This window comes from Rhodococcus sp. p52, assembly GCF_000763325.2.
GTDB classification, from domain to species: Bacteria; Actinomycetota; Actinomycetes; order Mycobacteriales; family Mycobacteriaceae; genus Rhodococcus; species Rhodococcus pyridinivorans.
This window is the reverse complement of the sequence record NZ_CP016819.1, coordinates 2285021-2342691: the sequence shown is the minus strand read 5'-3', so window position 1 is coordinate 2342691 and position 57671 is coordinate 2285021. Positions and strand designations below refer to the sequence as shown.

General features: G+C 68.3%; 55 protein-coding genes, 1 tRNA gene and 3 pseudogenes (2 of these 59 running past the window's edge). 29 read left to right on the top strand and 30 right to left on the bottom strand.

From position 1 onward, the window contains the following. Positions 1-470: the 5' portion of a succinate--CoA ligase subunit alpha gene (sucD, locus tag IM25_RS10945; RefSeq protein WP_006553762.1), read on the bottom strand. It extends 433 nt beyond the left edge of the window; 470 of the gene's 903 nt are visible here — the first part of the coding sequence; the start codon lies at positions 468-470; its stop codon lies off the left edge, out of view. A 16-nt stretch (positions 471-486) separates the two neighbouring features. Then, entirely contained in the window at positions 487-1656 is a 1170-nt protein-coding gene (sucC, locus tag IM25_RS10940) for an ADP-forming succinate--CoA ligase subunit beta (protein ID WP_006553761.1), read from the bottom strand. A gap of 442 nt (positions 1657-2098) precedes the next feature. Between sucC and IM25_RS10935 the strand changes: the two genes are divergently transcribed. Next, positions 2099-3088: a M23 family metallopeptidase gene (locus IM25_RS10935; protein WP_033098229.1), complete on the top strand. Its 990-nt coding sequence runs from the start codon at positions 2099-2101 to the stop codon at positions 3086-3088. Between the two features lie 110 nt (positions 3089-3198). Here IM25_RS10935 and pcrA read toward each other — a convergent pair whose 3' ends face one another. Next, complete coding sequence (gene pcrA, locus IM25_RS10930; protein ID WP_024103168.1) at positions 3199-5577, bottom strand: DNA helicase PcrA; 2379 nt, start codon at positions 5575-5577, stop codon at positions 3199-3201. 234 nt (positions 5578-5811) lie between these two features. Between pcrA and IM25_RS10925 the strand changes: the two genes are divergently transcribed. Next, a complete protein-coding gene (locus IM25_RS10925; RefSeq protein WP_006553758.1) occupies positions 5812-6147 on the top strand; it encodes a chorismate mutase in 336 nt (111 codons plus the stop codon). An 80-nt stretch (positions 6148-6227) separates the two neighbouring features. Here the strand turns inward: IM25_RS10925 and IM25_RS10920 are convergent, their stop codons facing one another. Continuing rightward, entirely contained in the window at positions 6228-7679 is a 1452-nt protein-coding gene (locus IM25_RS10920; protein WP_065996034.1) for an NAD-dependent succinate-semialdehyde dehydrogenase, read from the bottom strand. A 119-nt stretch (positions 7680-7798) separates the two neighbouring features. On the opposite strand from IM25_RS10920, the gene pgi reads away from it, so the two are divergent. Next, positions 7799-9436 carry a glucose-6-phosphate isomerase gene (pgi, locus tag IM25_RS10915; protein ID WP_065996033.1) on the top strand — a complete coding sequence of 546 codons (1638 nt, stop codon included), beginning with the start codon at positions 7799-7801 and terminating at the stop codon, positions 9434-9436. A 19-nt stretch (positions 9437-9455) separates the two neighbouring features. Here pgi and IM25_RS10910 read toward each other — a convergent pair whose 3' ends face one another. From IM25_RS10910 to IM25_RS10900, 3 genes are all read right to left on the bottom strand, one after another. Further along, the gene (locus IM25_RS10910) at positions 9456-10247 is read right to left on the bottom strand and encodes an FAD:protein FMN transferase (RefSeq protein ID WP_033096735.1); all 792 of its coding nucleotides are present in this window, start codon (positions 10245-10247) and stop codon (positions 9456-9458) included. Between the two features lie 97 nt (positions 10248-10344). Next, positions 10345-11967: an acyl-CoA dehydrogenase family protein gene (locus tag IM25_RS10905; RefSeq protein ID WP_033096736.1), complete on the bottom strand. Its 1623-nt coding sequence runs from the start codon at positions 11965-11967 to the stop codon at positions 10345-10347. 4 nt (positions 11968-11971) lie between these two features. Next, positions 11972-12634, bottom strand: a complete 663-nt coding sequence (locus tag IM25_RS10900) for a TetR/AcrR family transcriptional regulator (RefSeq protein WP_024103164.1) — start codon at positions 12632-12634, stop codon at positions 11972-11974. A gap of 59 nt (positions 12635-12693) precedes the next feature. Between IM25_RS10900 and IM25_RS10895 the strand changes: the two genes are divergently transcribed. Both IM25_RS10895 and IM25_RS10890 read left to right on the top strand, forming a co-directional pair. Continuing rightward, on the top strand, positions 12694-13917 hold the full coding sequence (locus tag IM25_RS10895) for a hypothetical protein (RefSeq protein ID WP_033096737.1): 1224 nt from the start codon (positions 12694-12696) through the stop codon (positions 13915-13917). 55 nt (positions 13918-13972) lie between these two features. Next, entirely contained in the window at positions 13973-15499 is a 1527-nt protein-coding gene (locus tag IM25_RS10890) for a carboxylesterase/lipase family protein (protein ID WP_033096738.1), read from the top strand. A gap of 58 nt (positions 15500-15557) precedes the next feature. Here IM25_RS10890 and IM25_RS10885 read toward each other — a convergent pair whose 3' ends face one another. Genes IM25_RS10885 through IM25_RS10875 form a run of 3 tightly spaced genes read right to left on the bottom strand, consistent with a single transcriptional unit; the run spans position 15558 to position 17205 of the window. Continuing rightward, positions 15558-15884 (bottom strand): cupin domain-containing protein, encoded by a 327-nt coding sequence (locus tag IM25_RS10885; RefSeq protein WP_006551553.1) that lies wholly within the window; start codon positions 15882-15884, stop codon positions 15558-15560. Between the two features lie 35 nt (positions 15885-15919). Next, positions 15920-16405: a dihydrofolate reductase gene (locus IM25_RS10880; RefSeq protein ID WP_033096739.1), complete on the bottom strand. Its 486-nt coding sequence runs from the start codon at positions 16403-16405 to the stop codon at positions 15920-15922. Beyond that, positions 16405-17205, bottom strand: a complete 801-nt coding sequence (locus IM25_RS10875) for a thymidylate synthase (RefSeq protein ID WP_033096740.1) — start codon at positions 17203-17205, stop codon at positions 16405-16407. Before IM25_RS10875 ends, IM25_RS10880 begins: the two co-directional genes overlap by 1 nt. A 73-nt stretch (positions 17206-17278) precedes the next feature. Between IM25_RS10875 and IM25_RS10870 the strand changes: the two genes are divergently transcribed. The 10 genes and pseudogenes from IM25_RS10870 (at position 17279) to IM25_RS10830 (ending at position 25668) form a co-directional block, all read left to right on the top strand. Further along, entirely contained in the window at positions 17279-18145 is an 867-nt protein-coding gene (locus tag IM25_RS10870; protein WP_033096741.1) for an Fpg/Nei family DNA glycosylase, read from the top strand. A 10-nt stretch (positions 18146-18155) separates the two neighbouring features. Next, positions 18156-18506, top strand: coding sequence for a hypothetical protein (locus IM25_RS26815; RefSeq protein ID WP_052039988.1), 351 nt, complete (start codon positions 18156-18158; stop codon positions 18504-18506). A 3-nt stretch (positions 18507-18509) separates the two neighbouring features. Then, complete coding sequence (locus IM25_RS26810; protein ID WP_052039989.1) at positions 18510-18812, top strand: hypothetical protein; 303 nt, start codon at positions 18510-18512, stop codon at positions 18810-18812. An 83-nt stretch (positions 18813-18895) separates the two neighbouring features. Beyond that, complete coding sequence (locus IM25_RS10855; protein WP_084294994.1) at positions 18896-20236, top strand: ISL3 family transposase; 1341 nt, start codon at positions 18896-18898, stop codon at positions 20234-20236. 476 nt (positions 20237-20712) lie between these two features. Then, a complete protein-coding gene (locus IM25_RS10850; protein WP_006551558.1) occupies positions 20713-21804 on the top strand; it encodes a hypothetical protein in 1092 nt (363 codons plus the stop codon). Continuing rightward, positions 21764-22424 (top strand): annotated as a pseudogene (locus tag IM25_RS25445) (ISL3 family transposase). The gene IM25_RS10850 and the pseudogene IM25_RS25445 overlap by 41 nt, the downstream one beginning before the upstream one ends. A gap of 10 nt (positions 22425-22434) precedes the next feature. Next, positions 22435-22878 (top strand): annotated as a pseudogene (locus IM25_RS10845) (tellurite resistance/C4-dicarboxylate transporter family protein); the annotation flags it as partial. Next, positions 22875-23369 carry a hypothetical protein gene (locus tag IM25_RS10840; RefSeq protein WP_033096742.1) on the top strand — a complete coding sequence of 165 codons (495 nt, stop codon included), beginning with the start codon at positions 22875-22877 and terminating at the stop codon, positions 23367-23369. The pseudogene IM25_RS10845 and the gene IM25_RS10840, both read left to right, overlap by 4 nt. Beyond that, positions 23366-24013, top strand: coding sequence for an alpha/beta hydrolase family protein (locus tag IM25_RS10835; RefSeq protein WP_033096743.1), 648 nt, complete (start codon positions 23366-23368; stop codon positions 24011-24013). Before IM25_RS10840 ends, IM25_RS10835 begins: the two co-directional genes overlap by 4 nt. Further along, entirely contained in the window at positions 24010-25668 is a 1659-nt protein-coding gene (locus IM25_RS10830) for a sensor histidine kinase (protein WP_006551563.1), read from the top strand. The genes IM25_RS10835 and IM25_RS10830 overlap by 4 nt, the downstream gene beginning before the upstream one ends. A gap of 25 nt (positions 25669-25693) precedes the next feature. Here IM25_RS10830 and IM25_RS10825 read toward each other — a convergent pair whose 3' ends face one another. Beyond that, a complete protein-coding gene (locus tag IM25_RS10825; RefSeq protein WP_033096942.1) occupies positions 25694-26341 on the bottom strand; it encodes a response regulator transcription factor in 648 nt (215 codons plus the stop codon). Between the two features lie 184 nt (positions 26342-26525). On the opposite strand from IM25_RS10825, the gene IM25_RS10820 reads away from it, so the two are divergent. Together IM25_RS10820 and IM25_RS10815 are read left to right on the top strand one after the other, a co-directional pair. Then, entirely contained in the window at positions 26526-27449 is a 924-nt protein-coding gene (locus IM25_RS10820) for a nitroreductase family protein (RefSeq protein ID WP_065996032.1), read from the top strand. Between the two features lie 17 nt (positions 27450-27466). Next, positions 27467-27724, top strand: coding sequence for a hypothetical protein (locus tag IM25_RS10815; RefSeq protein ID WP_033096744.1), 258 nt, complete (start codon positions 27467-27469; stop codon positions 27722-27724). Positions 27725-27751: 27 nt separating this feature from the next. Here the strand turns inward: IM25_RS10815 and IM25_RS10810 are convergent, their stop codons facing one another. The 3 genes from IM25_RS10810 to IM25_RS10800 form a co-directional block, all read right to left on the bottom strand. Next, positions 27752-28663, bottom strand: a complete 912-nt coding sequence (locus IM25_RS10810; RefSeq protein ID WP_033096745.1) for a universal stress protein — start codon at positions 28661-28663, stop codon at positions 27752-27754. A 25-nt stretch (positions 28664-28688) separates the two neighbouring features. Continuing rightward, positions 28689-29729, bottom strand: coding sequence for an LLM class F420-dependent oxidoreductase (locus tag IM25_RS10805; RefSeq protein ID WP_006551568.1), 1041 nt, complete (start codon positions 29727-29729; stop codon positions 28689-28691). Positions 29730-29802: 73 nt separating this feature from the next. Next, complete coding sequence (locus tag IM25_RS10800) at positions 29803-30711, bottom strand: universal stress protein (protein ID WP_006551569.1); 909 nt, start codon at positions 30709-30711, stop codon at positions 29803-29805. Between the two features lie 146 nt (positions 30712-30857). Here IM25_RS10800 and IM25_RS10795 point away from each other — a divergent pair, with 146 nt between their 5' ends. The 3 genes from IM25_RS10795 to IM25_RS10785 all read left to right on the top strand — a co-directional run bounded on the left by IM25_RS10795 (position 30858) and on the right by IM25_RS10785 (position 34966). Then, positions 30858-31301 (top strand): RrF2 family transcriptional regulator, encoded by a 444-nt coding sequence (locus IM25_RS10795; RefSeq protein WP_065996031.1) that lies wholly within the window; start codon positions 30858-30860, stop codon positions 31299-31301. 54 nt (positions 31302-31355) lie between these two features. Then, positions 31356-32579: a globin domain-containing protein gene (locus IM25_RS10790; protein WP_065996030.1), complete on the top strand. Its 1224-nt coding sequence runs from the start codon at positions 31356-31358 to the stop codon at positions 32577-32579. 74 nt (positions 32580-32653) lie between these two features. Continuing rightward, positions 32654-34966: a M28 family peptidase gene (locus IM25_RS10785; protein ID WP_065996029.1), complete on the top strand. Its 2313-nt coding sequence runs from the start codon at positions 32654-32656 to the stop codon at positions 34964-34966. Between the two features lie 5 nt (positions 34967-34971). Here IM25_RS10785 and IM25_RS10780 read toward each other — a convergent pair whose 3' ends face one another. Together IM25_RS10780 and IM25_RS10775 are read right to left on the bottom strand one after the other, a co-directional pair. After that, positions 34972-36480, bottom strand: coding sequence for a glutamate-cysteine ligase family protein (locus IM25_RS10780; RefSeq protein ID WP_033096747.1), 1509 nt, complete (start codon positions 36478-36480; stop codon positions 34972-34974). Between the two features lie 109 nt (positions 36481-36589). After that, positions 36590-37411, bottom strand: a complete 822-nt coding sequence (locus IM25_RS10775; RefSeq protein ID WP_033096748.1) for a M23 family metallopeptidase — start codon at positions 37409-37411, stop codon at positions 36590-36592. A gap of 236 nt (positions 37412-37647) precedes the next feature. Here IM25_RS10775 and IM25_RS10770 point away from each other — a divergent pair. Then, positions 37648-37720 (top strand) — tRNA-Arg (locus IM25_RS10770). A 170-nt stretch (positions 37721-37890) separates the two neighbouring features. After that, on the top strand, positions 37891-38706 hold the full coding sequence (locus IM25_RS10765) for a DUF5602 domain-containing protein (protein ID WP_019289869.1): 816 nt from the start codon (positions 37891-37893) through the stop codon (positions 38704-38706). Between the two features lie 21 nt (positions 38707-38727). Here the strand turns inward: IM25_RS10765 and IM25_RS10760 are convergent, their stop codons facing one another. Beyond that, entirely contained in the window at positions 38728-39099 is a 372-nt protein-coding gene (locus tag IM25_RS10760) for a VOC family protein (RefSeq protein ID WP_231913151.1), read from the bottom strand. 99 nt (positions 39100-39198) lie between these two features. Here IM25_RS10760 and IM25_RS10755 point away from each other — a divergent pair, with 99 nt between their 5' ends. The 3 genes from IM25_RS10755 (at position 39199) to IM25_RS10745 (ending at position 41405) form a co-directional block, all read left to right on the top strand. Then, positions 39199-40182 carry a helix-turn-helix transcriptional regulator gene (locus tag IM25_RS10755; protein WP_033096750.1) on the top strand — a complete coding sequence of 328 codons (984 nt, stop codon included), beginning with the start codon at positions 39199-39201 and terminating at the stop codon, positions 40180-40182. A gap of 55 nt (positions 40183-40237) precedes the next feature. Further along, positions 40238-40858, top strand: a complete 621-nt coding sequence (locus IM25_RS10750) for an amidohydrolase family protein (RefSeq protein ID WP_033096751.1) — start codon at positions 40238-40240, stop codon at positions 40856-40858. 94 nt (positions 40859-40952) lie between these two features. After that, positions 40953-41405, top strand: coding sequence for a hypothetical protein (locus IM25_RS10745; protein ID WP_033096752.1), 453 nt, complete (start codon positions 40953-40955; stop codon positions 41403-41405). Positions 41406-41473: 68 nt separating this feature from the next. On the opposite strand, the gene IM25_RS10740 is transcribed toward IM25_RS10745, so the two are convergent. Together IM25_RS10740 and IM25_RS25440 are read right to left on the bottom strand one after the other, a co-directional pair. Further along, positions 41474-41803 carry a YnfA family protein gene (locus IM25_RS10740; RefSeq protein ID WP_006551592.1) on the bottom strand — a complete coding sequence of 110 codons (330 nt, stop codon included), beginning with the start codon at positions 41801-41803 and terminating at the stop codon, positions 41474-41476. 11 nt (positions 41804-41814) lie between these two features. Then, positions 41815-43728, bottom strand: coding sequence for an ATP-binding protein (locus IM25_RS25440; protein ID WP_157126946.1), 1914 nt, complete (start codon positions 43726-43728; stop codon positions 41815-41817). A 29-nt stretch (positions 43729-43757) separates the two neighbouring features. Between IM25_RS25440 and IM25_RS10730 the strand changes: the two genes are divergently transcribed. Next, entirely contained in the window at positions 43758-44180 is a 423-nt protein-coding gene (locus tag IM25_RS10730; RefSeq protein ID WP_033096753.1) for a hypothetical protein, read from the top strand. A 453-nt stretch (positions 44181-44633) separates the two neighbouring features. Here IM25_RS10730 and IM25_RS10725 read toward each other — a convergent pair whose 3' ends face one another. Both IM25_RS10725 and IM25_RS10720 read right to left on the bottom strand, forming a co-directional pair. Further along, a complete protein-coding gene (locus IM25_RS10725; protein ID WP_033096754.1) occupies positions 44634-45311 on the bottom strand; it encodes a response regulator transcription factor in 678 nt (225 codons plus the stop codon). A gap of 43 nt (positions 45312-45354) precedes the next feature. Beyond that, positions 45355-47733, bottom strand: a complete 2379-nt coding sequence (locus IM25_RS10720) for an ATP-dependent DNA ligase (protein WP_065996028.1) — start codon at positions 47731-47733, stop codon at positions 45355-45357. Between the two features lie 124 nt (positions 47734-47857). Between IM25_RS10720 and IM25_RS10715 the strand changes: the two genes are divergently transcribed. Continuing rightward, the gene (locus IM25_RS10715) at positions 47858-48187 is read left to right on the top strand and encodes a hypothetical protein (protein ID WP_033096756.1); all 330 of its coding nucleotides are present in this window, start codon (positions 47858-47860) and stop codon (positions 48185-48187) included. A gap of 622 nt (positions 48188-48809) precedes the next feature. On the opposite strand, the gene IM25_RS10710 is transcribed toward IM25_RS10715, so the two are convergent. Then, entirely contained in the window at positions 48810-49010 is a 201-nt protein-coding gene (locus IM25_RS10710) for a cold-shock protein (RefSeq protein WP_033096757.1), read from the bottom strand. A 156-nt stretch (positions 49011-49166) separates the two neighbouring features. Next, entirely contained in the window at positions 49167-50969 is a 1803-nt protein-coding gene (locus IM25_RS10705; RefSeq protein ID WP_065996027.1) for a glycoside hydrolase family 15 protein, read from the bottom strand. Positions 50970-51090: 121 nt separating this feature from the next. Here IM25_RS10705 and IM25_RS10700 point away from each other — a divergent pair, with 121 nt between their 5' ends. Next, complete coding sequence (locus IM25_RS10700) at positions 51091-52542, top strand: MFS transporter (RefSeq protein ID WP_232333441.1); 1452 nt, start codon at positions 51091-51093, stop codon at positions 52540-52542. A gap of 80 nt (positions 52543-52622) precedes the next feature. Here IM25_RS10700 and IM25_RS10695 read toward each other — a convergent pair whose 3' ends face one another. The 3 genes from IM25_RS10695 to IM25_RS10685 all read right to left on the bottom strand — a co-directional run bounded on the left by IM25_RS10695 (position 52623) and on the right by IM25_RS10685 (position 53688). After that, the gene (locus IM25_RS10695) at positions 52623-52829 is read right to left on the bottom strand and encodes a hypothetical protein (protein ID WP_033096759.1); all 207 of its coding nucleotides are present in this window, start codon (positions 52827-52829) and stop codon (positions 52623-52625) included. A 74-nt stretch (positions 52830-52903) separates the two neighbouring features. After that, complete coding sequence (locus tag IM25_RS10690; protein WP_033096945.1) at positions 52904-53206, bottom strand: SHOCT domain-containing protein; 303 nt, start codon at positions 53204-53206, stop codon at positions 52904-52906. A gap of 32 nt (positions 53207-53238) precedes the next feature. Then, a complete protein-coding gene (locus IM25_RS10685; RefSeq protein ID WP_033096760.1) occupies positions 53239-53688 on the bottom strand; it encodes a DUF6325 family protein in 450 nt (149 codons plus the stop codon). Here IM25_RS10685 and IM25_RS10680 point away from each other — a divergent pair. Next, positions 53689-54018 (top strand): annotated as a pseudogene (locus IM25_RS10680) (MFS transporter); the annotation flags it as partial. 31 nt (positions 54019-54049) lie between these two features. Here IM25_RS10680 and IM25_RS10675 read toward each other — a convergent pair. The 4 genes from IM25_RS10675 to IM25_RS10660 form a co-directional block, all read right to left on the bottom strand. Beyond that, complete coding sequence (locus IM25_RS10675; protein ID WP_065996026.1) at positions 54050-54487, bottom strand: type II toxin-antitoxin system Rv0910 family toxin; 438 nt, start codon at positions 54485-54487, stop codon at positions 54050-54052. 96 nt (positions 54488-54583) lie between these two features. After that, entirely contained in the window at positions 54584-56218 is a 1635-nt protein-coding gene (locus IM25_RS10670) for a solute symporter family protein (RefSeq protein WP_033096761.1), read from the bottom strand. Continuing rightward, positions 56215-56580: a DUF485 domain-containing protein gene (locus IM25_RS10665; RefSeq protein ID WP_019289889.1), complete on the bottom strand. Its 366-nt coding sequence runs from the start codon at positions 56578-56580 to the stop codon at positions 56215-56217. The genes IM25_RS10670 and IM25_RS10665 overlap by 4 nt, the downstream gene beginning before the upstream one ends. A gap of 124 nt (positions 56581-56704) precedes the next feature. Next, positions 56705-57671, bottom strand: the 3' portion of a protein-coding gene (locus tag IM25_RS10660; protein WP_019289890.1) for a sodium/solute symporter. It continues 830 nt past the right edge of the window; 967 of the gene's 1797 nt are visible here — the last part of the coding sequence; the start codon falls outside the window, past its right edge; it ends in the stop codon at positions 56705-56707.

Here is a 57671-nt window from a genome sequence, read left to right as displayed (position 1 = left end):
CCCTTGCCGGCGATGTTCGCCGGGGTGATGCCGACGAGCGCCTCACCCGGGGTGATGATGCCGGGGCAGTTGGGGCCGATGATGCGGGTCTTGTTGCCCTTCTGGACGTTGTACGCCCAAGCGTAGGCGGAGTCCTGCACCGGGATGCCCTCGGTGATGACCACGAGCAGCGGGATCTCCGCGTCGATGGCCTCGACGATGGCGTCCTTCGAGAAGGCCGGGGGAACGAACGCGATCGAGACGTCGGCGCCGGTCTCCTTCATGGCCTCGGCGACGGAGCCGAAGACGGGGAGCTCGACCGGGTTGCCGTCCTTGTCGGTGTGCGAGACCGTCGTGCCGGCCTTGCGGGCGTTCACGCCGCCGACGACCTGGGTGCCGGCCTTGAGCATGAGCGCGGTGTGCTTGGTGCCCTCGCCGCCGGTGATGCCCTGGACGATGACCTTGGAATCCTTGGTAAGGAAGATTGCCATTGTTCTGTGTGTCCCTTTACTTCGCTGCGAAGGCGAGTTCGGCCGCCTTGTCGGCAGCCTCGTCCATGGTGGCGACGACCGTGACCAGCGGGTGGTTGGCCTCGGCGAGGATGCGGCGACCTTCGTCGACGTTGTTGCCGTCGAGGCGGACGACCAGCGGCTTGTTGGCCTCGTCGCCGAGGATCTCGAGGGCCTTGACGATGCCGTTCGCGACCGCGTCGCACGCGGTGATGCCACCGAAGACGTTGACGAACACGCTCTTGACCTGAGCGTCGTTCAGGATGACGTCGAGACCGGCAGCCATGACGGCCGCAGAGGCACCGCCACCGATGTCGAGGAAGTTGGCGGGCTTGACGCCGCCGTGCTTCTCGCCTGCGTAGGCGACGACGTCGAGGGTCGACATGACCAGGCCGGCGCCGTTCCCGATGATTCCGACCTCGCCGTCGAGCTTGACGTAGTTGAGGTCGTTCTCCTTGGCCTTGAGCTCGAGGGGATCCGTGGCGTCCTTGTCCTCGAACTCGGCGTGGCCGGGCTGACGGAAGTCGGCGTTGGCATCCAGGGTGACCTTGCCGTCGAGGGCGAGGATCTGGTCGTCCGGGGTACGGACGAGGGGGTTGACCTCCACGAGAAGAGCGTCTTCCTTGACGAAGACCTCCCACAGCTTCTGGATGGTCACGGCTGCGGCGTCGAGGACCTCGGCGGGCAGGTGGCCCTTCTCGGCGATCTCGCGCGCGAACGCGAGGTCGACACCCTTGACGGCGTCGACGGGGACCTTGGCGAGGCGCTCCGGCTTGGTGGCGGCGACCTCTTCGATCTCCATGCCGCCCTCGACCGAGCACATCGCCAGGTAGGTGCGGTTGGTGCGGTCGAGCAGGAAGGAGATGTAGTACTCCTCCGCGATGTCGCTGGCCTCGGCGACCAGGAGCTTCTTGACGATGTGACCCTTGATGTCGAGCCCGAGGATGTTCTCGGCGTGGGTCTGCGCGTCGTCCGCGGTGGCGGCGTACTTCACGCCACCGGCCTTGCCGCGGCCGCCGACCTTGACCTGGGCCTTGACCATGACCGGCTTGCCGATTTCCTCCGCGATCTCGCGGGCACCGGCGACAGTGTCGGTAACACGGCCGGCCGACGTCGGCACGTCATGCTTGGCGAAGAGTTCCTTCGCCTGATATTCGAAGAGATCCATCTGCTCACCGTCTCGTCTGCGTTCACGCCCGCTCCGGGGTATCGAGCGGGTCGTTTCGGACTCTAGTTTCTCGGCCGGGCCGCGGATCACGCGCGGCAGTCCCATGTGGCACAGGTCACGCGCGCGTAGGTCCGGGAACGACTTCACAGTTCCCCTCCCGGGACGTGGCGGGCGCCACGTTCGAGCGGAGCACTCGGTTCAGAATGACAGGTACCCACTCGCTCCCCGACACCGGATCCCACGCTGCCGCGATGCAACAGACTCGTGACGTGTCGGAAAACAGTGTTTGGAACTCCGGCCGCTGGGGCATGTCCCAATTTGCCCCGGTTTGCACTGTGATGCCACTCACATAACGTCCGCCGGACGAACTACGGCTTGCCACCCCCGCGATCACTTCGTTACCGTCGCCTGGTCGAAGTAACGATGAGGTCACGAACGGAGGATGGCGATGCGCTCTGGTAACCCGAGTGCCGAGAGCCGAACCCGCCGTCCCGAATCGGCACCCGAAGACTGGAATGCCTGGGAAGCCGCCACGATGGACTTCCGTAACACCGGCCCCGGTTCCGAGCCCATCTACTACTCCGACTCCTTCGGCCACGCCGTCCGCGACGACCGCTTCGCGCAGGATCGTCGCGACGAGAGCACCGACGTCACCGCTCCCGCATCCCGCGGTGGAGCCCATCGACTTCCCACTCCCCCCACTGCCCTCAAGGGCCGCGCCGCAGTCTTCGCGGTCGCCGCAGGCGCCGTGGTCGCCGCGGGCCAGGCCGCAGCCAATGGTGGTCCGGGACAGAACACCGAGCACTCCGAGGTCGCTCTCGCCGCCGGCGAAGCCGATTCCTCGATCATCACGGCCACCGCAGTGCCGCAGGCCGCACAGTTCGCGCCGAGCGCCGACGCCGAGCCGTCGCAGGCCCCGCAGGTGCTCAACATCGCCGACCCGAACGACCTGTCGCAGTTCTCGAATCTCCTGGCCAAGGGCCAGCGATTCAGCGAGGAACGCGCTGCGCGCGAGGCCGCGGCCCGTCGCCCGCTGTTCGTCCTCCCCGCCGCGGGGTCGTTCACCTCGAACTTCGGCGCACGCTGGGGCACCCTCCACGCCGGCGTCGACATCGCAGGCCCCATCGGCACCCCGATCCTCGCGGTCGCCGACGGTGAGGTCATCGATTCCGGCCCGGCTTCCGGCTTCGGCATGTGGGTCCGCCTCCTCCACGCCGACGGCACCATCACCGTGTACGGGCACATCGACCAGTCCCTGGTGACCGTGGGTCAACACGTCATGGCCGGCGACCAGATCGCCACCATGGGCAACCGCGGCTTCTCCACCGGCCCGCACCTGCACTTCGAGGTGCACCTCAACGGCGTCGACAAGATCGATCCCGTCCCGTGGCTCGCCACCCGGGGGATCGCCCTCGGCATCCAGCGCGACTGACCGACCTCGCCGCCGTACGTTCGGCGTGCGTCACGTTCCGCTCTCTTTCCCGCTTCGGTGCGGACCCGCTCTTTCGTGCGAATCCGCGCCTGACACAGGCTTTCAGGGCATCACAGTTTGATCATCGGCACACCGCCGACGAGCATCAACCGCACCTTGCCGGCACTGCCGAAGTCGATCACGACGGTGGCCGTGGGGCCCGAGCCCCGAGTTTCGAGAACCGTTCCGAGACCGTACTTGTCATGGCTGACGCGGTCGCCGACGTCGAGCACCAAGTGGTTGTTGCGTCCGCGCGCCGCACCGAAACTCGGTGTTCCCGAGGATCCGCGCCGCTCGCCCGCACCGAACCGTGAACCAGTGCCGGAGCCGATCGCCTGACCACGGGCGGGCGTGGGCTCGAGGCGTCGCCAGTCGATGAGGTGCTGCGGAATCTCTTGCAGGAAACGAGATTCCGGATTGGTGAGCGGCTGCCCCCAGGACGAACGCAACACGGCCCGCGTGAGATAGAGACGACGCCGGGCGCGCGTGATGCCGACATACGCGAGTCGCCGTTCCTCGGACAGCTCGGCCGGATCGCCGAGGGCACGCATGTGCGGGAACTGGCCGTCCTCCCAACCGGTGACGAACACAACCGGGAACTCGAGGCCCTTCGCGGTGTGCAACGTCATCAGCGTGACCACACCGGCCTCGTTCTCCGGGATCTGGTCGGCGTCGGCGACGAGCGAGACCTTCTCGAGGAACGCCGCGAGCGATCCTGGTTCGGGATCCCCCTCTTCACGTTCGTCGTCGACGATCCCGGCCGCGTTACGGACGTCGGCACTGAATTCCCTTGCCACGCTGACGAGTTCGTGGAGGTTGTCGAGACGGGCGCCGTCCTGCGGGTCGTCGCTCGCCGACAACTCGGCGCTGTATCCGGTGCGATCGAGGATCGCCTCGACGACGTCGCCGATGTCCACCATGTCGTTGCCGTCGGCGTCGCTCGCGACGAGCATCGCCCGCAGGCCGTCCATCATCTCGACGAAACCGGCGATCGCCTTCTGCGCCCGCGTGTTCAGCAGCGCGACCTTGCCGGCCGCGGCGTCGGCGAGGGCCTGCCCGAAGCTCACACCGAGCCGCTCGGCGTGCACCGCCACGCACGCCTCGGCACGATCGCCGATACCGCGGCGAGGGGTGTTGAGGATGCGGCGCAGGCTCACCGTGTCGTCGGGGTTGTCGAGCACCTTCAGGTACGCAACGACGTCGCGCACCTCCTTGCGCTCGTAGAACCGCACACCGCCGACGACCTTGTAGGGCACACCGTGCCGGATGAAGACGTCCTCGAACGCGCGGGAGGCATTGTTGGTGCGGTAGAACACCGCGATGTCGGAGTAGGTGGTGTCGCCGCCGTCGACGAGCCGGTCGATCTCGGCGGCGACGAACCGCGCCTCGTCGTGCTCGTTGTCGGCGACGTAGCCGGTGATGAGTTCGCCCTCACCCGAATCGGTCCACAGCCGCTTCTCGCGGCGACCCGTGTTCTTGGAGATGACGGAATTGGCCGCCGACAAGATGTTCTGGGTGGAGCGGTAATTCTGTTCGAGCAGGATCGTGCGCGCCTGCGGATAGTCGCGCTCGAACTCCTCGATGTTGCGGATCGTGGCGCCGCGGAAGGCGTAGATCGACTGGTCGGCGTCGCCCACCACGCACAGTTCGCTCGGGGGGACGGCGGATTCCTCCTCCGGATCGCCCACGAGGGTGCGCACCAGCACGTACTGCGCGTGGTTGGTGTCCTGGTACTCGTCGACCAGGACGTGACGGAACCGGCGCCGGTAGTACTCGGCGACCTGCGGATGAGCCTGCAGCAGCGCCACCGTCTCGCCGATGAGGTCGTCGAAGTCGAAGGCGTTCGCCGTGCGCAGGCGCTGCTGGTAGTGCGCGTAGACCCGAGCGACGACGCGGGTGAGTTCGGTGGCCGCCGAATCGGTCTCCGCCTCGTGGGCGGCTTCTTCCGGCCCGATCAATTCGTTCTTCAGGTTCGAGATCTGTGTGGACAGCAGCCGGGCGGAGTACTTCTTGCTGTCGAGTTCGAGATCCTTCGCGATCATCGTGAGCAGACGACGGGAATCGTCGGCGTCGTAGATCGTGAAATTCGAATTCATGCCCTGCAGCAGACCCGCCTGCGCGCGCAGGATCCGGACGCAGCTCGAGTGGAAGGTCGAGACCCACATCGCATTCGCGCGCGGCCCCACCAGAGCCGCCACCCGCTCGCGCATCTCGGCGGCGGCCTTGTTGGTGAACGTGATGGCGAGCACCTGACCAGGGACGACGCCGCGCTCGGCCAGCAGATAGGCGATGCGACGCGTGAGCACCGCAGTCTTGCCGGAGCCCGCGCCCGCGACGATCAGCAGCGGGGCTCCTTCGTGCGTGACCGCTTCCCGCTGCTGCGGATTGAGCCCTTCGAGAAGAGCATCGGATCCGGGGCGGGAGTTTGCGAGCGCGACGGGAGTGTTCATCGTTTCACCAAACTACCGGACCGTTCGGACAACGGATCCGGACCACACAGTCGATCAAGCCGAGTGGCAGGGCCTACATGGTGAGTGGCAAACTGGAGACCATGTCTTCTGTCCTTTGCAGGCTCGGATCGAGTTCCGGTTGTCGCTGTCGATTCCCGACTGCCGGCCCGACCCGATACCGGTAACAGCCGCTCCCATACGGGCGATCCTTCAGAGCAGATGCGAGGAGACGACATGAGCACGCACATCGATTCTTCCCTTTCCGGCGAGCCGGACCAGGCGAACGCCGGAACACCGGCCGCGACCGACGACACCGCAGTGCCCACCGAGGCCGAGATCGAGGAGCTCCGCAAGGAGATCGATCGTCTCGACGCCGAGATCCTGGCCGCGGTCAAGCGCCGCACCGAGGTCTCCCGCATGATCGGGCGTACCCGCATGGCGTCCGGCGGTACCCGTCTCGTGCACAGCCGCGAGATGAAGGTCCTCGAGCGGTTCAGCGAGTTGGGCCAGGAAGGCCACACCCTGGCGATGCTGCTGCTCCGCCTCGGGCGTGGCCGCCTGGGCCACTAACGGCGAGGCCGTCCGCGTCACTGACGGCGTGGCCGTCCGCGTCACTGACGGCGAGGCCGTCCCGACCATCGCCGAGTTCCCTACTGCAGGGCGATGTACTTGGTTTCGAGGAATTCCTCGATGCCTTCGGTACCGCCCTCGCGTCCCAGCCCGGAATCCTTGATTCCGCCGAAGGGGGCCGCGACATCCGAGACGACACCGCGGTTCACACCGACGATGCCCGTTTCGAGCGCATGCGACACGCGCAGGGCCCGGTCGAGGTCGCGCGTGAAGATGTAGGCAGCGAGCCCGTAGCGGGTATCGTTCGCCGCTGCGAGGGCTTCCTCCTCGGTGTCGAAGCCGGTGACGGCCGCGACCGGCCCGAAGACCTCTTCCTGCAGGATGCGGGCCTGCTTCGGCACGTCGTCGAGCACGGTGGCCGGGTAGAACCATCCCGGTCCGTCCGCGGGTTCACCGCCCAGGCGCACCGAGGCCCCCGCCGACACCGCGTCCTGCACGAGTTCGATCACGGTCTTCTTCTGGTTCTCGTTGACCAGGGGGCCCAGCGTCGCGTCGGGGTCCGTTCCCGGCCCGAGCTTGTACGACGCCATGCGTTCGGTGAGCTTGGCGACGAAGGCGTCGCGCACCGAGTTGTGGACGTGGAAGCGGTTCGCGGCCGTGCAGGCCTCTCCCCCGTTGCGCAGCTTGGCTGCCACCGCGCCCTCGACCGCGGCGTCGAGGTCGGCGTCCTCGAAGACGACGAACGGCGCGTTGCCTCCGAGCTCGAGCGAGGTGCGCAGCAGCGAACGACCGGCCTTCTCGGCGAGCATGCGCCCGACCTCGGTGGAGCCGGTGAAGGTGAGCTTGCGCAGCCGGGGATCCTCGAGGAGCGGCCCGGTGACCTCACCGGCATGTGAGGACGGGAGCACCGACAGGACACCCTTGGGTAGTCCTGCCTCGTCGAAGAGCTGCGCGAGCAGCTGGATCGTGAGGGGCGTCTCGGACGCGGGCTTGACGATGATCGTGCATCCCGCCGCGAGGGCGGGACCGATCTTGCGGGTTCCCATCGCGAGCGGGAAGTTCCACGGTGTGATGGCCAGGCAGGGACCGACGGGTTGTTTCGTCACGAGAACGCGACCGGTGCCGGCAGGGGCGGGCGTGTAGCGACCGGCGATGCGGACCGCCTCCTCGGAGAACCATCGCAGAAATTCGGCGCCGTAGGTCACCTCCGATCGGCTCTCCGGTAGTGCCTTACCCATCTCGAGTGTCATGAGCAGCGCGAAGTCGTCGGCGCGTTCGGTGATCTTCCGCCACACCGTCCGCAACAGTTCGGCGCGTTCTCGCGGCGGGGGCGCAGCCCATTCCGGACCGGCCGCGACGGCCGCGTCGAGGGCCCGCAAGGCATCACCGGGCGCGGCATCGGCGACACGGGTGAGTTCGTCACCGGTCGCGGGATCGTGGACTCCGAAGGTGGCTCCGTTCTCGGCCGCCACCCACTCACCGCCGAGGAACAGGTCGGTGGGGACGGACCGAATCAGTTCTGCAGCATCCATATGCCCCATCATGCGCGTCGCGGTCGCTCGCTGTGGGAAACCGAGGGATCCCTTCGTCACACACCGGGGCCCAGTTGCACACCGGGCGCACCGTGTCGGGGCGCACTACTGTCGACGACATGAGCGACGTAACCGCAACGGCACCGTGGAAAGCTGTGGAAGACCATCGCGACCGGCTCGAATCGGTGTCGCTGCGGCAGTTGTTCACCACCGAACCCGACAGGGTCTCGGCGTTGACGGTCCCTGCCGGGGATCTGGTGATCGATTTCAGCAAACAACGCCTCGACACCCCGGTCGTGCAGGCCCTGCTCGAGCTCGCCGACACCGCGGGGATCGCCGCGGCTCGGGAGGCGATGCTCTCGGGTGCGCACATCAACGTCACCGAGGATCGGGCGGTGCTGCACACCGCCCTGCGTCTGCCCCGCGATGCGCAGTTGATCGTCGACGGGGTCGATGTCGTCGCCGATGTCCACGCCGTGCTCGACCGGATGGGCGAGTTCACCGACCGCCTCCGCAGCGGCGACTGGCGCGGCGCCACCGGGCAGCAGATCACCACGGTGGTCAACATCGGCATCGGCGGCTCCGATCTCGGCCCGGCGATGGTCACCCGCGCACTGCGGCGTTTTCACGACGGGCCGGCGACGCGGTTCGTCTCCAACGTCGACCCCGCCGATCTGACCGCGGCGCTGGCCGACCTGGACCCGGCGACGACGGTGTTCATCGTCGCGTCGAAGACGTTTTCCACCCTCGAAACCCTCTCCAACGCCACCGCCGCCCGCCGCTGGCTCGTCGACGCCCTCGGTGAAGATGCGGTGGCGAAGCATTTCGTCGCGGTGTCGACGCACACCGAGCGGGTGGTCGAGTTCGGCATCGACCCGGCGAACATGTTCGAGTTCTGGGACTGGGTCGGCGGCCGTTATTCGGTCGGCTCGGCGATCGGGCTGGCGGTGATGTGCGCCATCGGACGCGAGCGGTTCGCCGAGTTCCTCGCCGGCATGCACACCCTCGACACCCACTTCGCCACCACCGCCCCGGCCCGGAACGCACCGTTGCTGGCGGGGGTGATCGGGGTGTGGAATGCGAGCATCCTCGGTTATCGGTCGCGCGCGGTGGTGCCCTATGCGCAGGATCTGGCGCGGCTGCCGGCCTATCTGCAGCAGCTGACCATGGAATCGAACGGCAAATCCGTGCGCGCCGACGGCACACCGGTGGTGTGTCCGACCGGGGAGGTGTTCTGGGGTGAGCCCGGTACCAACGGTCAGCACGCCTTCTTCCAGCTGTTGCACCAGGGCACCGAGATCGTCCCCGTCGACTTTCTCGGCCTGGCCCGTAGCGGCGACGACCTGCCGGCCCGCGACGGGCGGACCAGCATGCAGGTGTTGTTGCTGGCGAACATGTTCGCCCAGGCCAAAGTGTTGGCCTTCGGGCGTGATGCCGACGAGGTCCGCGCCGACGGCGTCGACGAGGCGTTGGTGGCGCACAAGGTGATGCCCGGGGATCGGCCGTCGACGACGATCCTCGCCCCGGAACTGACCCCGTCGGTGGTCGGGCAGATCATCGCCTTCTACGAACATCAGACCTTCGTCCAAGGCGTCGTGTGGGGGATCGACTCGTTCGACCAGTGGGGCGTCGAACTCGGCAAGACCCAGGCCACCGCCCTGCAGACGGTGCTCGCCGGCGACGAGATCCCCGACACCGGCGACGCGTCCACCGACCACCTGATCGAGGTCTACCGCACCCTGCGCGACGGAGCCTGATCGCATCCTGCTCGAGAGATCAAGCAGCCTTCGGATCGGACCAGGCCGTGGTGGTCCGGACCCGTCCGTGCGTGTCGACGAGACGCGCCGGCAGGTCGTACTGTTCGAGCCACGACAGGGCTCCGATGCCCCGCTGCAACGCCGTCGCCGCGGCCGCATGAGCCCACACCGCGTCGGGAGCGATGACGCTGACGAGACGCCACCGCTCGGGGTCGGCGACGTCGCTGGTGTGCGACGCCATCGCCGATCCGGCCGGCAGTTCGACCGAGCCCCGGTCCGGGAGCGGCACCTGCCATCCCCCGGCAGGCGCGTGCCCCGCGGTGGCCATCACGTCGCCGATGCGCACGAGCGCCCCGCATTCGAGCAGATTCGCGACGAGCGCCGCGGAGTAGTCGACGGTGTCGGCCACGGCCGTCGCGCCGAGTTCGAGACTCACCCCGAAAGGAGCGAGCACGATGTCTCCGTCGATCTGCACGTCGCGGTAGGTGGGGATGGGATGGATCGGCGGGATGGCTCCGGCATCGACGGAGGCGTCGTCGGAGTCGACCGGGGTGATGGTCCCGCCCGTCATGCGGGCCGCCCACAGCGCCGACCGCACCATCGATGCCAGTCGGGGGCTCATCGTGACCGGAGTGCCCTGCGCGAGGTTGACGGAGTGGATCTCGGCGTCGCCCCGGCGGCTGTCGCTCACCGCCTCGGATTCGGCGACGACGCCGCGCACGATCATGCGGGCACGGTGCAGTGCATGCGGCTCGGTCACCGCGAGTGCGATCTGCCGACCCCACTCCCACCATTCGTTGCTGCCGATCATGACGGGCTCCACCCGTAGTCGATTCCTCGCAGGACGTATTCCAGTATGCCCTCGACCTGAGACGGGTGACAGCGCCGCAGGATCGGACCCGCCCTCGTCAGACCCGGTCGAGGATCGCGGCGGTGTCCACGCCGGTCGGCAGTGTGCCCATCGCGATGCCCCAGTCGTCGTCGAGCCGACTGCGGCAGAACGCCTCCGCGACGGCGGGATGTCCGTGCCGGACGAGCTGCGCGCCCTGCAGGGCCAGGGCCATGAGCTCCACGACCCGCCGTGCCCGGTACTCGGCGTCCTCGAGGTCGGCGAGTTCCTTGCCGATCCGGGCGATGGCCGAATCGAGCCGCGGATCGGCACCTTCCGCAAGCCTGACCTCGGTGAAGAACGCCTCGACGGTGTCGGGTTGCCGCGCCATTGCACGCAGCGCGTCGAGTGCCGCGACGTTGCCGGATCCTTCCCAGATCGACATGAGCGGCGACTCGCGATAGAGCCGCGGCATGCCCGATTCCTCGGCGTAGCCGTTGCCGCCGAGGCATTCGAGGGCTTCGGCGGCGACCGCGGGTGCCCGCTTGCACACCCAGTACTTGGTGACGGCCAGCGCGATGCGGCGCAGGGCGGCCTCCTGCTCGTCCCCGGCGGCGCGGTCGGTGGCCCCGGCCAGACGCATCATCATCGTCGTCGCGGCATCGGACTCGACGACGAGATCGGAGAGGACGTTGCGCATGAGCGGCTGGTCGACGAGCAACGCGCCGAACGCCTTCCGGTGACGGGCATGGTGAACCGCGCGCAACGTCGCGACCCGCATGTTCACGGCCGAGCCGATGACACAGTCGAGTCGCGTCATGTTCACCATCTCGATGATGGTGTTGATGCCGCGACCTTCCGGGCCGACGAGCCAGCCGATCGCGTTCTCGTACTCGATCTCGGAGGAGGCGTTCGACTTGTTGCCGAGCTTGTCCTTCAGCCGCTGGATGCGGATGGCGTTGCGGGTGCCGTCGGGCAGGACGCGCGGGAGCAGGAAGCACGACGGTCCGTGCTCGGTCTGCGCGAGCGTGAGGAACAGGTCGGACATCGGCGCGGACGTGAACCACTTGTGCCCGACGATCGTGTACGAACCGTCGGCGTTGGGGGTCGCGGTGGTGGTGTTGGCGCGGACGTCGGAACCGCCCTGCTTCTCGGTCATCGACATCCCGGCGATCAGGCCACGTTTCGTGGAGGGTTCGCGCAGCCCGAAGTCGTAGTGCGGCGCGGCCAGCAGCGGCTCGTAGCGCTCGGCGAGTTCGGCGTTGTGGCGCAGCGCCGGGATCGCGGCGTAGGTCATCGAGATCGGGCACATGTGCCCGGCATCGGTATGCCCCCACACGTAGAACTTCGCGGCACGGGCAACGTGCGCGCCGGGACGCGGGTCGCGCCAGGGTGCCGCGTGCAGGCCGTTCTCGACGGCGACGGTCATCAGGTCGTGCCAGTGCGGATGGAACTCGACCTCGTCGACGCGGTGGCCGTAGCGGTCGTGGGTGTGCAGCACGGGCGGATACTCGTTGGCGAGCCGCCCCCAGTCCTGGGCACGGGCGGTGCCGGCGAGGGCGCCGAGTTCGCGGACCTCGTCCTCGGCCCAACTCGCCCCTTCGCGGCGCAGTCCTTCGAGGAGGGCGGGGTCGTCGGCGGCCCCGTAGGGCTCGAGGTCCGGTACCTGGTTGAACACTTCGTGGGTGGCGGGGAAATTCACGGCTTCACTCCTGAGTCGTTCCGGAAGGCAGATGCCCCGCCGCTCGCAGTACGAGGACGACGAGGTCGGGGACGGTGGATCCGGCCGCGCTGTCTCGAAGGCGACCGTCGGCCGCACTGTCTCGAAGGCGACCGTCGGCCGCGCCGGGGAGGCGACCGGTGAGCACCTCACCGACAGCCCCGACGAGCGCCGCGGCGGTGAGCTCGACGTCCTGTTCGGGGAATTCACCGGTCTCGACGCCGTGGCGCACGGCGTTCGCGAAGGCCGCTGCGAAGGCGCGGCGCAACACGAGTCGTTCGGCGTCGACCGCGGCGTCGACCGGTTCGGCGAGCAGGGCGTAGGCGAGGGTGGGATTGCGCAGCGCACGGCGGGAGAAGGTGTCGACCACCGCGGTCACCCGGTCGGCACCGGATCCGGTTGCGGCCGCGGACGTCACGGCCTCGACCTCCCGCTCGCACAGTTCCCGGAAGATCCGCACCATGAGATCGGACTTGTCGACGTAGTGCCGGTAGACGCTGCCGGTGGCGACGCCGGCCCGTTCGGCGACCGCCGAGACGGACAGTCCGCTGTATCCGCGTTCGCTGAGCAGAGTCACGGCGGCAGCGGCGATGGCCTCGCGCTGCGCGTCGAGTCGCTCCTGCACTGCGGGTGTCCGCCGGTACGCCACACCAAGGATTGAACCTCGGTTCAGTGCTTCGGTCAACGGTCGGCGCTACGGTCGGGATTGTGAATCGCCTGAGCGTCGTGGACGAGATGTTCCTCCACCGCCACAAAGGAACCGGCCTGCCGTCGGTGATGCAGGGTCTGTGGCGCACCGACGAGACCGTGGACGCGACCCTGTTGCTGTCCCTGCACGACGTGCTGTCCGAAGGCCCGCTCGGTCGCCGTGTGGTCCGTCCCCGGGTTCCCGGCGCACGCCCCCGCTTCGAACCCAACACGCACGTCCATCCACTGCGCTATCCCGCGACCCCCATCCCCGACGACGAGCTCCTCGCCTGGGCCGACGAGCACGCGAACGTGGACGTCGATCCCGAGCTCGGTCCCGGCTGGGCGGTCGCCGCGACCCGACTCACGAGCGGCGGCACCGCACTGTCGATCGTGTGCTCGCACGTCCTGACCGACGCGCGGGGATTCGTCCGCGCGGTCGCCGACGCGCTCGCCGACCGGCCGCGACGACCCGACCCCGGTCGCCGATCCGACCTACGCGATGCGATGCAGTTGTTCCGGAAGGTCGGCAGCGGGCTGCGCCGCGTGAAGTACACACCTCGCACGGAGAAACCACCCGCGCCGCAGACGGTGCACTCGCGACCGCGCACCGCGCTCGTCGACGTCGACGCGGCGCAGTGGAAGGCCGTCGCGGCCGCGGAGGACGGCAGCCCGAACGCCCTGCTGGTCGCCGTGTCCGCCGGTGTCGCCCGGCGCGCCCGCATCCCGTTCCCCGTGCGCATCTCCGTTCCGGTCGACGACCGGAAGGAGGGAACCGTCTCCAACGGCGTGTCGATGGTGGGGATCACCGTCGACGACGGCGACACGCTCGCCTCCATCCGCGCCCGCGCCGCGCACGCCTATTCGCAGCCGCGGGAGGGCGCGCCGCACAACATGCCGGCCGAGATCCTGCAACTCCTCCCCGACCGGATCGCCGCCCGCGTCGCGCGCGGTGCCGGTGAGCGGGACCTGTTGTGTTCCAACATCGGCGCGGTGCCCCGCGAGCTCACCACGCTGGGCCCGTACCGCACCACCGGGATCGCGATGCGCGCTATGCACCCGGGACTCGACACCCGGCCGGCCCGCACCACGACCCGCCTGTCGGTCTACGCCTGCCACACCGACGAGCGGTACACCCTCGCGTTCGTCGCCCTCGACGAGGAGCGCTTCCCCGACACCGCGACGCTGCACACCTACGTACGGGCAGAGCTCGCGGGCCGAGGCCTCGAGCCCCACTTCTGGTGACGTCGACGGTGGACACGGCGGCTACCGTGACGCCCCGTCACGTACAGTGCGGAGCATGACGCCCGAGACCCACGTCACATTCGCCGACGGAACCGTCCGCGGCACCCGGCTCGACGGCCTCCTCGCCTGGCGCGGCATTCCCTACGCCGCTCCCCCGGTGGGCCCGCTGCGGCTGCGGGCGCCGCAACCGGTCGAGCCCTGGACGGGAGTGCGCGATGCGACGCAGTTCGGAAATGCCGCCCCGCAGCGTCCGCGCTACGCCGAGACCGGTCGTCGCGGGGTGCGAGTGCGTCCCGACGAGGACTGCCTGACCCTCAACGTGCTCGCCCCCGCCGGTCGGGTCCATGCACCGCGACCGGTCATGGTGTTCATCCACGGCGGCGCCTTCACCCTCGGCACGAGTGCCCTGTCGGTCTACGGCGGCGAGTCGCTGGTCCGACGCGGCGACGTAGTCTACGTGTCGATCAACTACCGTCTCGGAGCGCTCGGCTATCTCGACTTCGGGTCCTTCTCCACCGATTCGGTCCGATTCGATTCCAATCTCGGTCTGCGCGACCAGGTGGCGGCGCTCGAATGGGTCCAGCGCAACATCGCGGCCTTCGGCGGCGACCCCGACAACGTGACGATCTTCGGCGAGTCCGCCGGCGGCACCTCGGTGACGACCCTGCTCGCGACACCCGCCGCGCGCGGACTGTTCTCCGCCGCGATCGCACAGAGCCCGGCGCCGAATCTCGTCGTCACCTCCGACCGCTCGGCCGAATGGGGCCGGAAGTTCGTCGAACTGCTCGGTGCCGATCCGGATACCGCCGCGCAGGCGCTGCTCGACACCTCCCCCGTCGAACTCGGGCGGGTGGGATCGCGCCTCGGGGCGCAGGTACTGCGCGCGACTCCCGGTCTGCATCCCTTCGGCCCGGTCGTCGACGGCGATTTCGTTCCGCTCCAACCGCTCGAGGCGTACGAGACGGGCGCGGCGCATCCCGTTCCGCTCGTGCTCGGGACGAACGACCGCGAAGGTGCACTGTTCCCGAAGTTCCTCGACGCGCTGCCGACGAACCCTCGGCGGATCGACGCACTGTTCGCCGCGACAGATCCCGAGGCGAAGGATCGCATCACGGGGATCTATCCGGGATATCCGGACGAGCGTGCCGCGATCGATCTCGGCGGCGACCTCACCTTCTGGTATCCGTCCGTGCAGTTCGCGCAGGCACATTCGCGTTTCGCGCCGACCTTCATGTACCGCTTCGATCTCGCGCCGCGAGTGCTGCGCTGGACGGGCTTCGACGCGACGCACGCGGTGGAGTTGCTCGCGGTCTTCGACCAGACCGACGAACCGCTCGGCCGGGCGCTCACGGCACTCGGTGGGCGACGCGGCCTGCGGACGGCCGCCGGGGCGATGCAGCGCCAGTGGCTGAACGTGGCCCGGCACGGTGAACCACTGCCGTCGTGGCCACCCTACGACGAGAAGGACCGCGCGACAGTGATTTTCGACGAGGTCACGCGCATCGAGCACGATCCGCGTCGCGAGCGCCGCCTCGCGTGGGAGGGCTACCGCGGGTACGCCGCTCCGGCACCTGTTCAGTAAGCGCCGCTTCTCGACGCGCGCAATGAGCGTCGCTACTCGGCGCGTGCAGTGAGCGACGCTACTTGGCGACGGTGAGCAGGAAGGCGACGTCCTCGATGGCGCTGACGCTGTGCCGGACCGGCGGGATGATGATCATGTCGCCCGCCGAACCCTTCCACACGTCGTTGCCGGCGACGAGCTGGAGCTGACCCGACAGCACCTGCAGGGTCGCCTCGCCCGGGCTGTCGTGCTCGCCGAGTTCGTGCCCCGCCAGCAACGCGACGACGGTCTGCCGCAGGTGCTTGGTATGCCCACCGAAAACCGTCTGGGAGCTGCGTCCGCTGCTGGACGTCGCTGCGAGTTTGAGCTGCTGCCGTGCCATGGCGGTCAAGGAGAGCTTGTCCATGTACCGCAGTATCGCTCAGATGCCGCCGCGAGAACTCAGCTTCGGGCGTACCGGATCCAGCGGAACCTGATTCCCTTGGTGGACGTCAGCCATTCTCCGGGATCCGCCACCCACTCGGCGCCGATCGGAGGTGCGGTCGCATCTCCTGCGACGTCGAGGTCGACCTCGGTCACGAGCAGCTGCTTCGCGAACGGCATCGCCTGCGCGTAGATCTGGCCCCCACCCATGACGACGACCTCGTCCTCACGGGCGAGTGTCAGTGCGTCCTCGAGGCTCGTCGCGGTCTCGGCGCCCTGGGCCGACCACTCGACGTTGCGGGTGACGACGATGTTCCGGCGTCCCGGTAGCGGCCGGAACCTCGGCGGCAGTGAATCCCAGGTGAGCCGGCCCATGATCACCGGCTTTCCCATCGTCGCGTCCTTGAAGAACGCCATGTCCTCGGGGATGTGCCACGGGATGGTGTTCTCCCGGCCGATCACACCACCACGTGCCTGAGCCCAGACGAGGGTGACATCCCCCATCAGACGGCCACCGGCGCCTTGATCGCCGGGTGGTGCCGGTAGCCGACCACCTCGACGTCCTCGTAGCGGTAGTCGAAGATCGAGTCGCGCGGGTGCAGCTTCAACGTCGGGTAGGGATACGGCTCACGAGTGAGCTGTTCGGTGACCTGCTCGAGGTGGTTGGAGTAGATATGGCAGTCGCCGCCGGTCCAGATGAACTCTCCCGGCTCGAGGCCGGTCTGCTGCGCGACCATGTGAGTGAGCAGCGCGTAGCTCGCAATGTTGAACGGCACACCGAGGAACATGTCGGCGCTGCGCTGGTAGAGCTGGCAGCTGAGCTTGCCGTCGGCCACGTAGAACTGGAAGAAGGCGTGGCACGGCATGAGCGCCATCTTGTCGAGCTCGGCCACGTTCCACGCCGAGACGAGGATGCGACGCGAGTCGGGGTCGGTGCGCAGCGTCTCGAGGACCTGGCCGATCTGGTCGATGTGCTGCCCGTCGGGGGTCGGCCACGAGCGCCACTGCACGCCGTAGACCGGGCCCAGATCGCCGTCGGGTGCGGCCCACTCGTCCCAGATCGTCACGCCGTGCTCCTGCAGCCACTTGACGTTGGAGTCGCCGCGCAGGAACCACAGCAACTCGTAGACGATGGACTTCAGGTGCACCTTCTTCGTGGTGATCAGCGGGAAGCCCTCGGACAGATCGAAGCGCATCTGATGGCCGAACAGGCTCCGCGTGCCGGTTCCGGTACGGTCGGCCTTCTCCGCGCCGGTCTCGAGGATCAGGCGCATCAGGTCTTCGTAGGGCGTCGACACAGTCACGAGCGCAGTCTATCGGTGGGTCGAAGGTGTCCGTCGCCACCCGCGAACGGCCCGGCGACCGTAGCCTGTTCCCATGCCCGAGCTCCCCGAGGTGGAAGCACTTGCGGTGTTCCTGCGCGAGCACGCGGTCGGCAGCGTCATCGGACGCATCGACGTCGCGGCGCTGAACGTGCTGCAGACGGCCGACCCGCCGATCACGGCGCTGCAGGGACGCGACATCACCGGAGCGGTGCGCTTCGGCAAGTTCCTCGCGATCGACTGCTCGGGGCTGCACCTGATCACGCACCTGTCGCGCGGCGGCTGGTTGCGCTGGCTCGACGAACCGTCGCAGACTCCCCCGAAACTCGGTCGCGGTCCGCTCGCCCTCCGCGTGCACCTGTTCGCCCCCGACGCGACGACACCGGCCTTCGATCTCACCGAGGCCGGCACGAAGAAGCGCCTCGCGGTCTGGATTGTCGACGATCCGCAGCAGGTGCCCGGCATCGCCCGCCTCGGCCCCGACGCGCTCGCCCTCACCCGCGACGAGTTCGCCGAGCTCCTGACCGACAGCACCTCGCGCCTCAAGACGTTGCTGATCGACCAGAAGATTCTCGCGGGCATCGGCAATGCCTACTCCGACGAGATCCTGCACGTCGCTCAGCAGTCGCCGTTCGCGACCGCCGGCAAGCTCACCGACGACGCGGCGACCGCCCTGTACGGGGCGATGCGGTCGGTGCTGACCGATGCCGTCACGCGCTCGGTCGGGCAGGACGCGGCGCGCCTCAAGGGCGAGAAAAGGTCGGGGCTGCGCGTGCACGGCCGCACCGGTGAGCCGTGCCCGGTGTGCGGCGACACCGTCCGCGAGGTCTCCTACACCGACCGTTCGTTCCAGTACTGCCCGACCTGCCAGACCGGAGGGAAGGTCCTCGCCGACCGGCGGATGTCCCGCCTGCTGAAGTAGCGGGCACGCAGTGCAGGCCCCTTCCCGTCTCCGCGAAGAAGTCCGCATCCTCGCGCCGGGTTACTTCGCCTTCGTCATGGCCGGCGGAATCGTGTCCACCGGACTCCACCTCCGCGGTTTCCACCTCGCATCGGCCGTGCTGCTGATCGTGTCCGCGATCGGATACGCGACGCTGGTGGCCCTGTCGGTGTGGCGGTTCTTCGCGTTCCGCGACGAGGTCCGCGCCGATCTCGCCGATTCCGGACGGGCGTTCGGCTTCTTCACCTTCGTCGCGGGCAGCAACGTGCTCGGCGTACGCCTGATGATGGACGGCTGGCATTCCACCGCGGCCGTACTACTCGTGGGCGCGGCGGCGACGTGACTGGTGCTCGGATATGTCGTCCCGTGGACCGCCGTGCTCGGCACGGCGGAGCGTCCCGTCCTCGCGAAGGCGAACGGAACGTGGTTCATCTGGGTCGTCGCCAGCGAGTCGGTGGCCATCGCCGCGGCCACGCTCCAACCGGTCTACCGCGAACTGGACCGGCTCCTCGCCGCCCTCGCGGTGTTCACCTGGGGCGTCGGGCTGTTCCTGTACGCGGCGGCCGGCGTCTTCGCCGCGGTTCGGATGTTGGAGTACCCGTTGCGACCCACCGACCTGACCGCCCCTTACTGGGCTCTTCGCGCTTGAGCGGGGTGCCCGGTAGTTGATGGGGCTCGTGGCCCCGACATGCTGTTGGTCTCTCACAACGCGACAACAGCGAGACCACGAGCATGAACGAGGGTACGTCAGTGCTGCTCGGGCTGGAGGACGAGTTCACCGTCCCGCAGCTCGAACGAATCGATGCCGACACGGTGCGTGTCGTCATCGAGGTCATCGACCCGGAGGGCGCCTGCCCCGAGTGCGGGGTGCTCACCTCAAGGATCAAGGAGCGGCCACTGGTTCGAGTCAAGGACTTGCCTGCCTCCGGCCAAAGAACCGATCTGTGGTGGCTCAAACGGCGCTTGGTGTGCCGCGAACCGGCCTGTGGGACAGCGACATTCACGCAGCAGTCCCGCGCTGCGCCGGCACGGTCGCGGCTCACGACCCGGCTACGAGAGAAGATCGGTTCGGCGATCGCGTCGGGCAACCGCGCCGTCAGCGAGGTCGCTAGCGAGTACCAGGTGGCGTGGTCGACCGCGCACCGGGCGCTCATCGCACTGGCCAACCAGTGGCTGCCCGAGCCGGAACCCACCCGCGTGCTCGGCATCGACGAGACCCGCGCCCGGTCGGTGCGCTGGGTGCTCGAAGAGGCCGGCTGGACACGGTCGAACCCGTGGATGACCTCGTTCGTCAACGCCGACCCCACCCTGCCCGGGCACCTTCTCGGGCTGACCCCGGGACGCTCCGGGGCGTGCGTGATCGACTGGCTCGCGCTGCAGACACCCGCGTTCCGGGCCGGCATCGACCTGGTCGTGATCGACCCGTCCGCGCCGTACGCGGGCGGGATCCGCACCGCCCTGCCGGACGCGCGGATCGCAGTCGACAAGTGGCATCTCGTCGCCCTCGCCAACCTCATGGTCACCCAGGTCCGTCAACGGATCACCCGGCAACTGCACGGCCGCCGCGGCACCGCCACCGACAAAGTCTGGGCCAGCCGGCAACTGCTGCTCACCGGCTACGAGCACCTCACCGTGAAGCAAAAGGCCCGGTTCAACGCCGCCCTCGCCGCCGAGGATCCGACCAACGAGATCGCCGCCGCGCATGCCGTCAAGGAACGCCTGCGCCTGCTGCTGGCCGAACACCAGCCGCACCAGATCCGGCGCAGGCTGTACGACTTCTACGACGCCGCCGCCCGCGCCGACATGGAGGAAACCAGCCGCCTGGCGACCACGATCGACACCTGGTGGCCAGCGGTGCTCGTCGCGCTCACCGAGGACGTGACCAACGCCCGCACCGAGGGCTTCAACCGGATCATCAAGCAAACCAAGCGTGTCGGATGCGGCTTCACCAACATGGACAACTACCGAAGGCGCATCATGGTCCACATCGCCCTCACCCGAGGGCAGAGACCAGCAGCATGGAATCAGCACACGCCCCGCTCAAATGCGGAGAGCCATTTATCTCTGCAGTAAACGCCCGGCCCGTCTTCGGCGCCTCGTGCCACACATGCCTTCCCGCTCGGGTTGCGGCGGGCCATAATTCGCCTTTCACGTGCCCGGCTTGCCGTCTTCGGAGCTGGGCCTTGACACCCCTGCACCGGGTACCCCCGCATCAGTACCGCACCTGCCGCTGGGCAGTCGATGCATCACCTGTCCGAACGGAATCGACCGGCCCCACGCTGATCACTGCTCCCACACCGCCGAAGCACTTCAACCGATCCGTCACTGCAGCATCATCGAGAAGCCGTCCTCGACGCCGGCAGGTCCCGGGCCCGCTGGCTGTGATGTCTTCGCGCTGGCGGCGTCGGCGGGGAGAGGATTTCGCAGTGAGCAGCACCGCTCTCTCCGGGATCGAGGCGACCACCGAATCCGGCCCGCGGTGCTGCACGAAACCTTGGGGCTCCATCGAGCCAGTGGCAATCGGCCCGTGGTTGCCTCACCATGGAGCGGTGACTGCTAAGCGTCGCCGATCCACCGCCGATCCTGCCGAACCCCTTTCCGATGCCGAGCTGCTCATCGGCCTGGTGGTCTCACCATCCCTGAGTGCGATGCTCGGACCCGAGGTCACCACCTCGGTGCGCAAGATTTTGGTGCAGCGGTATCCGGGAGTGCGCTGGCAACTGAAGATGGCCGAAGACCGGCTGGTCGATCCACCCACCGAGACCTTGGACCTGCTGGAGGCGGCCCGAAACCGCGTGCTGGAGGAGAACTGGGATTTGGCCGTGGTGCTCACCGAGATCCCCCTGAAGACCGGCCGACGTCCGGTGCTCACCCAGCTCAGCCCCGTGCACGGGGTAGGACTGGTCTCCGTCCCAACCCTGGGAGCCGTGCACGTGCGGCAGAAGGTGCAAGAGACCACCGTGCACGTGGTCGGGCAGCTCCTGGGCTACGACGCCGAAGACCTCAACGCCCAGCGGGATCTTGCTCGAAGAGCCCACCAGCTGTCCACCGATCTCGACGAACGCCCGGACGACAACGTCGTGCAGTTCACGGCCCGAGTGCTGAGCGGCAACGTGCGGTTGCTGCTGGGCATGATCCGCGCCAACCAGCCTTGGGCCTTCGTGGCCCGGCTCTCCCGGGCGATGGTCGTGGCAGCGGCCACCGGCATGCTGACATTGGTGGCCTCGGACCTATGGGTACTGGCCATGGCCTACGGGCCGGTGCGCCTGGTCCTGCTGGCGGTGATGGCGATCGGGGCGGTGAGTGCCACCCTGATCCTGGGAGCCGACTTGTGGGAGCGCCCACGGCGGCGAGCCCAACGTGAGCAGGTGATCCTGTTCAATTTGGCCACCACCGCGACCGTGGCCATCGGGGTTGTGGTGTTCTACCTCGGCTTATTCATCCTGTCCTGGGTCGGCGCGCTGCTGCTCATCGACGAGCAGGTACTGGCCGGTGTCGCCGGTCACCCAGTGAACGCTTTGGACTACGCGAAGATCAGCTGGCTCACCGCCAGCCTGGCCACCGTGGGCGGAGCACTAGGAGCTGGACTGGAGGACGACGATGTGGTGCGCGCCGCTGCCTACACCCGGTCCAGCACCTGACACAGCCCCAGCACAGAAGAAACTGAAACATCTACGCGTTGATGCCACGTCTATGCAGGTGTCATTGCCGGTCGCGATGACTTGGTGGGCTCAGCGCAGTGCGCTGCCTCGTACTCGGCGGGTGGGGCGTTGCCGAGGCGGGTGTGCGGGCGGGCGCTGTTGTACCTGTCGATCCGGGATCCGCACCGCCCTGCCGGACGCGCGGATCGCAGTCGACAAGTGGCATCTCGTCGCCCTCGCCAACCTCATGGTCACCCAGGTCCGTCAACGGATCACCCGGCAACTGCACGGCCGCCGCGCATGCCGTCAAGGAACGCCTGCGCCTGCTGCTGGCCGAACACCAGCCGCACCAGATCCGGCGCAGGCTGTACGACTTCTACGACGCCGCCGCCCGCGCCGACATGGAGGAAACCAGCCGCCTGGCGACCACGATCGACACCTGGTGGCCAGCGGTGCTCGTCGCGCTCACCGAGGACGTGACCAACGCCCGCACCGAGGGCTTCAACCGGATCATCAAGCAAACCAAGCGTGTCGGATGCGGCTTCACCAACATGGACAACTACCGAAGGCGCATCATGGTCCACATCGCCCTCACCCGAGGGCAGAGACCAGCAGCATGAAATCAGCACACGCCCCGCTCAAATGCGGAGAGCCCCTTACTGGGTGTCGATGGGAGCGTGCTCGATCACCGTCGTGGCGGGTTCACGGATCGTCGAGATGGACGACGCACCGATGGTCGACGCGACCCGCGGACTGATCGCGGGCCTCGCCGTCGTCATCTGGGTCTTCGCGACGTGGCTGCTCCCCCCGCTCGTCGCGGCCGGTTGGTGGCGACACCGCGTCCACCGGGTGCGGCTGGACTACGACTCGTCCCTGTGGTCGATCGTCTTCCCGCTCGGCATGTACGCGATCGCGGGGATGTATCTGGGTCGCGCCGACGATCTGCCACTGGTCGGCGCGATCGGCGCCGCCGAATTGTGGGTCGCGGTGGCGGCCTGGGTCGCGGTGTTCGCCGCGATGCTGCACCGCATGTGGGTACGGCTCATACGGCCGGTCGAGCGCGACCGACGGTGACCGCCCGTGCTCGGGCCCGCCCCATCCCGCCGTACCAGCGGACGGCGAGCACGACAGCCAGGGCCACAGGCCTGGTCGCCGGTGCGGCCGGCGTGGCCGCCATGACCATCGGGGAGAAGATCGAGCAGGCCGTCACCGGGCGACCGAACTCCCACGTGCCGGGCCGCGTACTCGCACGGTTGACGGGCGCCTCGGAATCGGCCGGACAGCACTCGACCGCCCTGAACTGGGCGATGCACTTCGGGCAGGGTATCACCCTCGGCGTCCTGCGTTCGGTCATGGCCGAGGTGGGCCTGCGGGGGCCGCTCGCATCGTCGAAGTTCACCGTCGTCCGTCTGACCAACGACCAGATCCTCGAGAACGCGACCGGCGTGGGAGCGCCCCCGCAGACGTGGCCCCGTTCCGAGCTGGCGATCGACGTCCTCCACAAGAGCGTCTACGGCTTCGTCACCGGTGCCGTCGCCGACGCGGCGGTTACCGTATCGGTGTGAATGTCGAACCGCTGGACACCGGCACCGTGGCCGGTCACCTGCATCTTCCCGAGGGCAGTCCGCGGGGTGCCGTCGCGTTGACGCACGGCGCCGGCGGCAACTGCGACGCCCGGACCCTGCAGCTGATGTGCTCCCGGTTCGCCGATGCCGGCTTCCTCGCCCTGCGCTACGACCTGCCGTTCCGCCGTCGCAAGCCCAAGGGACCCCCGCAGCCGTCCCGCGCCGCGGAGGACCGCGAGGGTGTGTCCGCCGCGGCCGCGGAGCTGCGCGACCGCGTGTCCGGACCCTTACTGCTCGGCGGCGTCTCCTACGGCGGCCGGCAGACGTCGATGCTCGCGGCCGACGAACCCGGCATCGCCGACGCCCTCGTCCTGCTGTCCTATCCCCTCCATCCCCCGGGCAAGCCGGAGAAGCTGCGCACCGAGCACCTGCCGAAGATCTCGGTGCCCACGGTGTTCGTCCACGGCGACCGCGACCCCTTCGGTACCTTCGACGAACTGCGGGAGGCACTCGATCTCCTGCCCGCGGCCACGACTCTCATCGAGGTCACCGGGGCCGCACACGACCTGAGCCGCGCGAAGACGGATCCCTCGGAATCCGCCGTGTCCGCCGCGCTGCACCTGCTGGAAGAGAAGAAGTCATGATCGAACCCACCGACGTCGCCATCGACACGCTGCTCGCCGAGCTCCGCGACCGGCTCGACGATTCCGTCGACGCCCCGACGACCCTGCGCGGACTGCTCGAAGCGGTGCTCGTGGTGGGGTCGGGTCTCGAACTCGACTCCATGCTCCAGCGCATCGTCTCCGCCGCGACCGCCCTTCTCGACGCCCGCTACGGCGCGCTCGGCGTGCGCGCCGCCGACGGTGGTCTGTCGGAGTTCGTGTACGTCGGGATCAATCCGACGCAGCGCGAGGTGATGGGCCATCTGCCCGAGGGCCGGGGCATCCTGGGTCTGCTCATCAACGATCCCCGGCCGGTCCGTCTCGGCGACCTGTCGAAGCATTCCGCCTCCATCGGTTTCCCGCCCAACCATCCGCCCATGAAGAGCTTCCTCGGAACTCCGATCATGGTGCGCGGCAAGGTTTTCGGCAGCATCTACCTCACCGAGAAACTGGGCGCACCCGAGTTCACCGAAGAGGACGAGGTGATCCTCAAGGTGCTCGCGATGTCCGCCGGTGTGGCCGTCGAGAACGCGCGCCTGTTCGAGGGCTCCCTCGACCGCGAGAGATGGCTTACCGCAATGGCATCCATCAACTCCCGGCTGCTGATGGGTGGGTCGGTGGACGAGACGCTGTCGATGCTCACCGGCCAGGTCCGCGAACTCGCCCGGTGTGCGGGCGCCTATGTGATGCTCGTCGACGGCCACCACGGCCGCCTGCAGGCCGCGTCCCCCGCGGCGCCGTGCGGGAAGGACAAGCGTTTCGATCTCACCGGATCGCCTGTGCTGAAAGCGCTCAAGAGCAGGCAGCCGATGCACCTCGATACCCTCGAGGGACTGCCACCGATGGAGCAGGGCGACGAAGGACACGCGGTGGTGCTGCCGCTGTCGGCGACGTCGACGGTCACGGGTGTGCTCGTCGCGACCCGCGAGGCCGGTACCGAACCGTGGGACGACGAGGACGTGGCCCGCTTCGAATCCATGGCGAACCTCGCGGCCGTGGCCCTCGAATTCGCCGAACAGCAACGCAAGAAGCGGTTGCTCGACGTGCTGGCCGATCGCGATCGCATCGCACAGGACCTGCACGACAACGTCATCCAGCGCCTGTTCGCCACGGGTATGAGCTTGCAGAGCGCGACCGCGGACGGTGCGGGTACCGAACGCGTCGTGGAGGTGATCCGCCACGCGATCGAACAGCTCGACCGGACGGTGCGCGAGATCCGCACGACCATCTTCGATCTGCACACCACCGGCGCGGCGGCGTCGAACAGTCTGCGCCGGAGACTGCTGGACGTGGTGGGCGACCTGAGCATCCACTCCTCGGTGGCGCCCAACGTGCAGTTCGTCGGACCCATCGACACGCTGGTGCCGATGCGCATCCACCCGCATGCCGAGGCTGTGCTCCGCGAGGGGCTGAGCAACGCGCTGCGCCATTCCCAGTCCGACAACATCTCGGTGTCGGTCTCGGTTCAGGACGATTTCCGGATCGAGATCCTCGACGACGGCACGGGTCTGCCCGACATGCCTCGCCGCAGCGGGCTGGCGAACCTCGAGCGGCGCGCCGTGCAGTGCGGCGGGTCGTGCGAGATCGGTCCGGCCCACCCGCGCGGCACCCGGGTGCTGTGGGCGGTCCCGCTCTGACGGAACGGGTCCCGCCCGCGTCGGACTAGGACGTCGGCTTGCCGCGCTCGTTGCGCAGCTCGGTGGCGAGCACCGCGGCCTGCGTGCGGCGCTGCATGCCGAGCTTCGCCAGCAGCCGCGAGACGTAGTTCTTCACGGTCTTCTCCGCGAGGAACAGCCGCTCGGCGATCTCGCGGTTGGTCAGGCCTTCACCGATGAGTTCGAAGACGGCGCGTTCCTGCTCCGACAGCTCGGCCAGTGGATCGGCCGTGCGCGATGCCCGGATCCGCTCCATGAGGGCGGCGGTGGCACGGCTGTCCAGCAACGAGCCGCCCTCGCCGACGGTGCGGATCGCCGAGACGAGGTCGGTGCCGAGGATCTGCTTGAGCACGAACCCCGAGGCACCCGCCATGATCGCGTCGAAGAGTGCCTCGTCGTCGGCGTAGGAGGTGAGCATCAGGGCGCGCAGACCCGGCATGCGGGTACGCAGCTCGCGGCACAGTTCGACACCGTTGCCGTCGGGAAGCCGCACGTCGAGCACCGCGACGTCGGCGCCGCTCTCGGGCACGCGGGCCAGGGCCTCGCCCACCGAGGCGGCCTCACCGACGACGGTGAAGTCGGGCACGCTGCTCAGCAGATCCACCAGGCCGCGCCGCACGATCTCGTGATCGTCGACGAGGAACACGCGGGTCATCTCGGGCACCTTTCGTTGACATGCTGTCCCGTCATTGTCCCAGGTGTACCGCGATACCCACGTCCTCGGGGCCGTTCGACACCCATCTGGGGACCTTCTCCCCCTGCCCCGCGGGCGCCGCTCGGGAGACGCTGGAAGGGCAGAGGTGGACATGTAGGGCGAACGAGCCGACGCGGAGGATGTCGTGACTGTCGATGCCGGAACCTGGTCGCTCGGTGACACCGAGATCATTGCGCGTGCGGTGGTGGAGGCACCCTCGGTACACGACACGCAACCGTGGAATCTGCGACTGCCCGATCACAGCGCCGAACTGGAGGAACGCCTCGAGTTCGCCGAGCCGGGACCGGACCCGCTGCGCGTCGACCGGTTGATCTCGTGTGGCACGGCCCTCGCGAATCTCGAGCTCGCGATCCGGGTCCTCGGCAACCGATCGCGCACCTCGGTGCTGCCCGATCCGCAACGTCCGGAGCTCATCGCCCGGATCGAGACGCTCGGCTCGGGTACCCCGAGTAGCCGCGACCTGCGGTTGTACGCCGCCATCTCGCATCGGCGCAGCCATCGCGAATCGTTCACCGACATCCCGGTGCCGACGGCGACGCTCGCAGACGTCGTCGCCGCGGCCGGGGAGATACCCGACGTCGACGTGCGTCTGCTCGCCGCCGACGAGGCCGTCGCCCTGGCGCAGGTGCTCGCCTATGCGGCGGAGGCCCGCCGGCGTCACCCGCACTACCAGCGGGAGATGTTCTCGTGGACCTCCCACTGGCAGCCGCGCGGCAACGCCGAGGTGGTCACCACCTGGAGCGCGACCCTCGACGAACACGGCGCGGCCGGCGAGGCCATGGTCACGTCGGGGATCCCGGATATCGATGCGCTGGCGGCGGCGATCGCGCGCGAATCGGTGCTGCTGTTCTCCGCCCCGTCCACCTCGCCGGCGGATCTGGTCCGGGTGGGCGCGGCGGTGGAGCGGTGCTGGCTCCCGGCCATCGATGCGCGATTGTCGGCGTCGGTCGTGACGCATCCGCTGCGGGTCGAGGACGCCGGTTCGCGCCTGGCCGAGATGCTCGACCTGCCGGTCGTGCCGCTGGTGATCCTGCGCGTGGGTTTCTGACGAGAAGAGAGATCGAGGTGACGATGAGCGCACCGACCGAGGATCCGACCCGCGAGTTGTTCCGCACGGCCCTGGACATGGCGCAGGCCGCCAAGGCCGGCAACGTCTCCGGGTGGCTGTCCGCCCGTTACGAGTGCGGGCGCGTCGAGGACGTCGCGTTCGTACTCTCGCAGATGCTCGGGGTGCTCATCGAGAACGGCGCGATCAGCCGCGGCGTGCATCCGGCCGACGCGTGGAGGGAACTGCGCGAGCGGGGCGTCGACGACTTCGGGTGACGCCCCGCATCGCTCCCTCGTCCGGGATCAGTCCTCGGTCTGCTTCGACCGGACGACGAGGACCGGGCAGTCCGCGGTCTGGATCAGCGCGTTGCTCGTGGATCCGAGCAGCAGTCCCTTGAATCCGCCACGTCCGCGGGTTCCGACCACGAGAAGCTGTGCGGTCTCTGCGTACTCGCTGAGCACCCGCACCGGCCGGTCGCGGGCGACGACACGTTCGACGGTGACGTCCGGGTACCGCTCCTGGTATCCGGCGAGACGTTCGGCGAGCACGATCTCCTCACCGGTCTGGATCCGGCTCCAGTGCGGGTCCTCCGGGACGGCGCCGAGCGAGGGCTGGACGCTCACGTCGCTCCACACGTTCACCGCGACGAGCGTCGCGCCGCGTGCGGATGCCTCCTCGAACGCGACCTCCACCGCGTCGCGACACGAGACCGAGCCGTCGACACCGACGACGACGGGCCCCTTTGTCGGCGGCGCACCGTCGAAGGTGCGGCCCCGCACCACGACGACGGGCGCCATCGCGTGCGAGACGACCGCCGTGGAGACCGAACCGGCGAGCAGGCCCTTCACCTCGCCGAGGCCGCGCGAGCCGACGACGAGCCGGTCGGCGTGCTCGGCCTGCGCGATGAGCGTGGGAACGACCTTGCCTTCGAGCTGTTCGGTGGTGATCTCGACGTTCCCGTGACGGTTCTCGTCGATGATCTGCCGGGCGAGCACGGCCGCGTTGTCGAGCCGGTCGCGGGCCGTCGCCTTCATCTCCTCGTGGAAGCTCTGCGCGAGGTAGGGCTCGGAGTAATAGAAGGCGGGGATGTGCACGACGGTGACGATGCGCAACGGCAGGCCGCGGATCGCAGCCGTCCGTGCCGCCCAGTGCACCGCGGTCGTGGACGCGTCGGATCCGTCGACGGCCACGACGATCGGCTTGTTCTCGGTCATCGCACGCGGAACCTTTCTCGGTGGGTCAGCCGCAGATCTGCCGCAGCTGTTCGATCAGTCGCACACGACCTGCGGTGTCGGCCGCGAAGGGGGTGACGTTGAGGGTGGTGACCCCGGCCTCCGCGAAGGCAGCGACTCGCTCCCGCACGAAGCCCTCCGAACCGATCAGGGAGATCGAGCGGAGCAGTTCGACGGGCACCGCCGCGGCCGCCTCCTCCTTCTTGCCGGCCAGGTAGAGCTCCTGGATGGTCTCGGCTTCCTTCGCGTAGCCGTAGCGGATCGCGAGGTCGTTGTAGAAGTTCTTGCCCTTGGCGCCCATGCCGCCGACGTACAGCGCGACCATGGGCCGGACCCAGTCGAGCATGTGGTCGACGTCGTCGCCGATGGCGAGCGGGGTCTGCGCGTAGATCTGCAGGTCGCCGAGTGCGGGATCGCGCTTGGCCTTGCCCTTCGCGATCGATTCGCCCCACACGTCGGCGGCCTTCTCCGGGTAATAGAACAGCGGCTGCCAGCCCTCGGCGATCTCGGCGGTCATCTCGACGTTCTTCGGGCCGAGCGACGCGATGATGATCGGGATACGTTCGCGCACAGGCTTGTTGATGATCTTCAGCGGCTTGCCGAGTCCGGTGCCGCGGTCTTCGGGCAGCGGGATCTGGTAGTACTTGCCCTGGTGGTCCACCTTCTCGCGGCGCCACACCTGCCGGCAGATGTCGACGATCTCGCGGGTGCGACCCAGCGGCGCGTTGTAGGGAACGCCGTGGAAACCTTCGATGACCTGAGGGCCCGACGCGCCGACACCGAGCACGAATCGGCCGTCGGAGACGAAGTCCAGACCGGCCGCCGTCATGGCGGTGAGCGTCGGTGTCCGGGTGAACAACTGGAGGATGCCGGAGGCGAGTTCGACCCGGGAGGTCTTCGCCGCCAGATAGCCGAGCTGACTCACCGCATCGAACGAATAGGCCTCGGGTACGAACACGATGTCGAGGCCGGCCTTCTCCAGGTCGGCCACCTCCGCCGCGGTCTCCGCGAAACCTCCGCTGTAGTTCAGTCCCATCCCGATGCGCATGCGCCACCTTCGTCCCTGCTGCACACCCCCGTTCGGGGGCGCGATCGTCCATGTGCCCCGCACACTACCGCCGTCAGGAGGTGACCGGTCGCACCACCATCACCGGGCAGCGCGCCTCGCGCATGAGCGCGTTTCCGGTAGAACCGAGCACCATCCCCTTGAAGCCTCCCCTGCCGCGAGTCCCTACCACGACGAGCTGGGCTTTCTCGCTCCAGGACTGCAGATGGGCGCGGGGGCCGTCGACGTAGACCTTCCGGTGGACCGTCACGTCCGGATAGCGCTCGCCGTAGCCCGCGAGGCACTCGGACAGCAGGGAGTGCTCGTACTCCTCGAACGCGCGGGGATCGAAGTCGAGGGGCGACTCGTCGATCTCCCCGACTTTCAGGTCGCTCCAGACGTGGACGGCGACGAGGTCGACCCTGCGCCAGGATGCCTCCTCGAACGCCAGATCGACCGCTTGGCGGCTCGCGGGGCTGCCGTCCACGCCGACGACGACGGGTCGCTCGTCGGGGACGGGCCCTTCCGGTCCTCGCACCACGACGACCGGGCATTCGGCATGACCGGCGACGGAGACCGGGGTGGAACCGAGGAAGGCCTCCCCCATCTTGGTGCTGCCGGTGGCCCCGAGGACGATCATGCGCGACGTGCGGGACAGTTCGACGAGCCACTTGGCGCTTCCGGTGAGGGCGAGCTCGGCGGTGATCTCGAGGTCCGGCGCCACCGCCTCGGCGGTCTCTGCAGCCTCCTTCAGGAGTGCCTGAGCCTCGGCCTCGCTCCATTCGAAGACCTGCGAGGGGCGGAAGAAGGGAAGTTTCGTCCAACCCGAGGGTGCGAAGTCCACCGCGTGGACGAGATGCAGTGGGATCTTCCGGCCGGCCGCGGTGGCGGCAGCCCACCTCACCGCCCGCTCGGAGGCCGGGGAACCGTCGGCACCGACGGTTACGTGGTTGTGGTCGCGGGGTGCTTCACCGAGAGGTTTCACGTCCGTGAGGCTAGTCGGATCCGGTACGTCCGGATACGGACTTTGGTCATCACATCGGGATTCCTTCGGTGGCAATGCATTCCATCGACAGCGATGTGCGTCACATAAAATTGTCATCGCGAATGCGAATTTACTAGCGTAGGGCCATGCAACTCACCCGGTTCACCGATCTCGGACTGAGAGTTGTGATGCATCTCGTCGCCGGCCCGGCGGGGAGTATGCCCGGTACCAGAACGATTGCAAACCAGCTCGATCTGTCGTACGCACATACGACGAAGGTCGTCGCCCGACTCGGCGAGCTCGGGGTGGTGGCCCCCCGCCGCGGACGCGGCGGAGGCCTGACCGTCACCGAACTCGGCCGCACGGCGAGCCTCGGATGGCTCACCCGAGCCCTCGAAGGTGAAGAAGAAGTCGTCGAGTGCGAAGGAGCGAAGCCGTGCCCCCTGCGTCACGGCTGCACCCTGCGCTCGAAGCTGCGTACCGCACAGGACGCCTTCTACGCCGCTCTCGACGACGTCACGATCGCCGACCTGGCGACCCCTGACGCCGGTCCGGTCCTGCTCACCCTCGAACCACCCACCGGCCGCTGACCCACGGCGAGGCTGCCGGTGCAGCCCGTCACGACACACACGAGGAGACACACCATGCCGCTCTCACCCGAATCCAAGGACGTCATCGCCGCGACCCTCCCGGCGGTGGGAGCCGCCATCGGCGACATCACCCCGTTGTTCTATAGCAAGATGTTCGCCGCCCATCCCGAGCTCGAACGCGATCTGTTCAACCGCGGCAACCAGAAGCAGGGTGAGCAGCAGAAGGCACTCGCCGGATCGATCGCGGCCTTCGCGACGCTCCAGCTCGATCCCGATCCCGCCCGTGTCGAGGCGATCCTGTCCCGCATCGCCCACAAGCACGCCTCGCTCGGCATCAAGCCCGACGAGTACTGGATCGTCCACAAGCACCTCTTCGAGGCGATCGTCGAAATCCTCGGAGAGGCAGTGACTCCGGAAGTCGCGAAGGCGTGGGACGAGCTGTACTGGCTGATGGCCAATACCCTCATCTCGATGGAGGCCGATCTGTACCGGGCCGCAGGTGTCGAGGCCGGCGACGTCTGGCGCACCGTCCGCGTCGCCGACCGCGTCCACCAGTCCGCCGACACCGTCTCGTTCGTGCTCACCTCGCTCGACGGTTCCCCGCTGCCCACCTTCCGTCCGGGCCAGTCCCTCTCGGTCGGCGTCCGCCTCCCCGACGGCGCCCGCCAGATCCGTCAGTACAGCCTGTCGAGCGCACCCGCGAAGGGCGACTGGCGTATCACCGTCAAGCGGGTCCTGGAGACCACCGCACCCGACGGCACCGTGCTTCCCGCCGGTGAGGTGTCGAACTTCCTGTACAACAACGTCTTCGAGGGCGACGAGCTGGAAGTCACCACTCCCTTCGGCGATCTCGTACTCACCGAGGACGACACCCCGATCCTGTTGGCGTCCGCCGGCATCGGATGCACCCCGATGATCGGCATGCTCGATCATCTCGCCGGCGTCGGCGACGAGCGTCCCGTCGCGGTCCTGCACGCCGACCGGTCGGTCGCGAGCCACGCCCACCGCCGCGAGCTCGAGACCCTTGCCGAGAAGATCCCGTCGGCCCAGCTGTACCGCTGGTACGAGGACCTCGGCAACCGCCGGCCGCTCGAGACGGTCCGCGTCGGACGTGCCGACATCTCCGATCTGCCGCTCGATCCGAAGACCCAGGCCTACCTGTGCGGCCCGCTGCCGTTCATGCTCTCGCTGCGCGAGGCCCTGATCGAGCGCAACGTCCCGGCCGAGAACATCCACTACGAGGTGTTCGGGCCCGACAGCTGGGCGCCTGCCTCCTGATCCGACCCGATCCGATCGTGGTGCCCCGGCCGAGTCTGCCGGGGCACCGCTGCATTCGCGGCTAGGCTGCACCCATGGACTCCGCCGCGGCTGTTCGCCACCCGGCCCGGTCCCCGCGCAGCCGATTCACGGCACTGGGTAGCCGTGTCCTCGCACTGATCGGAGTCCTCCTCGTGGCGGGCCTCGTCGCCCTGTTCCCCGGGTCCGACGAGCCGCTCGGAACCGACGCCCCCGCCGACGTCTTCAGCGCCGCCCGCGCCGGCGAACACATCGACGCGATCGCCACCGGCCCACGGCCGCTCGGATCGACCGCCCACGCCGATGCCCGCGACCATCTCGTCGCCGTCCTCGAGGAACTCGGGTGGTCCACCCGCGTCGACTCCGGCGTCGGATGGATGGCGCGGTCCGGTGAGGCCACCCAGCGCGGCGCCCGCGTGCAGAACATCGTGGCGACCCGGGACGGTACCGACCCCACCGGCACCGTCGTGCTCGCCGCGCACTACGACACGGTCCGGGGCTCCCCCCGCGCGGGCGACGACGGGATCGGCGTCGGCACGGTCCTCGAGGTCGCGCGTGCCATCGATTCCGGTCCTCCCCCACGGAACGACGTCGTCGTCCTGCTCACCGACGGTGAGGAGAACGGTCTGCTCGGCGCCCACCGGTTCGTGGGCACGGAGTCGGTGCGGGCCGGTCCCGTCGTCGTGCTCAACCACGAGGCGCGCGGAAACGCCGGTACTCCGACGACCTTCCGGATCACCTCACCGAACGGCGTCCTGATCGACAGCCTTGCGGGAGCGCCGGGAGCGAACGCCGACTCCCTCACCGAGCTGATCTTCGAGGCACTGCCGAACGACACCGATTTCCGACGCTTCGCCGAACACGGCCACCACGCCCTCGACACCGCGATCTCCGCGGGCTCGGCGTACTACCACAGCCCTCTCGACACCCCCGACCGTCTCAGCCGGACGTCGCTGCAACACATGGGCGACACCTCCCTCACGACCGCCCGCACGCTCGCCGGATCCGATCTCACGACCGTCGGCGACGGCGGCGACCAGGTCGTGACGACCGCGCCCTGGGGACTTCTCCACATTCCGCGCTGGGCCGAGATCGTCGGGGCGATCACGCTGGCCGGAATCGTGGGGGCGATCGTCGTACTGCAGGTGCGCCGCGGCGAGACGTCTGCCTGGCAGGTCGGCGCGGCCGTGGCCGTGGCCCTGCTCGCCGCCGTGCTCGCGGCGGGCGCAGCGTGGCTGCCGTGGTGGATCGTGCAGACCGTCGATCCGGGCATGGCCGCGCCGGTCGCCGACGAGCCCTACCGGCCGGGTGTCTTCCAGTTCGCGGCGGTCGTCGCGGCCCTCGGCGTCCTGCTGGTCGCGCGATCGTGGTGGGGTCGCGGCCGTCCGGCCGCCGCGCTCACGTGCGGAGCGTTCACGCTCGTCGCGCTGCTCGCGCTCGCCGGCATCCCCTTCGCCGGTGTGCCTCTGACAATGCTCGTACTCATCCTGCCGGCGGCGCTGGGTCTGCTGGTGGCGCTGCTCCTTCCGCAACGCGACACGGTGTGGCCGCTCGTCGCGATCACGCTGGGCGCGCTCGGGTCGCTGATCTTCGGCCTGCCCGCCGTGTTGGTGTCGTTCGACGCCGGACTCCTCTACGGGGCACCGGTGGCCGGTCTGTTCGTCGCATTCACGTTCGCCGCGGTACTCCCGCTGTGCGAGCCGTTCGCGTCGACCACCCGCGGGCTCGTCGTCTCCGCGACCGGCACGATCGCGATCGTCGTGGTGGGCACGCTGCTCGCCGGCTACCTCAACCGGGACGGGGCGACCGATCCCCGGCAGGAATACCTTTGGTACTCGCTCGACGCCGATCGGGGTGCCGCGGTGTGGGGATCGCCGGACGGCCCGAGATCCGACTGGAGCGAAGGGCTGCTCACCACCGGTCCCGAATCGCTCCCCACCGCCTTCCCGTGGCGGGAGTACCGGCCGATGTACCACGGGCCCGCTCCGGTCGCCGACCTCGAGGCGCCCGAGGTCGAGATCCTCGAGGACACGACCGGCGGAAGCGCCCGGAAGATACGACTGCGGTTGAGCTCACCGAGGAACGCCCAGGCTGTCGGGTTGTGGATCGACAACACCACCGCCCACGTCCACGGCGCGACGGTGGACGGCTTCCGCGCCGAACCGTCCGACGACTTCGGTTTCCTGTTCTGGGCTCCCGGCGCCGACGGGATCGAGGTCGAGCTGACGTTGAGCATGCTCGAGAGCCGCCTAGGCGTCCGCGTCGCCGATCTCGGTGACGATCTCGGCGAAGTAGCCGGCTTCGAGCCACCCGCGGATCGCGTCGTCGTCCAGCCGACGGTGGCCGTGACGCGGACCCTACAACTGTAGGGCCGTCACTCCCACTCGTGAGCGGGAGTACCCGAGGCCATGTTCTGCACGTAGTCCTTCATCATCCCGAGCAGGGCGGTGCGACGGTTCTCGCCGGCAGCCTCGCGTCGGGCCACCTGCCGTCGTTGCCACGCCGCCCCGGTCTGCCGGGTCAGTGCACGCCCCTCGACGATGCCGAGATAGCGGTCGCGGACCGCCGCCGACAGTCCGTATGCCTCGAGGCCCTGGTGCGCAAGCGGCAACAGGCACCGCAGCACGAGTTCGTCGGCGCCGACCCATCCGGTGCGCGGCCAGTACAGCTTCGCGTCGAGACCGAACTTCGCACCGAGCACGAGGTTCCGCTCGGCGGCGTCGAAGCTGAGGTCGCGCCAGAGCGGCTCGTCGGCGTCGGTGAGGGCGCGCAGCGTCCCGTAGTAGAAGGCGGCGTTGGCCATGGTGTCGAGGACGGTCGGTCCTGCAGGGAGCACACGGTTCTCGACGCGCAGGTGCGGATGGCCGTCGCTGATGTCGTAGACGGGCCGGTTCCACCGGTAGATGGTGCCGTTGTGCATCTGCAGTTCGCGCAGTTCGGGAATCCGGCCGGCGTCGAGTTCGGCCATCGGATCGACGTCCGAGACCTCCGGAAGGAGAGCCGTGAAGTAGTGGGAGTTCTCCTCGAACAGGTCGAGGACGGAGTCGATCCACCGCTCACCGAACCACACGCGGGGACGGACACCCTGGTTCCGCAGTTCGAGCGGACGCGTATCAGTGGCCTGCGCGAACAACGGGATCCGGCTCTCGTGCCACAGCGCCTTGCCGGCGAGGAAGGGCGAGTTCGCCGCGAGCGCGACCTGCGCTCCGGCCAGGCACTGGGCGGCGTTCCAGTGCGTCGCGAAATCTTCGGGGGCGATCCGCAGGTGCAGCTGCAGGGACGTGCAGGCAGCCTCGGGGACCACCGAATTCATGTCTGCACGAAGGGTTTCCACGACATCAGTGCCGGGCAACGGCACACCGTCGAGATCGAGTTCGATGTCCTCGCCGCGCGCCGCGAAGATCTGCTCGTTGAGCGCTTCGTAGCGGGGATTGGCGGTGATCCGGCCCCGTTCGAGATCGTCGAGTTCGAGCGTGGGCAGCATGCCGATCATGACCAGCTGCGCGTCGTGCAGGTGCATCCGCTCGTCGGCGCGCCGCAGCGACGACCGCAGCGACTCTTCGAGTTCGAAGGGTTCGTCGCCGGTGAGACGTCGTGGCTCGACGTTCATCTCGACGTTGAACTGGCCGAGTTCGGTCTGGAAGACCGCGTGATCGTCGATCGCCTGGAGTACCTCGAGGTTCGACATCGCGGGCGACATGTCGTCGCGGACGAGGTTGAACTCGATCTCCATGCCGAGATGCGGTTCGGGTGACGAGTGCACGTCGACGAAGACGTCCTCTCGAAGCATCCGCTCGAGCGCCTTCATGCAGTCGCGAACCTTGCTCCGGAACATCCGCCGGTCTTCCCCGGTGAACGAACGTGCGGATATCTCAGCTCCCAATGGAACCCCCGGGTCGGCGCGCGGTCTGTCGAGCCAAGCCTAGCGCGCGCTCATGCTGGCGGTGGGATCGACGGCGTGCCGTCGGGTGGGATCGAACACTGCGGTGGGATCAGACGGCGCGGTAGCCGCCCCAGTCGGTGACGACGCCGCGATCGCTCAGCCACGCGTTGGGGTTGATCTTGGTTCCTTCGGTGTCCCAGACCTCGAAGTGCAGGTGCGGTCCGGTGGACCAGCCCTCGTTGCCGACGGTGGCGATCTGCTGGCCGGCGTTGACACGCTGACCCGCCGAGACCTGGTAGGTGCTCACGTGACCGTAGACGGCGGTGGTGCCGTCGTCGTTGAGGACGCGGACCCACTGGCCGAAGCCGGAAGCCGGTCCGGCGTCGAGGACCGTGCCGTTGGCCGCGGACTTGATGGGCGTTCCGATCGGGGCTGCGATGTCGATGCCGCCGTGGTGGGCGCCCCAGCGCGGACCCCAGTCGGAGGTGAGGGTGCCGGAGACGGGCTGGACGGCGGAGGGAGAAGCCGGGTTGAGCTGGTCGAGCCAGCTGGGACCCGAGAACTGATCGAGGAAGCCGGTGACCTCGGCCGGAAGCTCGGGTGCGTCCTGCTCGGCCGGGGTGGTGATGCCGGGGATGGCCGGGATCTCGACACCCTCGGGCAGCAGGCCCGCGGGGAGCTCGAAGGGCAGGCTGGGCGCGGGGGCCTCGGCCTGGACGTGGTCGTGGCCGGGATGCGCGGCAGCGGTGCCGGCGCCGATCTGCGAGCCGACGGCGAAGAAGGCGCCCGTGGCAGCGGCGACGGTGGCGGCCTTGACCGGAGCGGACGTACCGGTGGGTTCTACGCGGTGACGGCCCTTGCCGGAGAAGGGCGCGCCAATCGTCTCGAGGTCGAATGCTTCGTCTTCGCGTGTGCGCTGATGGCGTCCCACAGTGTGTCCCTTGTTTCGTCCCGACTTCGACCGGGTATCCCCCCGGCCGCTCCTGGCGACCCAAGGTAACAAAACGGTATAGGGAAAGGCCAGTGTTACCTTTCCTTGATCTCAATCGGCGGGAACATGCAGGTCGTACGCCCGGCCCCGAGAGCCTAGAGAACGGGCGCTTGGTTACGGCACGCGCCCGGCGGCTACACTCACAACGCGCCAAGGTCGGCTTCGCCCGGCCGGACGCCTCCGTAGCTCAGGGGATAGAGCACCGCTCTCCTAAAGCGGGTGTCGCAGGTTCGAATCCTGCCGGGGGCACACATCGGGTCCGCCGGCTCCGCGAGCACTCCCGGACCCCACCCCCGGAACGTCACGGGCACCGTCCCGTCCACGCATCACAGTTCGATCTAGTCAGCCCTCCACCGTTCGCGCGACAGTTAGCATCCACAACGACGCCGCTCGACGACGACGGAAATCGAGGACCCCGCATGGACATTCGGCCTCGTGCCCGACATCTCGCCGTGATCGTCTCGGCGGCGGTCCTCGGATTGTTCGTCACTCCTGCACCCGCAGGAGCCGGGGGAGTCTCCGGCCTGGTCGAAGGACCCGCTCATCCCGTCGGGGCGGGCAACGCCCGCACGTACGTCACCGTCGACGAGGCGGGCACGCCGGCCACCATCGGGGTGCGACTCGATGCGGCGGCCCTCGACGACCTGCCCGGTGCGCTGCTGCCGGTCACCGAGGCCTACGTGCTCGAGTTGCCCGAGGAGGCGGCCGCCACCGCGTTCGACCACGTCACGGTCGACTGGAACTCGCACGGCCACGACCCCCAGCACGGCTTCGACGTCCCGCACTTCGACGTCCACTTCTATCTCCTGGATCGGCCCACGGTGGAGTCGATCCATCCCTTCGCCCCCGGCTACATCCCGGCCGCGGCCCGCGTGCCCGACCCGCGTTACATACCGGAGGGGTACGCACCGTCCGGGGATCCGCTGACGTCGACCGTCGCGGGCATGGGACTGCACTGGGTGGACACCACCGAGTCGGAGCACGATCCGGCGGCGGGACACCACCTCACCGAGACCGTGCTCTACGGCACGTGGGACGGACGGCAGGCGTTCATCGAACCCATGCTGAGCCGGGAGTGGCTCGCGACGCGGCCGGCGCACCACGAGGAACTCCGTCTGCCCGAGGCGTACCACCGCGAGGGCCTCTACCCCACCACCTACTCCGTGTGGTGGGACGAGGCGTCGCAGACGTACACGGTCGAACTCGGTGGGCTCACGATGCGCGAGGCGTCGTAGGCCGGTCGGTCGAGCGGAGGCTCAGTCCAGCGGGGAGACGCGGATGAGGTTCCCGTCCGGGTCCGAGACCACGAACGTCCGCCCGAACACCTCGTCGTGCGGCGCCTCCACGACCGTCACCCCCTTACCGGCCCACTCGTCGTGGATCGCATCGACGGCGGCGGTCGAGCCCGGCACCATCAGGCCCACCTCGGAGAACCGCGGAGCGGTCGCATCCACGGTCTCCGCGCGACCCGACCACAGTGCGAACAGCACTCCCGGCGCCACTTCGAAGGAGACGTAGCGCGGGGTCGTCATCTGCGGGGTCATGGCGAACAGGTCGCTGTAGAAGCGGGTCGCGCGTTCGACGTCGGTCACGTAGATCAGGAACAGGTTGGGCGACGACACGGTCATCGGTCCCTCCTTCCGGTAGGCGGTGAAGGCTTCGAGGACTACCGTGACACCGAAACCCGACAGTTCCTGTCGTGTTTTCGAAAGGAAATCGCGCATCCGATGAACCGGCCGCAGCGGTTGCTGAGCATGCTGGTCGTCCTGCAGGCCCGCAGCCGGGTCACGGCCGCCGAACTCGCGGAGGAGTTCGGCGTCTCCGAGCGCACCGTGTTGCGCGATGTGGAAACGCTTGCTGCTGCGGACCTTCCGGTGGTCGCCGAACGCGGCAGGTACGGCGGCATCGTGATGCTCCCTGGCCGGCAGACCGACCTGAACCGGCTCAACGCGTCCGAGGTGGATGTCCTGCGCGCCCTGGGTGTCGACATGGGCCGGGCCCGCCAACTCGGTGTCGACGCCGCCGCGCGGGACGCCGTCCACAAGCTCACCGCACGCGCCCGGCGCACGCCCTCCACCGCACGCGAGAACGACCTGCTGCCACTGACCGAGGTGGTCACCGTCGACAATCGGGGATGGTTCGCCACCGAGGACCGGGCCGACGTCGCTGCCCTCACCCGCGACCTGCGGCGCGGACGGCAACTCGCCATCACGTACCGGTCGAGCGGGCACCGCGGCGAACGCGAGATCGTCGTCGATCCCTACGGTGTGCTCTCCCGCGCCGGCCGTTGGTATCTCGTGGCGGACGACGAGGGGCGACCACGACTGTTCGCACTGACCCGCCTGAGTGCGTGGACAGTGCTCGACCGGCCGCGCCGCCTGTCCCCCGGCCGCACCCTGCCCGCGCTGGCACGCGAACTCGGCGACGCACTCGAACGACGCGAGGACGTCGTCGTCACCGCCGATCTCGCGGCGAACCGCCTCGATCTCGCCCGGCGCATCCTCGGTGCCCGCCTGCGCGGGAGCACCGCAGGGCCGCGACCGGACGTCTCGCGGATCACGGTGGCCTACGACTCGATCGACGGTGTGCGGCAACTGCTGCAGTTCGGTGAGCACCTCGAGATCGTCGGGCCACCCGAGGCACGGAACCTCGTGGCGGAACTGGCCGAATCCCTCCTCCGCCGTCACACCGCGCATCGCCGCCGCGAGTGAACTCCCGCTGATCCGAACCCTGTTCCGCTCGGACCGGGCTTCCTATCGTGGGGAGATGTTCGACGCCCACCTGCACATCATCGATCCGCGTTTCCCCCTCGTCGAGAACGACGGCTATCTGCCCGAACCGTGCACCGTCGACGACTATCTCGCGCGGGTCGCGCATCTGGGTGTCACCGGTGGCGCGGTGGTGTCGGGGTCGTTCCAGGCTTTCGACCACGGCTATCTCCTCGATGCGCTCGACCGGCTCGGGCCCACTTTCGTCGGCTGGCACGCCGAGTTGTACATCGATTCGCGCGATCTGGCCGAGCTGCACACCACGATCGCGGCACTGCCCGCCGTCTCCGTCGACCACCTGGGACTGTCGCAGGACGGCTTGCCGTCACTGTTGCGGCTGGTGGAGAGCGGGATCCACGTGAAGGCAACAGGGTTCGGGCGCGTCGATCTCCCGGTGGCCGACGCGCTTCGCGCCGTTGCCGATGTGAATCCCGGGGCACTCGTGTTCGGCACCGACCTGCCGTCGACGCGGGCACCGCGACCGTTCCGGGACAGCGACATCACCCTCGTCGAGGACGTGTTCGGCGACGAGCTCTCCGACGCGGTACTGCGCCGCAGTGCTTCCGAGCTGTATCGGATCGAGACCGAAACCGCTCCTGGGTCTTCGGTGTCTCGATAGACTCACGCACGTCATCGGTGCGCGGGACGCGCCGCGGTATTCCTCGCTGCGGTCGGCTCCCGGACGTGACCTTCCCTTTCCGAGGAGCAGCACCATGCCTGCACTGCGAATTCCACGTCGAGTTCTCGCCCTGGCGGCACCCGTCGCCGCCGCAATCGCATTCACCGGTGTGGCCACCGCTGCACCCCCTCAGCCTCTGGGCACGGCGATCACCATCGGCTGCATCAACCAGGGCAGCCTGGCGTCGTTCACCTCGGTCACGGCGCAACCCGGACCGGACGAGGGCATCCCCGGCGGCCACGTCCTGTTCTCCACACGGGAGGCCCTGTGGCCGGTCCCGGCAGCGGGGCAGGTCAGCGTCGCATGGCTCAACCGCAACAACGGCCGCACCGGCATCGTCGATCTGGTCGGTGCGTACCCGAACCTGTCGACCCTGGTCGACACCGGTCCGGGCGAGGTCGTGGCGACGGTCTTCGGTTCGGTGAATCTCGGCAGTGGACCGCTGTGCAACTCGACCCCCGCAGTCGGCAGCGTCGTGGTGCCGTGACGCCCGGACGAGGCATCCGGCCGAGTTGTGCCGTATGCCTCGTCACCGAGGTGGTGCCGGATGCGTCGTCACCTGGGTGAATACATGATGATGGCGACGCCGGCGAGGCATACGAGCGCGCCCGCGACATCCCACCGATCCGGCCGGAAGCCGTCCATCACCATGCCCCACACCAGGGAACCCGCCACGAACACACCGCCGTACGCCGCGAGGATGCGACCGAAGTTCGCGTCGGGCTGGAGTGTGGCGACGAAACCGTAAGCGCCGAGAGCGATCACGCCCAACCCCATCCAGATCCAGCCGCGGTGTTCGCGCACGCCCTGCCACACCAGCCACGCGCCACCGATCTCGAACAGGGCGGCAACGGCGAACAGCAGCAACGACTTCAGCACGGTCACGAGGTGTGACTCTAACCCTGCGACGCCTTGCCCAGCTCGATGCGGCGCACGGAGTCCCCGCGCACGAGGATCGTCACGAGGGCCCGGCGTCCCGGGGGCAGGACCCGCACCGTGACGGAACCGTGTGACACCGAGTCGAGTTCGTCGGCGACCGCACGGCGGAGGCGGGCCTGTTCGTCGGGGTGTACCCCGTCCAGGCCGTGATCGTCGAGCATCACCACGTCCACGCCTCGTCGGCGCGCGGCGTCGGCCGCCTCGACGACCTGGGGGTCCTGCAGGGCCGGCGCTCGAAGCCCGTCCCGCAGACGTGCTTCGAGCAGCACACCGGTGCGCCGCTCCCCCGCGTCGAGCAGCTCCCCGGTCGCGATGCGTTCGAGCAGGGGCCGGGCCAGGGAGTCGAGCCGGTCGAGCTGCGCGTCGCGCTCCTCGAGCGCTGCAGCCGAGGCCGCCTGTTCTGCGCTGCGCTGCAACGACATCGCACGCAGCAGGTAGATGGATCCGGCGAGGGGTCGCAGGGTGAAGGCGAAGAAGGTGGACATGAGGACCGGCGCTGCGTTGACGACCGACAGCGACAGGCCGGGGCCGATCCCCTGCCCGGTGGCGTAGGTCCAGAAGGTCGCGGTCGCGATCATGCAGGCCAACCCGATCCACGCCGCGAGGGTGCGTCCGCGCACGCACATGAAGGTGAAGACGACCGTGGACATCCCGAGCGGCCAGGTCGCGATGCCTCCCGGAGACGGCACCGGCAGCACCGAGAACACGAGCGCCGAGGAGACCGTCCCGGTGGCGGCGAGCAGGATCGTCGCCGGCATCGGCAGCGGGTCGCCCGGAACGGTGATGAGGGTGAACGCCGCGAACGTACACACGAGCACGGCGAGGGCGGGGGGCCAGCTCGCGGACGTGTGTTCGGCTCCGAACGCCGCCAGCACGAGGCAGACGAGGGCGTAGAGGCTCACGAGTACACGTGCGGCCGTGGTGCGCATCCCCAGCAGGTCGCGCACGTCGCGGGTCGGTTCGGCGGTCACGGCGCGCGACGCTCGGCCGGATCGCACCAGTGCAGCGTCACCGTCGTGCCCGCGGGACCCGAGGTGATCTCCGAGTCGCCCCCCGGCCATGCCGCGCATGCGTCCGTGGATGCTCGCGCGGATGCCCATCCGGTAGGGGTCGATCTGGGCGGGGTCGAATCCGTGGCCGTCGTCGCGGACGACCACCCGGACCGATCCGGGCCCGAGGTCGACGTGCACGGCCCGCTGCGTGCCCGGGCCGGCGTGGCGCACGCTGTTCCGCACGGCCTCGGCCAGTGCGGCTGCGACCGCTCTGATCACGTCGGCCGGGTAGTGCGGTCCGGCATCGGTGCTCGTCGTGGTCGTGAACTCGACGTCCTCGTCGACCTCGGAGGCTGCCGAGCGGAACTGGGCTGCCACCCGGTCGGCGTCGAAGCTGCTCTCGGTGTCGTCGCCGCGCCGCAGGGAGTCGAACATCTCCAGCGCACGACGGGCCTGGGCCGCGACGGGACCGTCGGATGCGCCGCGACCCGAGGCGAGCAGGGTGGACATCACCCGGTCGTGGACGAGTGCGTCGAACCGCTCGCGTTCGACCGTCCTGGCCGCGGCCGCCGCTGCTGCGACGACGGATTTCTCCGTGGCCGCGACGGTGGAATCGAGGACGTCGCCCGTGCGGAAGGCGACGATCGCCGCGGCGGCGAAGACCCCGCAGAACATGAGCGCGAACGCGAGTTCCGGGACGAAGCGGTATCCCGTCGTGGTGTTCACCAGCAGATAGTTGGTGGTCTGGACGACGAGCACCACCACCGTGAGGTAGGCGAGCGCCGTCCGCGGCCGCCACGCTGCCGCCGCGGACAGTGTTGCGTACCGCCTCGGCGAGGGCAGCGGCGGTCGCGCGCGCGGGTTCGGGTGGGAACGCAACGTCGCCGGATCCCGGGGCGACACAGCCGGTGAAGACGACATCCTCGTCGGCCTCGGTCGCCGCCGATCGGAGCCGCGCCACGACCGCGGCGGCGTCGAGCGCCGACTCCCGATCGGTGCCGCGCCGCAACTCGTCGAGTTCGGCGACCGCTCGTTCGGCCTGCTCGACGAGCGACTCTCGGGGTGCGTTGCGTGACACCGCCAGCAGGGTGGACATCACGCGGTCGTGGACCAGGGCATCGAACCGTGCGCGCTCGGCGTTCCGTGCTTCCGCTGCGGCCGCGGCGGCCGCGGCGGCCGCCGTGGCCTGGGTGGCAGCGATGGTCTCGTCGAGGGTGCGGCCGGTGCCGAGTCCCACCACCGCGGCCGCGAGGAAGACCGTGCAGAAGACGAACGCGAACGCCAGGTCGGGTGCCAGGAAGTATCCGAAGGGGGCGTCGCGGGCGAGGTGATTCGCGCACTGCGCGAGCAGAACCACGAGGATCATGTGGACGAACGCCCGCCGGGGTCTCCACGCGACCGCCGCCGCGAGCGACGCGAGGCCGGGAAAGGCGGTGAACCACAACGACTGGTCCTGCGGGATCTGCGTCCCGTTCCACGCCACGAACCACAATGCGACCATCACGACGTAGGCGAGCGCATTGACGGTCGCGGTCCGCTGCATCCACACCGTGCCGCGGAACGAGGCGAAGCCGAGCGCGACCCCGGATCCGAACATGAGGACGGCCGCGGTGGGAGTCCACCACCACGCGACGAGTGCCGACACTTCGAGGATCTCCGGCACGAGCAACGCGAAGTAGCAGAGATATCCGATCGCGACGAATCGCGCGAACATCCGGAGAAGTCGGTCGGCAGCCGCCGTGCTGCGATCGTGCGACTTCTCCCCGGTGTCCCCGGCCGGCTCGTCAGCGACGGCGGACATCCGACCGTTCGGGCATCGGCAGCCACCCGTCCTCGACGGCACGTTTGTACAGATCCGTCTTCGTGGGTGCGGGACGACCTGCCTCCGCGTACTTCTGGCGGATCCGCAGCAGGTAGTCGTTGACGGTCTGCGGAGCGAGACCCGTCAGCCGGGCGACCCGGTCGAGCTTCTCCCCCGACGCATACAGTTCGAGCACTTCGAGCTGTCGCGGACTCAGGCCGACATCGTCGAGTTCGGGATCACCGTCGATCGCCGCGGCCCACTCGGTGCTGGCGACCTGCCCTCCGGCGGCGGCCACGCGGATCGCCTCGATCACCACGGCCGCGGGCTCGGATTTCCGCACCACCCCGAGCACACCGGCGCGGGCGGCCGAACGCAGCAGATACGGGTTCTCGGCGCCGGTGAAGACCAGGGTCTCGAGGCCCGCCGCGCGCAGCTGCTCGACGTTGCTCTTCGGGGAGGATCCGTCGGACAGGCGCAGGTCGAGAACGGCGAGGTCGAGGTCGGTGAGCTGCTCGAGCAGACCCGAGACGGTGGTGGCGGTACCTGCGAGCTCGAGATCGGGTTGATCGGCGAGCATCGCTGCGAACCCGAGCGCGACCGACTCGTGATCCTCGACCAAACCGATCCGACGGACGACGCCACGCGAGCCCTCGGCCATTGATGCCTCCCCTAATGCCCGATCACCCGACTTCGAACGAACGTTAGCAGTCAGCGCCTGTTTCCTCTTCTCGCACCACACTCGACGCGTCCACATCGTCGCGCAGACCACGCCAGCTCGCGTGCCGCACCCGGTCTCCTTCCGTCCATCCTCCGAACCGCACCTCCCCCACGAGTTCGGGCCGCAACCACACCGCATCGCGGCGTTCGGCGGCCGGCACTTCGTTCGCGAACGGGTTCGTGCGGCTCGTGCGCCCTTTCACAGCCTTCGTCACCGACAGGAGCGTCTCGTCGTCGAAACCGGTGCCGACCTTGCCGACGTACACGAACTCACCGTCGTCGTCGTAGACGCCGAGCAGCAGGGAGCCGAAGGTCGAGGCACGGTTGCCGTTGCCACGGCGGTATCCGCCGAGCACGACGGTCTGGGTGAGCCAGTTCTTCGATTTGATCCATCCGGCGCCGCGCTTGCCCGGCAGATACACGGAGTCCCGGCGTTTGGCGACCACGCCCTCCCAGTTCTTCGCGCGGCTGCGCGCGAGAGCCTTCGAGCCGTCACCCGAGAGCAGATCCGGGACGATCAGTCCGTCCGTGGCAGCGGCGAGCGCCTCGAGGACCCGTCGGCGATCGTCGTAGGTCTTGCGCAGCAGCGACACCCCGTCGAGATACAGCACGTCGAACACGCGGTACTCGTAGTTCACGCCCCGCTGCAGCATCGAGAAGCTCGTCACCCCGGAGCGGTCCACGGCGACGATCTCCCCGTCGAGCACCGCCCGGTGACCGTCGAGGATCGTCGCGAGTTCGACGAGCTTCCGGTAGTCGCCGGTGACATCGCGACCGGATCGGCTGCGGAGCCTGACGGTGCCGTCCTCGATCTCCGCGATGGCGCGGTATCCGTCCCATTTGCCTTCGAACGCCCAGTCTTCGGCGTCGAGACCCGAGACGTCACCGGAGGTCGCGAGCATGGGCGCGAGATCGCGCGGGAAGGCCTTGGACCCCGACGATCCGACGAGGGAGGCCGGATCGGCATCGGACGACTCGGTGCTCGGCGACGACTGGTCCTTCATGCGGTGCGCCAGCCACTGGTTCTTCTCGGTGCGGATCAGCGCGTACCGTCCCTCGATCCGGTCGCCGTGGAACCGCACGATCCCCTCGTCGTCCCGCCACTTCTCGGTCTCGTAGGTGCCGGTGTCCCACACGGTCATGCTGCCGGCGCCGTATTCGTCCTTCGGGATCGTCCCGTGGAAGGTCAGGTACTCGATCGGGTGGTCCTCGGTCCGTACCGCGAGATTGTTGCGCCCCGAGGTGTCCGGCAGGTTCTTCGGTACGGCCCACGAGGCCAGCACACCGTCGCGTTCGAGGCGCAGGTCGTAGTGCAGGCGACGCGCGTGGTGCTCCTGGATGACGAACCTGTTGCCGGGGCCGTCCTCGGGGACGCGGTCGGGTACCGGTTCCGGGGTGCGCGACGCGTCGCGCTTGCCGCGGTAGGTGTCCAGGGCGTCTCCAGACCCGGCCTTACCGCCGGACCCGGCCTTATCTCCGGAATCTCCGGACCCGGCCTTGCCGAGGGGCGGGTCGAGACCGGCGAGCAGGTCCCCGAACTCCTCGATGCGGGCGAGGACCTCCCGGAACTGCAGTTGCGCGAGGTCGGGGTCGTCGAGTTCGTCCCAGCTGCGCGGCGCCGCTACCCACGGCTCGTCGCGACCGCGCAGCGAGTACGGCGCGACCGTCGTCTTGGAACTGTTGTTCTGGCTCCAGTCGACGAAGACCTTGCCCTCGCGCGCCGATTTCGCCATCGTCGCGGTCACCAGGTCGGGAAGGGTGGTCTCGAGATTGCGCGCGACCTGCTTCGCGACCTTCGACGCCCCCGACGACGACAGCATCCGATCGAGCGGGACGTACAGGTGGATGCCCTTGCTGCCGCTGGTGACCGGATAGGCCGACCACCCGAGTTCGGCGACGGTGTCGCGCACATGGCGCGCGACCTCCGCACACTCGGCCAGGCCCACGCCGGGCCCCGGGTCGAGGTCGAAGACGATGCGGGTCGCGGGTCCGGCCTTCTCTCCGTCGAAACGCCACTGGTGCACGTGGAGTTCGAGGGCTGCCTGTTGCCCGAGCCAGACGAGCCCGGCGGCGGAATCGAACAGCGGGTAGGTGACCCGCCGGTCCTTGTGATGCAGGGTGCGACGGTCGAGCCAGGCCGGTGCGTGGTCGGGGAGGTTCTTCTCGAAGAAGGACTGTTCGCCGACACCGTTCGGCCACCGGTTGCGGGTCGCGGCCCGGCCGACGATATGGGGAAGCATCGCCTCGGCGACGGCTTCGTAATACTCGACGACCTCGCCCTTCGTCGTCCCGGTGCGCGGATACAGCACCTTGTCGAGGTTCGTCAGGGTGATGCGGTGACCGTCGATCGTCCGGGTCGGCATATCTCGAATTCTGCCAATTCGGACGCGTTCGGGTGCGGTGTCGAAGGGTGACGATCGGGACTGCACGTCCGGGAACGCCGAGCTTCGAAAGGAGGTAGGTTCGGAGAGTCGGTCTGACGCGGCGATGAACTATTTCCCCGACGGCGAGCATCGCCGGCAACTCCTCGCTGCGCTCCGCGCTTCCGAACCCGGTGTCGAGGAGTTGTGGCTCCGCCACTTCGCGCTCGGCGGCGAGGTGGGGAAGATGGAGATCGAGGCGTATCTCGACGGCCTGCTTCCCCTCTCCCGTGTGCAACACGATCTGATCACCCATGCGATCAACGAACGCCTCGACGAGATCGCCCCACCCCGTGCACCCTATGCAGCCGAACTCCCCGCGTCCCTCCCCGAAGTGGACGACGGCGACGACGATCCCGGCGAATCACGAGGAACGGGGCCGGATTCCGACCGCTGAAGTGATGACGCCCGCGCGCCGAACGACCTGCGGCGCGCCGAAACCCTGCCACCCGAGCAGGGGGAAATGGGCGACAGGGTTCGGCATCGCCCGAGTGGCCTACCTCTGATCCACCCGGCGCCGGCGATCGTCCGCGCAGGGGGTGACAGGCGATCACCGATGTCCTGAGCATACGCCGAAATGCCCTCACCGGGACCGATTGTGCGTACTCGAGGCACTGCCGACGGGGCAGGTCGGCAGATCCGACCCCCTGCGTCGGAAGTCTCGCGCCCCGCCGACAGAGTCGACAGCGAACGCATCGTTCGCTTCCGGTGCAGTCTATTCGTTTTCTACAGGATCGGCAGTAGTTCGATCGGACCACAGCCTGCCCGACCGGGTCCCACGAGGCGCCCGGCCGTAGACGGACCGGTACTGCGTCGCGAATCGTCCGGGCGAGGAGAAGCCCCACCGCGCAGCGATCGACGCGACCGTCTCATCGTTCGGGTCGGCGGCCTGCAGATCTTGGCCCGCGAGGCCCACATCTGCTCCTCGGTCGGAGCTGCAGCAGCGAGGTGGGTCTCCTCCGCCCACTCGTTCTCCCGTGTGTCCATCTCCCGATCCCACCATCCGAACGTCCCGTATGTCAGCACACCTGCACGTTGACCGCATGTCGACCGAAGATCCCGTAACCGATCTCGAAACGGACCTGTTGGCCACCGGTCAGGAAGCGGTAGCCGCTCCCATCTATCTGTGAGTAGTGCACCAGGATCTCCGTACCGTCGTCGTCACGGATGAACCCGTGACCCAGACCGGCGTCGAACCACAGCACAACACCATGTTCCATTGTCGCTCCCCTGCCACCGTTCGCGTTGTCCCGACGGAGCAGCGACGCGGAAGCGTATCCCCTGCGCTCCCGACAGCCCCTCTGCACCTGTCATTGAAACGTGCCCGGCGGGTCCGGGGAAGTGTCCACGCCGAATGACATTCGGATGACGTCGGGTCATACGGCCGGTGCTCCGTCGACCGGATCCACTGCCTGTGCCCGTTCGGCGACAGTGATCGCACAGGCCGCGCCGACGAGGGTGAGGTGACTGAATGCCTGGGGGAAGTTGCCGACCTGCCGTCCCGCCGGCACGTCGTACTCTTCGGCGAGCAGTCCGAGGTCATTGGTGAGTCCGAGCAACCTCTCGAACAATGCGCGGGCCTCGTCGACCCGGCCGTTGAGCGCCAGAGCGCTCACCAGCCAGAACGAGCAGGCGAGGAACTGCCCTTCGTCGCCGGGAAGCCCGTCGTCGGTGTGCGTCGTGGAATACCTGGATACGAAGCCGTCGCGACCGAGTTCGTTCCGGATCGCGTCGATCGTGGAGGTGACCCGGTCGTCGGTCGGCGGGAGGAAGCCGACGAGCGGTATGAGCAGCACGCTGGCGTCGAGTTCCGTGGAGCCGTAGTACTGCGTGAACGTGCCGCGGACGGGGTCGTATCCACGTTCGCAGATCTCGTGGTGGATCTCGTCGCGAGCCCGCTTCCACCGCTCGAGCGGAGCGTCGAGGCCGAATCCCTCCGCGATCCGGACGGCGCGATCGAAGACGACCCAGGCCATCACCTTGGACTGCGTGAAATCCCGGCGGGGACCGCGTGTTTCCCAGATCCCGTCGTCAGGATCCCGCCAGATCTTCTCGACGTGCTCGATCACCGCCTGCCATCGGGGCCACATGTGCGCCTCGATCCTGCCGAGCGCCTCGGCCCCCTTGTACGCCACGCTGAGGACTTCGCCGTACACATCGAGTTGGAACTGTTCGGCAGCGGCGTTACCGACCCGCACAGGTGCCGACTCTTCATAACCGGGCAGATGATCCACCTCGAACTCGGTCAGCCGGCGTTCGCCCCTGATCCCGTACATGATCTGGATATCGGCCGGATCACCCGTCCCCACCCGGAGCAGGAAGTCACGGAAGGCCAGGGCCTCGGAGGTGTATCCGCCGGCGAGCAGAGCCTCGAGTGCCAGCACCGAGTCGCGCAGCCAGCAGTATCTGTAGTCCCAATTGCGTCCCCCGCCGAGAGCTTCGGGCAGGGAAGTGGTCGGGGCCGCCACGATCGCGCCGGTCGTCTCGTCGGTCATCCCTTTGAGGACGATCAGAGACCGGATCACCTCGTCGCGATACGCCCCCTTGTAGGTGCACCGGCCGGTCCACTCGCGCCACCACTCCACGGTGCGCGCGAGCGCGGATTCGGCATCCTCGACGACGGGGGCCGGTTCGAAGGATGCGTACCGGTCCAGAGCGAATCGGTATCGGCCGCTCTCCACGGCGACGAACTCGGATTCGACGGTCCCGGCACGGATCTCCAACGGTACCGTCGTGCACAGATGGAAGGCATCCGGGCCGGCCGTCGCGACGGCACCGTCGGCCACCGCCTCGACCCATGGAGTGACGGCCGCATAGTCGGGACGCAAGGACAGATGCATCCGCATCGGCACCCGACCGCGCAGACCCTGGACGATGCGGACCAACCGAGGCGGACCCGACCCCCGGCGAGGCATGAAGTCGATCAGGCGGACGGCACCGTCCGCGGTCTCGAAGTCGGTCTCGAGCACCAGGGTGCCGTCGGCGTAGCGGCGGTTCACCGCCGCGGGTTCCGCCTCGGGCGCGACGAGCCAGCGTCCGTGCTCCGGGCCGCCGAGCAGAGTTGCGAAACACGATCCGGAGTCGAAGGCGGGCATGCACAGCCAGTCGATCGAGCCGTTCCGGCCGACGAGCGCGGAGGTCTGCAGGTCACCGATGAAGCCGTAGTCCTCGAGAAGCATGGCGGTACCCCCGCTAGAAGAGGAGTCGAGTCCTTCGATCCTCCTCTGGTCTCGGATGCGAGGTCAAGGTCACGGTTTCGACTCGTCGACGCCACTGTGCACCACCGCGGTGGATCATGACGTGCAGAGTTTCGGCGACGTCCTTCGCGACGGGAAGTACGAGATGACCGACAATCCGGTGGCGAGACCGTCCGCCCCCGTCCGGCGAATGTTGCTCCCGCTCGCCCTCGCTCAGTTCATCTGCAGTTTCGCAGGTTCGAACATGAACGTGATGATCAACGACATCAGCGTCGATCTGGACACCACGGTGCAAGGCGTCCAGACCGCGATCACCGTGTTCCTTCTGGTCATGGCGGCGTTCATGATTCCGGGTGGGAAGCTGACGGATCGATGGGGTCGCAAGCGATGTTTCGTCGCCGGGCTCGTCCTGTACGGCGTGGGAGCCCTCCTGAGTGCGGCAGCACCGGGTCTGGGAATCCTGATCCTGGGCAACTCGATCTTCGAAGGAATCGGCACCGCACTGCTGATCCCACCCGTCTATATCCTCACGACGATGCTCTTCACCGACATGAAGTCCCGGGCACGGGCCTTCGGCGTGATCACCGGCATGGGTGGGATAGGCGCCGCAGCCGGGCCGCTGATAGGTGGATTGATCACTACTGCGATCGACTGGCGGGCCGCCTTCGTCTTCCAGGCACTGATCGTCGCCGCCATAGTCGTTCTGAGCAAAGGACTCGAGGATCCCCTGCCCCCGGATCCGACCACACCCTTCGACGGGATCGGTGCCGTCCTGTCCGCCGCGGGTCTCGTCTGTATCGTCATGGGGATTCTCCAGGCGGACAACGCACTCTCGGTGTCCGCTACCCTCATCGGCATCGGAATCCTGCTCGTCGTCGGGTTCTTCCTACACGTACGGCGGTTCGAACGAGCCGGCAGAGTGCCACTACTGTCGACCGACCTGTTCCGCAATCGCACGTCGAATCTCGCGCTCGTCACCCAGAACATCCAGTGGCTGCTATTGATGGGTGTCGCGTTCGTCGTCTCGGCATTCCTGCAAGTGGTCCGCGGCTACAACGCGATCGAGACCGGCGTCATCTTCACCGCGGCCACCGCCGGCATCCTCGGTGCCTCGTTACTGGCGGAGCGGTTGGCCGACAGGCATTCACAGCGCGCTCTCATCATGAGCGGCTTCGTCGTCACCCTCGCCGGCATCGTGGTTCTGCTCCTGTTGGTGCGTGCGTGGACCAGCGCATGGGCGTTCGCTCCTGGCCTGTTACTCATCGGCGTCGGGCTGGGTGCGATGCTCACTCCCTCCGTCAACGTCGTGCAGTCGGCGTTCCCGGAGGAACAGCAGGGTGAGATCTCGGGTCTGTCGCGCTGCGTGTCCAATCTGGGTTCGTCCCTGGGCACTGCCGTGGCAGGTACCGTCCTCGTCGTCGGCCTGGCCACGCCGAACCGTTCGTATGCGGCCGCGATGATCGTGCTGGCATGCATCGGGCTCGTCGGACTCGTCGCGTCCGCTCTCCTTCCCGCGACCTCGAGTGCCACGCCTTCCGCCTCAGGAGCACAGTGACGACCGTGTCGCGAGGAGAGGGCCGGAAACATACGGAACACGGTCTCTCTCTATACATTCAATGCATGACCGGTACGAGCTCAGGTCGACGGCGGCCGGCGGGTCGACCAGTTCTCCGGCTCGACCTCCCCGACGTCCACGTCGTGCCCGAAGAGCTCACGGGCGAGCGCACGCGCACGATCCCGTACCTCCGCCGAGGTGAGTTCGTCCGCGAGCACCAACGACAGCCTCGCCAGACGGTCGGCCGGCTCGCCGATCCGGTGTACCGTGCACCTCCAGTCGCCCACGAGCCCGGTCCCATCGCATCGATCGTCGCGTCGGAACGGTCGTAGTCACTCGCACCGGATGCCGCACTCGTATTTCAGGATGCGAGAATTCGCGCCTTCTCCCTCTCGAACTCGGCCTCGGTGAGCACGCCCTGGGCCTTCAGTTCGGCGAGGTCCTTCAGCGCGGCGATGCGGTCCGTTCCACCCGGAGGTGGGGCGGCCGGAGGAGGCGTGGGCACGGGTTCGGGTTCGGGCGCGTACTGCGCCGGACGACCGTAGACGGCCTGCCCCTGCGATGCCCATCGCTCTCCCTGCCGACGGGAGACGCGGTTGGAGACGGCCGTCGCCGTCCCCGCTACCACTGCGGTGCGAGCCACCCCGCGGAGTAATCCTGGCATGTCGATCTCCTCCTGTATTTCGTTCGCTGGAATCACATTTCGACGTCGAGCTTCTCCAGCGAAGCCAGGATGCTCTGAACCGGGATACGCCCGGACGCGACGAGTTCGGCGCCGTTGCGACGCAGTGCCCGCGCCAGCGGAGCAGCCCAGGTGTTCTCGTAGACGAGCACGGCCGCCGAGCAGCCCGGCTCGAGCGCCGCCCCCGCTTCGTCGAAATCGGTGTCGCCGAGCAGGCCCGACGACGCCTCCGCGAACAACGTCACGTCGACTTCTCCTTCGAGTCCGACCTCGGAGATGTCGATCCCGGTGACCGAACCGTCGGTGTCCTTGCGGACGAACGCGAGATCGAGTACCCGGATGATGCCTCGCTCGACGAGGTCGAGCAGCAGCGGTAGAGCAGAGCCGTTCGGTGGTCGGTCGGCGGGGAATTCGATGACGAGATAGTCGACCGGGCCCATCTCGTCGATATCCGAATCGGTCACCTGATCCTCATCGGGATCGGTGCATTCTTCGCCGCCGGCTCCTCGGGTCCCACTGCAGCCATGGTGGCACGACTGACGCACGAGTCGGTGCGCGCTTCCGCGCTCGGTACCCTCACGGTCGCCAACAACGTCCTGGGGCTGGCGACCGGACCGTTCGTCGTCGGGATCCTCGCCGACCGTCTGGGGCTACTCGCCGCGCTGCAACTGACCCCGCTGGTGTACGCACTCGCGATCGTGGCGCTGATCTTCGGTAAGCGTTGGTACGCAAGCGGCGTGGAACGACTTCACCGTCGGAGCGCGGCCGCTTCGGATCATGTTCCTGCTCGATGAGACCGAGCGTCGTGTCGCGCTGCGCCGGGCGTCAGTCCCCGCCGTAGCGGCGTGCGAAGGTGTCGAGCGACGACTGCAGGTCGCCGTGCAGGACGCGCGCAACCCCCGATCCGATCGGACCGAACAGGGGCGCACCGCCGAGGTCGATCTTCATCGACAGCGTCGAACCGTCCCCGCGAGCTGCAACGGCGAGTCGCATGGAGAACTTCGTACCTCCCTTGCCGGTCCCCTTCAGCACCACGTGGTGCGGCGCGTCCAGTTCGACGATGGTCCACGTGACGCGGTTGCGCATGCCCTTGACGGATACCACCGACTGCAGGGTGGTGCCCTCGGCGAGGGTGTCCGGCAGGTCGCTGCGCCACCCGTCGTGGATGCTCAGCCACTCCCCGAACGACTCGAGGCGGGAGGCGTGCTCCCACGCTGCGTGCGGGTCGAGCGGAAGGTCGGTGGACACTTCGAGTTTCGCCATGGTCCGCAACAGTAGACGGTCCGTTCCGCCGGCGGGGCGCCCCGACACGACGGTGGCCCGCCCCCGGCTCGGGAGCGGGCCACGCGGCGCAGAGGATCAGTGGGAGACAGCCTTCTCCACACCGACGCCGGTGAGCGAGCGGACCTCCATCTCCGCCCGCTTGTACCGGTCCTCCTGCTTGCGGCGTCCGACGTAGGTGCCGACGATGCCGAGCGCGAACGCGAGCGGGATGGACACGATGCCCGGGTTCGACAGCGGGAACCAGGAGAAGTCCACGTTCGGGAACATCGCCGAGGGTGCACCGGACACCGCCGGGGAGAACACGATGAGCACGAGGCAGCTGATCAGACCGCCGTAGATGCTGAACAGGGCGCCGGTCGTGTTGAACTTCCGCCAGAACAGCGAGTACAGCAGGGTGGGCAGGTTCGCCGAGGCGGCGACCGCGAAGGCCAGGGCCACCAGGAAGGCGATGTTCTGTCCCATGGCGAGGATGCCGAGGACGATCGCCACCAGACCGATCACGACGACCGTGATCCGCGAGACCCGCACCTGCTCGTCCTCGGTGGCGTTGCCACGCTTGATGACACTGGCGTAGATGTCGTGGGCGAAGGATGCCGAGGCGGTGATGGCCAGGCCGGCGACGACCGCAAGGATCGTGGCGAAGGCGACGGCCGAGATGATCGCCAGGAACAGAGTGCCGCCGAGTTCGAAGGCCAGCAACGGAGCCGCAGAGTTCTCCTTGCCGGGAGCGCCGAGGATCGCGTCGGGGCCGACCATCTTCGCGGCACCGTAACCGAGCACCAGGGTGAACAGGTAGAAGGCGCCGATGAGGGCGATGGCCCAGGTGACCGAACGACGTGCTTCCTTGGCGGTCGGCACGGTGTAGAAGCGCATCAGCACGTGCGGCAGGCCCGCGGTGCCGAGGACCAGCGCGAGACCGAGCGAGAGGAAGTCGATCTGCGTCATGTTGCTGATGCCGTACTTGGCACCGGGAGCGAGCACGTCACGCTGCGCGACGGCCTCGTTCGACGAGCTCGACACCATCGCCTGAGCGTCGGCGAGCAGCTGCGAGAAGTTGCCCCGCACCGCGAACAGGACGAGCACGAACATCAGGCCCGCCCCGGCGACGAGCAGCACGGCCTTGACCATCTGCACGTAGGTCGTGCCCTTCATGCCGCCGATGAGCACGTACACGATCATGAGCACACCGACGACCGCGACGACGATCGCCTGGCCGGCCTTGCCCTCGATGTCGAGCAGCAGCGCGACGAGTCCGCCGGCGCCGGCCATCTGTGCGAGCAGATAGAACAGCGACACCGCGAGGGTCGAGAGCGCCGCCGCCATGCGGACGGGGCGTTCCTTGAGCCGGAAGCTCAGCACGTCGGCCATCGTGAACCGGCCGGTGTTGCGGAGCAGTTCGGCGACGAGCAGTAGGGCGACGAGCCATGCGACGAGGAAGCCGATCGAGTACAGGAAGCCGTCGTATCCGTAGACGGCGATCGCACCGGCGATACCGAGGAACGACGCGGCCGACAGGTAATCGCCGGCGATGGCGAAGCCGTTCTGCGGCCCGGAGAACTGGCCACCGCCGGTGTAGAAGTCGGAGGCCTTCTTCGTCGTGCGGCTGGCCTTGATGACCAGGCCCATCGTCACGACGACGAACGCGACGAAGATGGCGATGTTGAGGATCGGGTTACCGACGTCGGCCCCACTCTGCGCGAGAACGGTCACTGCTGCGGTCCTTCCAGTTCCTCGCGGATCGCGGCGGAACGCGGATCCAGCTCACGGCCGGCGAACTTCACGTAGACGGCGGTGATCACGAAGGTCGTGACGAACTGGCCGAGACCCAGGATCAGCCCGACGTTGATGTTGCCGATGACCTTCGTCGCCATGAACTCGTCCGCGTAGGTGGCGAGCAGGACGTACAGGGCGTACCAGGCCAGGAAGAACGCCGTCACCGGGAACACGAAACGGCGCAGACGGCTGCGCAGTTCCTGGAACTCCGGGCTCTCCTGCATCGTGACGAACTCCTGCGGCGTCGGTATCCGTCGCTGCTGGGGTACGCCACTCTCGCTGAGTGGTGCTGTGGTCACTACCGACTCCTTGGTCGTCGTGTGAGGTGAGGATGATCACAACGCTAATGAGACGGCAGTCACACGAACAGAGGAGGCAAGAGATGGAACGACGAGGGGTGTCCTCGTGCGACGAACGGTCACGTCACCGCGACGAACGGCGCCTCTCCCCGGGTCCCCGCCCCCGGTCGCCGAACGCTCCGAGTTCGCGGTCGCGGCCCATGCCGAGCCGCTCGGGCACGTGCATGCGAGAGAAGGTCCTGCCGACGTCGCGCGGGATCCGGCGACGCGTCAGCACGCTCACCGCGATCATCGTGACGAACGCCAGCGGCACGCTCAACGCCGCAGGATAGGCAGAGAGCACCGTCGGCCACCCTGCGGCCACCGACGGATCGATCGGCAGCAGTACGGTGGCCAGGGCGGCGCCCCCCGCAACGAGACCACCGACGACCATCCCTGCCGCGGCACCGATCGCGGTGAGGCCACGCCACCAGATCCCCAGGACCAGCAGCGGACACAGCGTCGACGCAGCGATCGCGAAGACCTGTCCCACCGAACGCGACAGGTCGAGCGAGGTCACCGACAGCGCCAGCACGAGCGGCACCACGCCCGCGAGCACCGCGGCGATCCGGAAGTCGCGCACCCGTCCGCGCAGCACGTCCGTGGACAGCACGCCCGCGACACTGACCAGCAACCCGGAGGAGGTCGACAGGAAGGCCGCGATCGCGCCCGAGGCTACGAGGGCCGCGAGCAACTGCCCTCCCCAGCCGGACAGCACCGATCCCGGCAGCAAGAGCACCGCGGCGTCCGACCGTCCCGTGATGAGCAACTGTGGGACGTACAGGCGCGCGAACACTCCGAGCAGCGTCGGGAACAGATAGAACAGCCCGAGCAGCCCGATCACGGCAAAGGACGTCATGCGCGCCGCGCGACCGTCCGGGTTCGTGTAGAAGCGCACCAGCACGTGCGGCAGACCCATGGTTCCGAGGAAGGTCGCAAGCATCAGCGAGTAGACCTGGAACAACGGATGTTCGCTGCTCGCCCCCAATCCGGCCCCCGGCGACGCCCAGCTGTCGTTGTCGGTCGGCGCACCGGCCACCACCGGCACCGGA

Bases quoted from the DNA above. Each gene is read 5' to 3' on its own strand.
- sucC (WP_006553761.1), bottom strand. From the start codon at position 1,656: ATGGATCTCTTCGAATATCAGGCGAAGGAACTCTTCGCCAAGCATGAC.
- IM25_RS10935 (WP_033098229.1), top strand. From the start codon at position 2,099: ATGGCGATGCGCTCTGGTAACCCGAGTGCCGAGAGCCGAACCCGCCGT.
- pcrA (WP_024103168.1), bottom strand. From the start codon at position 5,577: ATGAACACTCCCGTCGCGCTCGCAAACTCCCGCCCCGGATCCGATGCT.
- IM25_RS10925 (WP_006553758.1), top strand. From the start codon at position 5,812: ATGAGCACGCACATCGATTCTTCCCTTTCCGGCGAGCCGGACCAGGCG.
- IM25_RS10920 (WP_065996034.1), bottom strand. From the start codon at position 7,679: ATGGATGCTGCAGAACTGATTCGGTCCGTCCCCACCGACCTGTTCCTC.
- pgi (WP_065996033.1), top strand. From the start codon at position 7,799: ATGAGCGACGTAACCGCAACGGCACCGTGGAAAGCTGTGGAAGACCAT.
- IM25_RS10910 (WP_033096735.1), bottom strand. From the start codon at position 10,247: ATGATCGGCAGCAACGAATGGTGGGAGTGGGGTCGGCAGATCGCACTC.
- IM25_RS10890 (WP_033096738.1), top strand. From the start codon at position 13,973: ATGACGCCCGAGACCCACGTCACATTCGCCGACGGAACCGTCCGCGGC.
- IM25_RS10885 (WP_006551553.1), bottom strand. From the start codon at position 15,884: ATGGACAAGCTCTCCTTGACCGCCATGGCACGGCAGCAGCTCAAACTC.
- IM25_RS10880 (WP_033096739.1), bottom strand. From the start codon at position 16,405: ATGGGGGATGTCACCCTCGTCTGGGCTCAGGCACGTGGTGGTGTGATC.
- IM25_RS10870 (WP_033096741.1), top strand. From the start codon at position 17,279: ATGCCCGAGCTCCCCGAGGTGGAAGCACTTGCGGTGTTCCTGCGCGAG.
- IM25_RS10855 (WP_084294994.1), top strand. From the start codon at position 18,896: ATGAACGAGGGTACGTCAGTGCTGCTCGGGCTGGAGGACGAGTTCACC.
- IM25_RS10830 (WP_006551563.1), top strand. From the start codon at position 24,010: ATGATCGAACCCACCGACGTCGCCATCGACACGCTGCTCGCCGAGCTC.
- IM25_RS10825 (WP_033096942.1), bottom strand. From the start codon at position 26,341: ATGACCCGCGTGTTCCTCGTCGACGATCACGAGATCGTGCGGCGCGGC.
- IM25_RS10810 (WP_033096745.1), bottom strand. From the start codon at position 28,663: ATGACCGAGAACAAGCCGATCGTCGTGGCCGTCGACGGATCCGACGCG.
- IM25_RS10805 (WP_006551568.1), bottom strand. From the start codon at position 29,729: ATGCGCATCGGGATGGGACTGAACTACAGCGGAGGTTTCGCGGAGACC.
- IM25_RS10795 (WP_065996031.1), top strand. From the start codon at position 30,858: ATGCAACTCACCCGGTTCACCGATCTCGGACTGAGAGTTGTGATGCAT.
- IM25_RS10790 (WP_065996030.1), top strand. From the start codon at position 31,356: ATGCCGCTCTCACCCGAATCCAAGGACGTCATCGCCGCGACCCTCCCG.
- IM25_RS10785 (WP_065996029.1), top strand. From the start codon at position 32,654: ATGGACTCCGCCGCGGCTGTTCGCCACCCGGCCCGGTCCCCGCGCAGC.
- IM25_RS10765 (WP_019289869.1), top strand. From the start codon at position 37,891: ATGGACATTCGGCCTCGTGCCCGACATCTCGCCGTGATCGTCTCGGCG.
- IM25_RS10760 (WP_231913151.1), bottom strand. From the start codon at position 39,099: ATGACCGTGTCGTCGCCCAACCTGTTCCTGATCTACGTGACCGACGTC.
- IM25_RS10755 (WP_033096750.1), top strand. From the start codon at position 39,199: ATGAACCGGCCGCAGCGGTTGCTGAGCATGCTGGTCGTCCTGCAGGCC.
- IM25_RS10750 (WP_033096751.1), top strand. From the start codon at position 40,238: ATGTTCGACGCCCACCTGCACATCATCGATCCGCGTTTCCCCCTCGTC.
- IM25_RS10745 (WP_033096752.1), top strand. From the start codon at position 40,953: ATGCCTGCACTGCGAATTCCACGTCGAGTTCTCGCCCTGGCGGCACCC.
- IM25_RS10725 (WP_033096754.1), bottom strand. From the start codon at position 45,311: ATGGCCGAGGGCTCGCGTGGCGTCGTCCGTCGGATCGGTTTGGTCGAG.
- IM25_RS10720 (WP_065996028.1), bottom strand. From the start codon at position 47,733: ATGCCGACCCGGACGATCGACGGTCACCGCATCACCCTGACGAACCTC.
- IM25_RS10715 (WP_033096756.1), top strand. From the start codon at position 47,858: ATGAACTATTTCCCCGACGGCGAGCATCGCCGGCAACTCCTCGCTGCG.
- IM25_RS10710 (WP_033096757.1), bottom strand. From the start codon at position 49,010: ATGGAACATGGTGTTGTGCTGTGGTTCGACGCCGGTCTGGGTCACGGG.
- IM25_RS10705 (WP_065996027.1), bottom strand. From the start codon at position 50,969: ATGCTTCTCGAGGACTACGGCTTCATCGGTGACCTGCAGACCTCCGCG.
- IM25_RS10690 (WP_033096945.1), bottom strand. From the start codon at position 53,206: ATGCCAGGATTACTCCGCGGGGTGGCTCGCACCGCAGTGGTAGCGGGG.
- IM25_RS10675 (WP_065996026.1), bottom strand. From the start codon at position 54,487: ATGGCGAAACTCGAAGTGTCCACCGACCTTCCGCTCGACCCGCACGCA.